General features: G+C 60.3%; 51 protein-coding genes, 2 tRNA genes, 1 other RNA gene and 2 pseudogenes (1 of these 56 running past the window's edge). 37 read left to right on the top strand and 19 right to left on the bottom strand.

Features of this window, described 5'->3' with window-relative positions; all coding sequences use genetic code 11:
* Both DM872_RS01315 and DM872_RS01310 read right to left on the bottom strand, forming a co-directional pair.
* A partial coding sequence (locus tag DM872_RS01315) for a T1SS-143 repeat domain-containing protein (RefSeq protein ID WP_444860443.1) occupies positions 1-2,402 on the bottom strand: 2,402 nt, incomplete at its 3' end.
* A 219-nt stretch (positions 2,403-2,621) separates the two neighbouring features.
* Positions 2,622-2,981 (bottom strand): hypothetical protein, encoded by a 360-nt coding sequence (locus tag DM872_RS01310; RefSeq protein ID WP_179057755.1) that lies wholly within the window; start codon positions 2,979-2,981, stop codon positions 2,622-2,624.
* 165 nt (positions 2,982-3,146) lie between these two features.
* On the opposite strand from DM872_RS01310, the pseudogene DM872_RS30375 reads away from it, so the two are divergent.
* Positions 3,147-3,362 (top strand): annotated as a pseudogene (locus tag DM872_RS30375) (hypothetical protein); the annotation flags it as partial.
* Between the two features lie 114 nt (positions 3,363-3,476).
* Positions 3,477-4,061, top strand: a complete 585-nt coding sequence (locus DM872_RS01300; protein ID WP_373273669.1) for a lecithin retinol acyltransferase family protein — start codon at positions 3,477-3,479, stop codon at positions 4,059-4,061.
* Between the two features lie 13 nt (positions 4,062-4,074).
* Here DM872_RS01300 and DM872_RS01295 read toward each other — a convergent pair whose 3' ends face one another.
* Positions 4,075-4,500 (bottom strand): GNAT family N-acetyltransferase, encoded by a 426-nt coding sequence (locus DM872_RS01295; protein WP_179057754.1) that lies wholly within the window; start codon positions 4,498-4,500, stop codon positions 4,075-4,077.
* 252 nt (positions 4,501-4,752) lie between these two features.
* Between DM872_RS01295 and DM872_RS01290 the strand changes: the two genes are divergently transcribed.
* The 3 genes from DM872_RS01290 (at position 4,753) to DM872_RS01280 (ending at position 7,930) form a co-directional block, all read left to right on the top strand.
* Positions 4,753-5,634: a methyltransferase domain-containing protein gene (locus DM872_RS01290; protein ID WP_179057753.1), complete on the top strand. Its 882-nt coding sequence runs from the start codon at positions 4,753-4,755 to the stop codon at positions 5,632-5,634.
* Between the two features lie 896 nt (positions 5,635-6,530).
* Positions 6,531-7,712 carry a reverse transcriptase family protein gene (locus DM872_RS01285; RefSeq protein ID WP_179057752.1) on the top strand — a complete coding sequence of 394 codons (1,182 nt, stop codon included), beginning with the start codon at positions 6,531-6,533 and terminating at the stop codon, positions 7,710-7,712.
* Positions 7,713-7,714: 2 nt separating this feature from the next.
* On the top strand, positions 7,715-7,930 hold the full coding sequence (locus DM872_RS01280) for a retron Se72 family effector protein (protein WP_179057751.1): 216 nt from the start codon (positions 7,715-7,717) through the stop codon (positions 7,928-7,930).
* Between the two features lie 686 nt (positions 7,931-8,616).
* Here the strand turns inward: DM872_RS01280 and DM872_RS01275 are convergent.
* The 6 genes from DM872_RS01275 to DM872_RS01250 form a co-directional block, all read right to left on the bottom strand.
* Positions 8,617-9,324, bottom strand: coding sequence for a hypothetical protein (locus tag DM872_RS01275; RefSeq protein WP_179057750.1), 708 nt, complete (start codon positions 9,322-9,324; stop codon positions 8,617-8,619).
* 72 nt (positions 9,325-9,396) lie between these two features.
* A complete protein-coding gene (locus DM872_RS01270; RefSeq protein ID WP_179057749.1) occupies positions 9,397-10,149 on the bottom strand; it encodes a hypothetical protein in 753 nt (250 codons plus the stop codon).
* Between the two features lie 76 nt (positions 10,150-10,225).
* Positions 10,226-10,795, bottom strand: coding sequence for a hypothetical protein (locus DM872_RS01265; protein WP_179057748.1), 570 nt, complete (start codon positions 10,793-10,795; stop codon positions 10,226-10,228).
* 90 nt (positions 10,796-10,885) lie between these two features.
* Positions 10,886-11,161, bottom strand: a complete 276-nt coding sequence (locus tag DM872_RS01260) for an XRE family transcriptional regulator (protein ID WP_179057747.1) — start codon at positions 11,159-11,161, stop codon at positions 10,886-10,888.
* A gap of 426 nt (positions 11,162-11,587) precedes the next feature.
* Positions 11,588-11,824 (bottom strand): hypothetical protein, encoded by a 237-nt coding sequence (locus tag DM872_RS01255; protein ID WP_179057746.1) that lies wholly within the window; start codon positions 11,822-11,824, stop codon positions 11,588-11,590.
* A gap of 63 nt (positions 11,825-11,887) precedes the next feature.
* On the bottom strand, positions 11,888-12,136 hold the full coding sequence (locus DM872_RS01250; protein WP_179057745.1) for a DNA-binding protein: 249 nt from the start codon (positions 12,134-12,136) through the stop codon (positions 11,888-11,890).
* Between the two features lie 129 nt (positions 12,137-12,265).
* On the opposite strand from DM872_RS01250, the gene DM872_RS01245 reads away from it, so the two are divergent.
* From DM872_RS01245 to DM872_RS01225, 5 genes and pseudogenes are all read left to right on the top strand, one after another.
* Positions 12,266-12,490, top strand: coding sequence for a DNA-binding protein (locus tag DM872_RS01245; RefSeq protein ID WP_179057744.1), 225 nt, complete (start codon positions 12,266-12,268; stop codon positions 12,488-12,490).
* A gap of 3 nt (positions 12,491-12,493) precedes the next feature.
* The gene (pflM, locus tag DM872_RS30795; RefSeq protein ID WP_179057760.1) at positions 12,494-12,715 is read left to right on the top strand and encodes a lysogeny maintenance protein PflM; all 222 of its coding nucleotides are present in this window, start codon (positions 12,494-12,496) and stop codon (positions 12,713-12,715) included.
* Between the two features lie 75 nt (positions 12,716-12,790).
* Positions 12,791-13,411 carry a DNA cytosine methyltransferase gene (locus DM872_RS01235; RefSeq protein ID WP_179057743.1) on the top strand — a complete coding sequence of 207 codons (621 nt, stop codon included), beginning with the start codon at positions 12,791-12,793 and terminating at the stop codon, positions 13,409-13,411.
* Positions 13,412-13,424: 13 nt separating this feature from the next.
* Positions 13,425-13,655, top strand: a pseudogene (locus DM872_RS01230) (type II toxin-antitoxin system RelE/ParE family toxin); the annotation flags it as partial.
* Positions 13,648-13,971, top strand: a complete 324-nt coding sequence (locus DM872_RS01225; RefSeq protein WP_179057742.1) for an XRE family transcriptional regulator — start codon at positions 13,648-13,650, stop codon at positions 13,969-13,971. The pseudogene DM872_RS01230 and the gene DM872_RS01225, both read left to right, overlap by 8 nt.
* 95 nt (positions 13,972-14,066) lie before the next feature.
* On the opposite strand, the gene ssrA is transcribed toward DM872_RS01225, so the two are convergent.
* Positions 14,067-14,441, bottom strand: a transfer-messenger RNA (tmRNA) gene (gene ssrA / locus DM872_RS01220).
* A 142-nt stretch (positions 14,442-14,583) separates the two neighbouring features.
* On the opposite strand from ssrA, the gene DM872_RS01215 reads away from it, so the two are divergent.
* Positions 14,584-17,502: a hybrid sensor histidine kinase/response regulator gene (locus tag DM872_RS01215; RefSeq protein ID WP_179057741.1), complete on the top strand. Its 2,919-nt coding sequence runs from the start codon at positions 14,584-14,586 to the stop codon at positions 17,500-17,502.
* A gap of 43 nt (positions 17,503-17,545) precedes the next feature.
* Here DM872_RS01215 and DM872_RS01210 read toward each other — a convergent pair whose 3' ends face one another.
* From DM872_RS01210 to DM872_RS01190, 5 genes are all read right to left on the bottom strand, one after another.
* Complete coding sequence (locus DM872_RS01210) at positions 17,546-17,791, bottom strand: hypothetical protein (protein ID WP_179057740.1); 246 nt, start codon at positions 17,789-17,791, stop codon at positions 17,546-17,548.
* A 165-nt stretch (positions 17,792-17,956) separates the two neighbouring features.
* The gene (locus DM872_RS01205; RefSeq protein WP_179057739.1) at positions 17,957-18,235 is read right to left on the bottom strand and encodes a hypothetical protein; all 279 of its coding nucleotides are present in this window, start codon (positions 18,233-18,235) and stop codon (positions 17,957-17,959) included.
* A 237-nt stretch (positions 18,236-18,472) separates the two neighbouring features.
* Positions 18,473-21,286: an FAD-binding and (Fe-S)-binding domain-containing protein gene (locus DM872_RS01200; RefSeq protein WP_179057738.1), complete on the bottom strand. Its 2,814-nt coding sequence runs from the start codon at positions 21,284-21,286 to the stop codon at positions 18,473-18,475.
* A gap of 58 nt (positions 21,287-21,344) precedes the next feature.
* Positions 21,345-22,490, bottom strand: a complete 1,146-nt coding sequence (gene lldD, locus DM872_RS01195; protein ID WP_179057737.1) for an FMN-dependent L-lactate dehydrogenase LldD — start codon at positions 22,488-22,490, stop codon at positions 21,345-21,347.
* A 74-nt stretch (positions 22,491-22,564) separates the two neighbouring features.
* Positions 22,565-24,250 (bottom strand): lactate permease LctP family transporter, encoded by a 1,686-nt coding sequence (locus DM872_RS01190; protein WP_179057736.1) that lies wholly within the window; start codon positions 24,248-24,250, stop codon positions 22,565-22,567.
* 324 nt (positions 24,251-24,574) lie between these two features.
* Here DM872_RS01190 and DM872_RS01185 point away from each other — a divergent pair, with 324 nt between their 5' ends.
* On the top strand, positions 24,575-25,342 hold the full coding sequence (locus DM872_RS01185; protein WP_179057735.1) for an FCD domain-containing protein: 768 nt from the start codon (positions 24,575-24,577) through the stop codon (positions 25,340-25,342).
* A 204-nt stretch (positions 25,343-25,546) separates the two neighbouring features.
* Here DM872_RS01185 and smpB read toward each other — a convergent pair whose 3' ends face one another.
* Entirely contained in the window at positions 25,547-26,026 is a 480-nt protein-coding gene (gene smpB, locus DM872_RS01180; RefSeq protein ID WP_028629989.1) for an SsrA-binding protein SmpB, read from the bottom strand.
* 154 nt (positions 26,027-26,180) lie between these two features.
* Here smpB and DM872_RS01175 point away from each other — a divergent pair, with 154 nt between their 5' ends.
* Both DM872_RS01175 and DM872_RS01170 read left to right on the top strand, forming a co-directional pair.
* The gene (locus DM872_RS01175; protein ID WP_179057734.1) at positions 26,181-26,615 is read left to right on the top strand and encodes a type II toxin-antitoxin system RatA family toxin; all 435 of its coding nucleotides are present in this window, start codon (positions 26,181-26,183) and stop codon (positions 26,613-26,615) included.
* Positions 26,608-26,928: an RnfH family protein gene (locus tag DM872_RS01170; RefSeq protein ID WP_179057733.1), complete on the top strand. Its 321-nt coding sequence runs from the start codon at positions 26,608-26,610 to the stop codon at positions 26,926-26,928. Before DM872_RS01175 ends, DM872_RS01170 begins: the two co-directional genes overlap by 8 nt.
* Positions 26,929-26,981: 53 nt before the next feature.
* Here the strand turns inward: DM872_RS01170 and DM872_RS01165 are convergent, their stop codons facing one another.
* A complete protein-coding gene (locus DM872_RS01165; protein ID WP_077522829.1) occupies positions 26,982-27,515 on the bottom strand; it encodes an outer membrane protein assembly factor BamE in 534 nt (177 codons plus the stop codon).
* 99 nt (positions 27,516-27,614) lie between these two features.
* Here DM872_RS01165 and fur point away from each other — a divergent pair, with 99 nt between their 5' ends.
* A complete protein-coding gene (gene fur / locus DM872_RS01160; protein ID WP_077522831.1) occupies positions 27,615-28,019 on the top strand; it encodes a ferric iron uptake transcriptional regulator in 405 nt (134 codons plus the stop codon).
* A 59-nt stretch (positions 28,020-28,078) separates the two neighbouring features.
* Here the strand turns inward: fur and recN are convergent, their stop codons facing one another.
* On the bottom strand, positions 28,079-29,752 hold the full coding sequence (gene recN / locus DM872_RS01155) for a DNA repair protein RecN (RefSeq protein ID WP_179057732.1): 1,674 nt from the start codon (positions 29,750-29,752) through the stop codon (positions 28,079-28,081).
* Positions 29,753-29,908: 156 nt separating this feature from the next.
* Here recN and grpE point away from each other — a divergent pair, with 156 nt between their 5' ends.
* From grpE to DM872_RS01110, 9 genes are all read left to right on the top strand, one after another.
* Entirely contained in the window at positions 29,909-30,478 is a 570-nt protein-coding gene (grpE, locus tag DM872_RS01150; RefSeq protein ID WP_077522835.1) for a nucleotide exchange factor GrpE, read from the top strand.
* Between the two features lie 100 nt (positions 30,479-30,578).
* The gene (gene dnaK / locus DM872_RS01145; protein WP_179057731.1) at positions 30,579-32,492 is read left to right on the top strand and encodes a molecular chaperone DnaK; all 1,914 of its coding nucleotides are present in this window, start codon (positions 30,579-30,581) and stop codon (positions 32,490-32,492) included.
* A gap of 123 nt (positions 32,493-32,615) precedes the next feature.
* Positions 32,616-33,743, top strand: a complete 1,128-nt coding sequence (dnaJ, locus tag DM872_RS01140; RefSeq protein WP_179057730.1) for a molecular chaperone DnaJ — start codon at positions 32,616-32,618, stop codon at positions 33,741-33,743.
* 82 nt (positions 33,744-33,825) lie between these two features.
* Positions 33,826-34,629, top strand: a complete 804-nt coding sequence (dapB, locus tag DM872_RS01135) for a 4-hydroxy-tetrahydrodipicolinate reductase (RefSeq protein ID WP_179057729.1) — start codon at positions 33,826-33,828, stop codon at positions 34,627-34,629.
* A 205-nt stretch (positions 34,630-34,834) separates the two neighbouring features.
* Positions 34,835-35,971: a glutamine-hydrolyzing carbamoyl-phosphate synthase small subunit gene (gene carA, locus DM872_RS01130; RefSeq protein ID WP_077522843.1), complete on the top strand. Its 1,137-nt coding sequence runs from the start codon at positions 34,835-34,837 to the stop codon at positions 35,969-35,971.
* Between the two features lie 25 nt (positions 35,972-35,996).
* Positions 35,997-36,647 carry a leucine efflux protein LeuE gene (leuE, locus tag DM872_RS01125; protein ID WP_179057758.1) on the top strand — a complete coding sequence of 217 codons (651 nt, stop codon included), beginning with the start codon at positions 35,997-35,999 and terminating at the stop codon, positions 36,645-36,647.
* Between the two features lie 19 nt (positions 36,648-36,666).
* Positions 36,667-39,888 carry a carbamoyl-phosphate synthase large subunit gene (gene carB / locus DM872_RS01120; RefSeq protein WP_179057728.1) on the top strand — a complete coding sequence of 1,074 codons (3,222 nt, stop codon included), beginning with the start codon at positions 36,667-36,669 and terminating at the stop codon, positions 39,886-39,888.
* Positions 39,885-40,361: a transcription elongation factor GreA gene (gene greA / locus DM872_RS01115; protein ID WP_016494781.1), complete on the top strand. Its 477-nt coding sequence runs from the start codon at positions 39,885-39,887 to the stop codon at positions 40,359-40,361. The genes carB and greA overlap by 4 nt, the downstream gene beginning before the upstream one ends.
* The gene (locus DM872_RS01110) at positions 40,339-40,779 is read left to right on the top strand and encodes a DUF4149 domain-containing protein (protein ID WP_179057727.1); all 441 of its coding nucleotides are present in this window, start codon (positions 40,339-40,341) and stop codon (positions 40,777-40,779) included. Before greA ends, DM872_RS01110 begins: the two co-directional genes overlap by 23 nt.
* Positions 40,780-40,800: 21 nt before the next feature.
* Here DM872_RS01110 and DM872_RS01105 read toward each other — a convergent pair whose 3' ends face one another.
* Positions 40,801-41,115, bottom strand: a complete 315-nt coding sequence (locus DM872_RS01105) for a YhbY family RNA-binding protein (RefSeq protein WP_179057726.1) — start codon at positions 41,113-41,115, stop codon at positions 40,801-40,803.
* A gap of 76 nt (positions 41,116-41,191) precedes the next feature.
* Here DM872_RS01105 and rlmE point away from each other — a divergent pair, with 76 nt between their 5' ends.
* The 13 genes from rlmE to truB all read left to right on the top strand — a co-directional run.
* Complete coding sequence (gene rlmE, locus DM872_RS01100; RefSeq protein WP_179057725.1) at positions 41,192-41,815, top strand: 23S rRNA (uridine(2552)-2'-O)-methyltransferase RlmE; 624 nt, start codon at positions 41,192-41,194, stop codon at positions 41,813-41,815.
* A 201-nt stretch (positions 41,816-42,016) separates the two neighbouring features.
* A complete protein-coding gene (gene ftsH, locus DM872_RS01095; protein ID WP_179057724.1) occupies positions 42,017-43,930 on the top strand; it encodes an ATP-dependent zinc metalloprotease FtsH in 1,914 nt (637 codons plus the stop codon).
* Between the two features lie 9 nt (positions 43,931-43,939).
* A complete protein-coding gene (folP, locus tag DM872_RS01090; protein WP_179057723.1) occupies positions 43,940-44,791 on the top strand; it encodes a dihydropteroate synthase in 852 nt (283 codons plus the stop codon).
* Between the two features lie 18 nt (positions 44,792-44,809).
* Positions 44,810-46,150, top strand: a complete 1,341-nt coding sequence (gene glmM / locus DM872_RS01085) for a phosphoglucosamine mutase (protein ID WP_179057722.1) — start codon at positions 44,810-44,812, stop codon at positions 46,148-46,150.
* A gap of 65 nt (positions 46,151-46,215) precedes the next feature.
* Positions 46,216-46,971, top strand: a complete 756-nt coding sequence (gene tpiA / locus DM872_RS01080) for a triose-phosphate isomerase (RefSeq protein WP_179057721.1) — start codon at positions 46,216-46,218, stop codon at positions 46,969-46,971.
* A 4-nt stretch (positions 46,972-46,975) separates the two neighbouring features.
* Positions 46,976-47,359 (top strand): preprotein translocase subunit SecG, encoded by a 384-nt coding sequence (gene secG / locus DM872_RS01075; protein WP_077522865.1) that lies wholly within the window; start codon positions 46,976-46,978, stop codon positions 47,357-47,359.
* A gap of 9 nt (positions 47,360-47,368) precedes the next feature.
* A tRNA-Leu gene (locus DM872_RS01070) sits at positions 47,369-47,454 on the top strand.
* Between the two features lie 97 nt (positions 47,455-47,551).
* Positions 47,552-47,628: transfer RNA gene (locus DM872_RS01065), tRNA-Met, on the top strand.
* Positions 47,629-47,760: 132 nt separating this feature from the next.
* Positions 47,761-48,219: a ribosome maturation factor RimP gene (rimP, locus tag DM872_RS01060; protein WP_077522867.1), complete on the top strand. Its 459-nt coding sequence runs from the start codon at positions 47,761-47,763 to the stop codon at positions 48,217-48,219.
* A gap of 47 nt (positions 48,220-48,266) precedes the next feature.
* Positions 48,267-49,748, top strand: a complete 1,482-nt coding sequence (nusA, locus tag DM872_RS01055; RefSeq protein ID WP_179057720.1) for a transcription termination factor NusA — start codon at positions 48,267-48,269, stop codon at positions 49,746-49,748.
* 26 nt (positions 49,749-49,774) lie between these two features.
* Positions 49,775-52,327, top strand: coding sequence for a translation initiation factor IF-2 (gene infB / locus DM872_RS01050; RefSeq protein ID WP_179057719.1), 2,553 nt, complete (start codon positions 49,775-49,777; stop codon positions 52,325-52,327).
* Positions 52,328-52,421: 94 nt separating this feature from the next.
* Positions 52,422-52,811 carry a 30S ribosome-binding factor RbfA gene (rbfA, locus tag DM872_RS01045; RefSeq protein ID WP_179057718.1) on the top strand — a complete coding sequence of 130 codons (390 nt, stop codon included), beginning with the start codon at positions 52,422-52,424 and terminating at the stop codon, positions 52,809-52,811.
* 4 nt (positions 52,812-52,815) lie between these two features.
* Positions 52,816-53,452, top strand: partial view of a tRNA pseudouridine(55) synthase TruB gene (truB, locus tag DM872_RS01040; protein ID WP_179057717.1) — the 5' portion only. 281 nt of this gene lie beyond the right edge of the window; only the first 637 of its 918 coding nucleotides appear in the window; the start codon lies at positions 52,816-52,818; the stop codon falls past the right edge of the window.

The following is a 53,452-nucleotide window of genomic DNA, read 5'->3' as shown; positions in this document are numbered from 1 at the left end:
CCGGTGACGCTGCCACTGGCCACGGTCGCCGCGCCAGCCACGTCACCGATACCACCGGCGATGCCTCCGGCCAGGCCGTCCTCGTCCACGGTGCCGCTTGCAGCGGCACCGGTCGCGGTCGGCGTGTCGTCGTCAACGGTAATGACCAGCTTCTCGGGTGCGGCCGTCACCGTGTCGCCGTCAGCGTCGGTGGCCCGCAGCAGCGAACCGAGATTGAGGGTGATGTCGTTCTCGTCATTGCCCGCCGCATGATCGAGCGGCTTGAGCAGCGTGAAGCTGTAGGCGCCTGCTGTGGTCAGGCTGAAGGTGAACACGGCGACTGCGCCGGCCGAGGCGGTGAGCGTGTTGCCGACGACGCTGTAGGTCACCGCCACCCCGCCCGAGGACAGCGTCTGCGGCAGGCCGCTAGTGTCGCCGGACAAGGCGTAGCTCAGTGGTGCATCGGCACCGGACTGGAAGATGCCGGTGACGCTGCCGCTGGCGGTGGTTGCTGCGCCGGCCACGTCGCCGATGCCACCGGCGATGCCGCCGGTCAGGCCGTCCTCGTCGACGGTGCCGGCCACGGCAGTTCCGGTCGCGGTCGGGGTGTCGTCGTCAACGGTGATGACCAGTTTCTCGGCAGCAGCGGTCACCTTGTCGCCGTCGGCATCGGTGGCCCGCAGCAGCGAACCGAGATTGAGGGTGATGTCGTTTTCATCGTTGCCGGGCGCGTGATCCAGCGGCTTCAGCAGCGTGAAGCTGTAGGCGCCCGCTGCTGTCAGGCTGAAGGTGAACACGTCGACCGCGCCGGCCGAAGCGGTGAGCGTGTTGCCGACGACGCTGTAGGTCACCGCCACGCCGCCCGAAGTCAGCGCCGGCAAGCCGCTGGTGTCGCCAGACAGGGAATAGCTCAAGGGCGCATCGGCACCGGACTGGAAGATGCCAGTGACGCTACCGCTGGCCACGGTCGCCGCGCCGGCCACGTCACCAGTGCCTCCGGCGATGCCGCCGGCCAGGCCGTCCTCGTCGACGGTGCCGGCCACGGCAGTGCCGTTCGCTGACGGCCCGTCGTCCTCGAAGACCAGCTTGGAGCCGATTTCTGCAGTTGCAGTAGAGACGTGGGTCAGCTTGAAGCCGCCGATATCGAAATCGGCATGGTTAGTGCCCTTGGCGTTGAGGGCCGCGCCGTTCTCGACGAGCACGCGGTTGTGATCCGCCGTTGTGGTGTATTCGATCCTGTAGCCGGCCTTGACGCCGGTGATCGTTGCAACACCCGCCGTAAAGGTGATGGCAATGGCCGGATCATTCACCGAACCGTTCGAGTTCTCGATCACCTGCCCGGTGCTGATGTTGATGACCCGGACATTGGTGATTGCAACCGACGTATCGCCCGTATAACCGTTGATGAAATTCACACCAGGTTCGGCTGCCGTGGTGAATGCGCTGATTTTTACCTGGGCAGTCTTGCCGCTTTGCAATTGCACGACGTCGAAGCTGGCCGACCGCGCGTTGAAGACGGCGGTAAAGTCGATGTTGGATTCGAGATCGGCTTCGTTCTGATCCAGGTTGGGAATGGTCACGTTCTGCCTGGCGCCGGTGACGAACGAAAAGCGGATGCCCTCCTGTTCCGTGATCATCTGATTGTTGGTGCCGAAGGTGGTCGGGCCACCCGCCTGGCTGGTATTGATCGTGTCGCCAGTCGTTATGTTGGCGCCCGATGACTGGTCGGCGGGGCTCTTGCCGGTGGCGATGATGGTGGGGTCTGTGATCCTGCCACCGACAACGGTGGGGGTCGCCGTCGTGAACATCAGGAACAGGTTTTGCCCGGAGGGGGCATTGGCCAGGCTGAACACGAGGTCCTCACTGGTTCCAATGAAAACCTTGTCCGCCAGATTGAGGGCATCGTCGGGATCGTTGGTGTTCGGGTGCTTGAGCGGTTGGTACTCAACTGTCCAGATCTTGCCACCCGAGACCGGGGATCCGGTTTCTTCGATATAGGCAGCGAACACGATCGCGCCCGTCGCGCCACCGGCTCGTCCCAGCAGGATGTTGTTGTTGCTGGAATCGGTATAGAGAAAGATGCTGGTGCCATCGAGCGTATCCAGCCCGCTGTCCAGTCCATTGAGCGCTGCGCCAGAGCTGTCGACGAAGCTGACATCGGTAATGCTTGCGCCGGGCGCCGCGCTGATGGTGAGCGCATTGCTGCCCGTGTTGCCCGCGGCACCGGTATACCCACTCAAGGCCGCATTCGTTGCGATGCCGGCCTGGAGCGCGGTCAAACGGTTGGAGAAGAGCGAGGGTAGGGCCGCCAACAGAATTTCGGTGTCATTCGAGTCTTCAGGTTCGCTTGGCGTAGCGGTGAAGTTCTGCAAACCCGCCGTTTCATCAAGAACTGTAAGGCTGCCCGTCGTCGTAATGGTCATGGTTTTTCTCCGCGGCAGTTCTGGTCATCAAGGCCTGACCGTTGACCCTTGTTCACTACTGACCATCACTATGAGGAAGCGCCGGGTGCGGGCGCATCGACCGATACTCCCAGGCGGCCTAGGAGTTTCGGACTACTCGGTGGGAGAGGAGGGGGGCAACTGTTGCGGTGGTGAGAAAAACGGGCGATCGCGGCCAGGAAGTGCCCGGTCGGAGGCGGGTCAGTTGTGCTGTAGCCACACCTGGTACAGCTGATACAGGATCGCCAGCGCCAGACCGAGCAGGAGCAGATCGCGGAACATCTTCAGCGTCAGCACCCAGTAAACCGCGATCGCCACCATGGCACCGAGGATCAGGCTGTGCGTCTGCTCCCAGTGCTTGGTGTAGGTCGTCGCAAGGTAGCCAGCCCCGAGGGATGCCGTTACCTGCAGGAGCGTCATGAACAACAGCCCACCGGAAAACGGCTTCGGTGGGGCGTCATACACCCGCCCCAGACCTCGGCAGTAGCGGCACTCGACGGTGCGGCCGTCCTTCTGAATGGTGCGGCTGCCATGACATACGGGGCATTGTTGCCAAGCCATAACTCGCCTTGCCACTTGTCTGGGACTACCAATGGGTAACGGTAGATCGGCCGGAGACAATTGGCATTCCCATTTGTATGTATAAGTTTGCCGTTGGGGGAGGGGGGCCAGGGCGAGGGGGGTGATTGGAGCCCCTGGAGCGCAAATGTTGTCCGAGGCACAGCAGTCCAGCAGCCGGCCATCGCCAAGATGGAGAAGCGCACCGACATGTACATCTCCACCCTGCGCAGCCACATCGAGGCCATGGATGGGCAACTGGAGGTGATCGCCCGGTTCCCCGACGGTGGACGGGAAGCTATTGAGTTTCTGCTTACTCTAGGAACGCTCTTTGGATTTGCGAGTGCGATCCCCGCCTGCCTTCTACTTTGGTGTCTGGATTAATACTTAGGTATCGGGAAGATATATTGATTGGTTGATTAATCTAGTCTTACGCACAAATGAAGCTCCACGAGCCCAGCGATACATTAAACATCAAGGGTTTCGGAGGGTTTCATCGTGAGCCATTTGATAAACGAATTTGCGGACAGCGCCTCGTCGCTTCGCTCAGCAGTTCTTGTCTGTCTGGCCCTGATGACCACCGCCGTCGTCCATCAACAGCCACTCGCCAAGCCGCGCAGTGCTGCTCTCTCGGCACGAGGAGCCTCGAGTTCCCTGGTCAGGCTGGAAGATATCAATCAAGGAACCAGTAGCCTGCCCATAGGCTCGCACTTGATCAGCCCACGCAAACTGTATGCACATCACGGCATATATCTGGGAAATGGCGAAGTTGCTCACTATTCCGGATTTTGCACTTCATTCAAGGCGGGCCCCGTCGAGGTGACTGATCTCGAATACTTCGCCAATGGCAACGATATCTGGATAGCTCAGGAACAGTGCAGGTATTCCAACAACGAGATAGTCAGCCGTGCGCGTTCAAGAGTTGGCGAGCGTCAATACAGCCTGTTTTCGAATAACTGCGAGCACTTCTGCAATTGGTGCATAAGCGGAGAAAGCTACAGTGCACAGATAAATGCCTGCCTTCACTTCTCGCGCCATGCTTTCTCCTGGATTTCGGGTTCGCAACCGAGCTTCATGGCATAGCGTCGGCCCCCCGTCAGTCCAAACGTTTCTGGAAATAGAAGCGCTTGTGACCAGGGGGAAAATCGTCGAGGTGACCGAACTTGGTGAATCCGTGTTTCTGATAGAACGCGGGTGCCTGGAAGTCAAAGGTGTCCAGCCAGATGCCGACGCAGCCTTTCTCACGCGCAACGTCTTCAGCCATGTTCATCAGTCGAGAGCCTGTACCTTGCCCCCGCGTGTGCTCCGGAATGGCCAGCAACTCGATGAACAACCAACGATAAAAAATTTCCCCGTACAGGCCTCCAAGCATTTCATTGGAGTGCTCATCGCGAACCAGCAGCGCGATTGTTTCCCTTCCCGGATCACCCGCTCGAGAACGGTTATGCGCCCGCAAGGGCCCAATGATCGTCGCGAGCTCTTCTTCTCCTGGGTTTACCGTCATCTCGATACGAGTATTCATTCGCTAGTCCTTTAGACGTTGGGTCTGGGCCTCGCTGCCTGAGTAGCAAGCAGGAGCGCCACGGCAAGCCTCCCACAAAGGTTGGCCCGCCGAATAGGTGGAGCAGGCCACGCCATGCTCGATCTTCAGGGGCTTTTCTGATCGGAGGAACCGGCTATCAGCACCTCCGGCAGCGCGCATCCCCACAGCGAATGGCGATACGGCCTGAGCTATGCTCACCACGCCACTTGGGACCCGTTGCGAGGGATCGCCATGCACGAACTCCTGCAGTACATCCGTCAGTTGGTTGCCAGCGGTGGTCCGGAGCCGCACCAGTACGAGGAGCTCAACAACTGGTTCCACTGCATAGCGGCCAGGGTCGGCGACGGCGAAATCACCCTTCCGCAGGTCAAGGCAATGTGGCCAGTGTTCGGCGACGCCTTCTCGCCGCAGACCTTGCAGGGCTTCGTGGTGCATAGGCCGCACGGACACTTCGGCGACTTCGAGATCATCGACCGGATCTATACCCATTGGTTGTCACCCATCGCGCACCTGCGCAACTGGGACCATTTCTTCCACTGGCATCAGGCTCCCCGCGCGGTCCGCAATCGCAAGGATTACTTCAAGTCACTGATGGCGGATCTGGACGCCGACGGTACACCGCACCGCGTGCTGAACGTCGGCAGTGGCCCGTGTCGCGACATTCACGAATACCTGCAGGAGCGTCCAGCGAGCCGCATTCACTTCGAATGCATCGAGCAGGAGGAAAAGGCCATCGCCTACGCCAGGGCGCTGCTCGGCGGAGCCGACGTCACCATCCATGAACAGGACGCCTTCCGCTTCAGACCCGGTCGTGTGCGCTACGACCTGATTTGGTCGGCCGGCCTGTTCGACTACCTGGATGACCGGCAATTTGTACTCCTGCTCAAGGTCCTGGCCAGGACACTGCGTCCGGGGGGCGAACTGGTCATCGGCAACTTCACCGAGCCCAACCACTCACGTGATTACATGGAGTTCGGCGGCTGGTTCCTCTATCACCGCAGCGAAGCGCAGCTGCGGACCCTGGCGGCGCGAGCCACGCTGGCTAGCGAATCGGTCAGCATCGAACAGGAGCCGGCCGGCCTGAACCTGTTTCTGCGCATCCGCTTGGCGTGAACAACCGGCGCCACACCTTTTGCAGTTGTGGGGCATGCCTGTGCCATTCGCCCGCCTTCCTGACGGTGCCTGAAGATAAGCAATTTCGCGGGCTCCGATGAGTGTCACGGCTGAGTTCGACGCATCCAGACCGAAACGAAAAAGCCCCTGAAAATCTCTCGATCTTCAGGGGCTTTGGGTTTGGTGGGGCGGGGGATTTGAACCCGTTTCAGGGCTTGTCCACTGATGGCAAGTGATGGTCAACGCTAGTCGTACCGCTGTCTCGGTGGTGGCGCTTCTGACCTTTGCTGGGCTGTGTCGGCCAGTGTCTTCGACACTTTTTCGACACCTTGTAATGTCGTATTGACTTCGTATTGATGGCTTTGTAATGTCGAGCTGCAGCTTCGGCTGCGCAGGTGTATCTCACCTGTCCTGCTCTTTAAAAGTCACGTTACAAGGAAAGCGATGCCTAGAAAGGCTACTTTTTAGGCGATCCTTCGGGATCATGACCGGCATCCCGCGTCCCTCTAGCGCGATCGGCCCCGGATTCGAACGGGGGCCCGCCGCCCATGGCGACGTTTGTCTGGCGTATAAGCAGAGAGTCCACCTGAATTAATAATATTGTTCCTTGTGCTCAAACTCTTGGTCTGGCGACAGATAACACCCGTTATCTGCATATCAGGAGGACTGAAGAATGATTTTCTTCAACATCGTAATAAACGTGACTGGTTGTTCTAAGAGCGTTCGTTCGGAAGTGGGAGACCGCCCCGATACGGAAAGGGTTAGTTCAGGTGCAAAGTGGAAAGCAGCTGTTATAGTTGCGGCCCCGTGGGTTGGCAAATTGCTTCAATACCTCTTCGGAGGTGATGGAGGTAATAGCTAACTGACTCTCAGCTTTATTCTCTCGTGGAGCATTTATGGCGAAGGACAAGCCTTATTATCCCCATTCGTCAATTTCGTCTATAGATACTCTGGCTAAGTGTTTGGGTGTGGCTCCAAAGGTCATGCTCGATTTGGCGCGTGATACTGAGAATTCCTATACGGAATTCGTTGTTCCGTCTAAAGGCAAGGATCGGACTGTTTACGATCCAAAGCACAATCTAAAGAAGATACAGAAGCGTATTAATTCGAGAATATTCGAGCATGTGCTTTTCCCCGAATACCTTCAAGGTGGTATTCGAGATGTCGATTCTCCTCGCGATCATGTCAATAACGGACGAGCACACACAGGCTCCTCTGTGCTTGTGAGTTTGGATATTAGGAATTTTTACGACAATATCAAATATCCGAGTGTTTTTGATGTTTTTAAAAATTTCTTTAAATTTCCAGATGAGGTGTCAAAGGTTTTAGCTGATTTGGTTACATTTCGCGGTAAGGTTCCACAAGGAGCTTGCACGTCGAGTTATGTGGCTAATCTAGTATTTCATAATACCGAGTACTCTGTTGTGAGTTACTTAAAGTCGCGTGGGATTCAGTACACGCGTCTTTTGGACGACGTGGCATTGTCCTCCAATCGGGTGATTTCGAAAGCTGATTTGGAAGGCGCCATCGAGAAAGTCGCTGGTATGTTTAAGCGGCACAAGCTCAGGATTCATCCGCGCAAAAAGAAGATTGAGTATTCTTCTGATAGCCGGAGCGAGTATAAAGTTACTGGAGTTTGGGTTGCCCATGGGGTGCCAAAGCTTCGGCGTAAAGATCGTGACTATATTAGGCATTTGGTACATATATGCGAGCTGGAGTTTCTAAAGGATCCAACTGCCGACTCATATCATGAGTTGTGGAATAGAAGCTCTGCGCAAGTTGCCCAGATGACTAGGCTAGGCCATTCTCAGGCGGCCTCGCTAAGGTCTAGGATGTCTGAAATACTTCCTCTTTATGGGCCTTCTAGGAAAACTCAGCTAAACATTGAGGTTAAAAAGCTGCTTGGTCGAAAGCAGTCTGAAAGTAATTCGCTTGGATTTATTAGGACTTACCATAAGTTGATTAACGCTCTTGGGATTTTGTCTCGGACGGATAGAGGGTTAGCTCGAAGCTATCGAGGCTTGTTGACGGCAAAATTTCCTCATGTTCGTTCAAAGGTTAAATATTGGGAGCAGTAGCATTGGCTGGGAAAAATATTGATCGTGGCTTCGTCACGGTTTATCACGCATTTAAAGGGTATGGTTTCATCCGTAGAGAGAAGGGGCGTGATGTTTTTTTCTTCTACGACGATATTGCAGACGGGCAGGAGGAGTTTATTGTTGGTGATGCTGTGGAGTTTGAGGTAAGGATTGAGGGGAAAGGTCCTCGCGCTTACGACGTCAAACGAGTGTCTTGAGTCAAATCTCAATTTTATGAGATCTGCCTTTTGGGTTGAGATTGTTTTCCACTAAACAATGTGTCTGTTGGTTGTTCGGTGAATGGGGTCTCTGGGGATTTTGTGAGCGAAAGTTCATTTGTATCAGTTCGAAATGGAGTAATTGCCTCGGTAGTTTCTGGGGTGATCCTCTTGGCTATTCCTGTTGTTAGGGGGTATTTGGCAACTGCATTTTCTTTGCTTTGGTCAGGATTAATTTGGTGTTGGGACGTCTTAGTTGGGTCCTATTCAATGCCTGGTTGGGTATGGTTGCTGGCTTTCTTGCTGAGTTTTGTTGGTGTAGTTAGTATCTATTTTTCTGTAAAAGGTGACGATGAGAAGTCCGATGTCCCAGAGTGGGAGTCGTATGTTGAAGACTCCATGTTTGGGGCTAGATGGCGCTGGAGGTGGTTGGGTAATCGCCTTGCGGACCTTTGGTGTTATTGTCCGAGGTGCGATGCTACTTTGGTGTATGATGATAGTTCGTGTAGGAACTATCTGTCTGATGTTCGATTGACGCACTTTATTTGCGAGAATTGCGGTAATTCAATAGTCACTTCAATTACCGGTGGAAATAAAAACTATGCCGTGGGTGCTGCTGAGCGAGAAATACTAAGGCGCATTCGGACTTGTGAGTTTTTAAGAAAGTAAAATCTTCCGCTCGCATGCTAGCCCATGGGACTAAAGCTACTCGCCGCTGAGCAATACCTCTGCTTCATGCGATCGCTTTGCGGCTCCCGGTCGTTCTGCCAGCGTTCTCCCCAAACCCGGCATTCATCTTTGAAGAACTGCTTCGCGCCTTTTCGGCATTCCCGATAATCAATTGATCCGCGTTTGTGGTTTCCGCACACGCTGCCGCCGTCGATGTAGTTATTCACGATGGTCCAGGTGGCGTAGTAGCGGGCGCCGCCGCTCCACTTATCAATCCATTCGCCGTGCTTCTCGATGGTCCTGCTCTGAGTGGTTGCCTGCTGGATGGGCTGTTGATAGGCGGATGACTGTCTGACGCCTTCCATGCTCACCACGTTGTCAGGCTCCCGCGGAGTGTAGTTCTGGTCGTTGTAGTCGGTTTGCTTGATCCGGGCGTTGCGCTCGGTTTCTTGCTGCTTGACGCTGGACCAGAACATTTCTTCAGCGGTTGGCTGATTCGGGGCCGGTTCTTCAAATGGAGGTAGGGAAGACGGTTCCTCTTGCGGTTGCTCGAGCTGGGCCGTTGAGGTGGAACCTTGTAAGAAGGGAATTCGGGCGCCGGCAAGGTGAAGCAGGCCCGCTGTGCTGATGGTGCCAATCAGGCCGGTAATCAGCCACTTCCCAATTTCATTACGTCCTTTGAATGCCTTCAGGCGAGGCGGGGCGTCATCCCAGTCCGATTTCATTTTGTGCTCCTTGCTAATTCCTTATAACTCAGAGTGTCAGTGGAATTAATTTTTCCTTTTTAATGAGAGGTGCTAAATATCTATTAGAGAAATAATACGGTTTGCGGATACGTTTACTCCACGCCCGGCAAAAGTGTGGGTGTAAGGCTCATAGTCCATTCCGTGTGTAATTCTATATAAGTAATCCCATAGTCCGGTAGTATATCTCTCGGGATCGCTTGTGTTTCCAGTGAATTTTACGACAACTGGTTTGAGATTTTTCTTGATTATTTCTATTAGGTCGGTTGCTACCTCCGCATCAGAACACCATCCTTTCCACCTAGGTCCGCAAAACATTTCTGGCGCATCATAATTATCGCCAATGCCGTACTTTGCATCGTCCAATGTGTCGAAAGCGTATGGGCCGCCACCTCTGGTTACGCCGCTACCTTCAGATTCGGTTCGGTCGCGAATGTTGGCTGTACATATCCCTACAATTTTATCGAAGTTATATCCGTTATATAGGTGGCGCGTTTTATTTAGGAAGTCAATTGCTCCGTCGTTCGAGCATAAGAGTCCGCCATTGAACCAAGTACTTGACCCATCATATCGAGTCCTATGGTAGTAAACAATTTCGCCAAGATCGTATGAAAGCTTGCCGCCAACATGGCTTCCCATAAGCCAAGGGATATATTGATAGTCTATTGATTCTGCGTACTGGTCATTATCTAAATAATCCGGCCAGTCGCCTAGGTATACATTTTCTATTTTATCTTGGGGGACGCCGTAAATTATAGATAGCGACCTAATTGCATCTTGTGGGTTGTCGCAACTAAGTTGGTCCATCTCTGATCCTGATAACTAATCTTGCATGGCGGCGAGTGATTGCTAGTGGATATAGAGGATCACAAAAAGTGGCCCACTAGTCCGATTGGCTTGTAGCGCTATTATTTTCTTGGGTTTTTTCAGGCCTGCTGTTCCTTAGCTCCCACCACGCTGAAAATTTCTTTGGTTGATCTTTCTTTATTTTTTCCGCTAAGCCATGAATATCCCAAGAAACTAGCCCCCAAATATAGAAGACTCTTTTGGTAACTTCGCTCAATAGGTATAGCGAACCGCCGACAAAGCCAGCCAAAAGCTGTGGTTTTGAAAGTTCATGCACTACGTAAGTGGAAATTGCTGCCCCTGCCATAGCTACAAAGAATACTGAGGAGAATATTAAGAATGCCGCACTTACAATTAGGTAAGAGATGTATTTCTCACCTTCCTTGCCCATTAGTGCGCTTCTAATTTTCTCTCCTCTCTCATAGTGTAATGCTAGTGGGAACAATATTCGGATAATTATTTTTTCTTTGCTTTCGGACAACCTTTGCCATAGGCGTTTTAGGAGAAATATCAAAATAGCGCCTATGATGCTGCCAATCACGCCTAGCAGTAGAACTCCCCAAATGGTTCCTAGAAGCCACTTCTGAATACTTTCATAGTCATACAATTTACACCCCCTCTCCCTAGTGTCCCTGCAAATCCTTCTTGACTTCCTGTGCTCGGGCAAACCAGCGCCTAGTCACTTCCGTTGTGATCGCTATCCCGCGTTTTGTTCGGTCAAGTTTCGGTTCGCGTCTTCGTAATCGGGGCTTACCTGGCCTACCTCGGGCATTACTTCGCCTGTAAGGAGCCACCAGCGGAACTGTGGGAAGACCTTTGCAATCGCCAAGATTTCCTCTTCCTTAATCTCCCTGCTCTTGGAGGGATTCTTAAGATTGCTCCAGGTGTAACGGCTAATGCCGGTCAGCTCCTCAAGCTTCGGCAGCCTGATGTCCGACCACGACAGGATGGTTATAACGCGCTCTTTGATCATTCCAAATGCATCTAAATGGACTCTAGTCAATATGACTCAAGTCAAATATGCTTCAAATCAGCTAGAGTCAAATTGACTTTAGCTGATGACCAGTAATGACCAACATAGTGCAGCAAAGGCCATGGATGTGGAAGGAATCAACCTGTCGCTTAAAGACCTGCTCAGCCCGCCCCCTGTAAAGTGCGAAATGGGGACAGAATTATTTTCCTACTCTAGATTTAGCCGCGCGCACGATGGATTTTTGCTCGGGGGGCAGGGTTAGAGTAGCGAAAATAAATCTGTCCCCTTTCTCATTCCTTTTTCATTCCCCTTTTTCATTCGTCCCCTTTTTTATTCGGTGCATCGTCCCAGTCCGCTTTCATTCTGCCCTCCTTGCAATCCCTTACTGACTCCCCGTGCCCGGGCAAATCAGCGTCTAACTACCTATCACGACGCCCATTCTGTTTTTTCAGGGAGTATTCCTTCCTTCCAATGCCTGGTTAGCTTCACGGTGGCCCTAAGAGACCAATGCCCGTGTTGATCTAGCGGGCATTCGGAAAGAATTGTCACTGTGCCACGCACCTTATCCAATCTGAGCATTCCGACATCCACCAGTTGGCCGAAGGAGTACTCAACGTACTCCTCGGTTTCAGCCACCTTGTTTATCTCAATGTAGAAGGCCATGCAGTCGTCCTTCCTGACTCCGGTGCTTAGGAAAGTCAGCTCTTAGCCACACCTGGGTGGCTCCTATCCCGCTTGGTTGGCCTCGTCGTACTCGGGGCTCGTTTGTCCAACCTCAGGCATGACTTCTCCGGTACTCAACCACCAGCGGTATGCAGGGAATAACTTGCCCAGGATCTCAATTTCCTCTGCACCTACTCGGGCTTTTCCGCGCTTGATGCTCACCCAGCGTGGGTAATTGGTTTCTCCGGCCTTGGAAAGGTCGGTAAGGCTCGCCATGCCGATCAATAGCAATGCCCTATCAGTGATAGACATCTCGATTCAATAATCCAATGATTTTAGACTATGTCCAAAAACTGGGTCTATGCTATGGTTTTGAACATAGTCAAAAGACATAGTCTTTAGATAATGACCAATTTAGACCAACATAGTGCAGCAAAGGCCATGGATGTGGAAGGAACGACCCTCTCGCTTAAGGACCTGCTCAGCCCACCGCCAGTAATGCCCTGGCGCGAATTCGCGGACTGGATTCGCATGGGCAATGACCACGACGTGGTGTGGGGCTGGATTCGAAACGGCTACATCCCCTCGCACAAGGTCGGGAAGTACGTGATGGTCAATGTGGCGCTTCTGACTCAGCAGTTGCTGGAGAAGGAGCGAAGGGCATGAACCATCAACGCGTTCGACTGCTACCGCCGCTTCGCCCTCGCCGAACATTGCGCCTGCTCTGTCTGCTGGTGCCGTCGCGAACGGGCGAAGCACGCTCTCTCCCGGTCCTGGTGCTGCGCGCGTCGCCGCCCCGTACGGATATCCAGGGCCACTGGGCGTTGCGTCTGCCCATCGGCCTTGTTCTGCGGGAAACACAAGCCCGTGCGCCGCGCCCCGAAGTATTAGCGCGTTGTGTCTGGCAGCGGCGAGCCCATGCCCTCCGTGCCCATTTGCGAGTTGTTCGACAGGGAGCTCTGAGCCGTGCCTGAGCGCCAACCCAGGGCCCTGGTGGCCTGCGAATTCTCCGGCCGCGTACGCGACGCCCTGACCCGCGTCGGCTTCCATGCGGTGAGCTGCGATCTGCTGCCCTCAGAAACCGAAGGCGAACACGTGCAGGGGGATGTATGCGAACTGCTGGATATGGGCTGGGACCTGCTGATCGCCCAACCGCCGTACATTGACCTCGCCGTATCCGGTGCCCGCCACTTCGCCGCCAAGATCGCAGACGGCAGGCAGGGCAGGGCGCTCGATTTCGTCCGCAGCCTGCTGGCTGCCCCGATTCGCTTCAAGGCTTTGAAGAGCCCCACCTCTGTGATCTCCACGCAGATCCGCAAGCCGGACCAGACGGTCCAGCCCTGGATGTTCGGCCACGGCGAGCGCAGTCGAATTCACTTCTGGCTGGAGAACCTGCCGAAGCTGGAACCCTCCCACATCGTTTACGAACGCGATCCGCTCTCGCGCTACCGGGTGCCCGGCCCCGAACGCTGGAAGAACCTCTGCCGCACTTACCAGGGCGTCGCCGACGCGATGGCGGACCAGTGGGGTCGCTACGTGATCGACCAGCTAGCCAGACAGCGCCGAGCAGAAGAAAGCACGTCCTGATCCTGCCCCATGCAGCGGCATCAACGGTTCACGACACAGCCACATGCGAGAGTTGCGAACACAGCACGATGGGCGCCCGCTGCGGACGCTTTACGCGTTCGACCCGAGACGCTCGGCGATTCTGCTGATCGGTGGAGACAAGACCGGGGACGATCGCTGGTATGACGTGAATGTTCCTGTGGCTGATCGCCTGTATGACGAGCACCTGGAACAGATTCGAAAGGAGGGCCTGATCGATGGCTAAGAAATTTGATGCACTGCGCGAGAAGATGTCGCCTGAAGCCAGGGCGCGGGTTGAAGCCAGGGCTCAGGAAATGCTGGCTGAGATGCCCTTGAACGAGCTTCGCCAGGCGCGTGGCTTGTCGCAGAAGATGCTGTCCGAGGTGTTGCATGTGCAGCAGCCTGCCATCGCCAAGATGGAGAAACGCACCGACATGTACATCTCCACCCTGCGCAGCCACATCGAAGCCATGGGCGGGCAGCTGGAGGTGATAGCGCGCTTTCCTGAAGGTGCCGTGAGGATCAGCAATTTCGCGGACCTCGATGAGCGCCACGGCTGAGTTCGACACTTCTTCGACACTTCTTCGACACATCAAGGCAGAAACGAAAAAGCCCCTGAAAATCTCTCGATCTTCAGGGGCTTAGTCTTGGGTTTTGGTGGAGCCGGGGGGATTTGAACCCCCGTCCGCCAGCTCTCCGCTTTCGGGACTACATGCTTAGCCAAGTCTACTGAGTTAGCTCTTTGCGGCCCGACTGGCAGGGTGCTCAGAGCGAGCTGTATAAGTTTTAGCCGTTACGTCTACAGCGAACTTGGCGGCGATCCTGTTCTATCTGACAGTCATTTCGGGTTTACAGGCATCCCCTCATGACTGCTGGCAGCCGAAGCCGCCAGAAGGGTTAGGCCGCGAGGGCCGCCCCGTAGTTGTCGTCGTTGGCAACTAATAGTTTGCAGCAGCTAATTTACGAGGTCTGCTACCAGCTCGGCATGCCCCTAGAGTTTTGTTACCGGCGTCGAATCCTAATCGGCCCCAAGAACTGCAAGGGTGTACAACGGGTCGGATTCTACGGCAAAAAGGGGAGCAGCGTCGACCGCGCTTTTAACCTAATGTCATGGGTGCTTGCGATATGATTGCAGGCTATTGTCAGGAAGACCTTTGAGCCGAGACGTCGCCATGCCGCGTTCTGCCCGAACCCCCCTCCGCCAGTGGATCTGGCGTGCCTTCGTACAGAGTGCCCTGATCCCGCTGATTCTGGTCGAATCGGTGTTGATCACGGCTTATCTGTTGACCAACAGCGCGATTCGCGATGCCCAGGTGGATTACCTGCAGCAGAGCGCGCTGGAGGACCTGAGCAGCGCCGTGCTGCGCGAGGGCAAGGTAATCGACATGCGCCTGCAGGGCATCGAGGTGCCCACGCGGCTGTTCCGCGATGCGATTGGCCGTGCCTTGCAGGACCGCAGCTTCAGGCCGGATGACCTGGAGCGGCAGCGTCATGTGCTGAGCTCCGACGGCGTCTATTACACCCGCACCGACGACGGCCGCGCCGCGTCTTTCTATGCCAGCAGCACGCCGGTGGAAAAGCAGGACCACGACAAGGCCTTGCGCTTGTCCCAGGTGGACCCGCTGATGCGTTCCATCCGCGAAGCCAACCCGCTCGTGGCGGCGGTCTACTTCAACAGCTGGGACAGCTACAACCGCATCTTCCCGTTCTTCATGACGCCCGAGCAGTATCCCCATGACATGGTGATACCCAACTACAACTTCTATTACCTCGCCGACGCCAAGCACAATCCGCAGCGCAAGACGATGTGGACGGACGTTTACCTCGACCCGGCCGGTCTCGGCTGGATGATGTCGGCGATCACCCCGGTCTACCGTGGCGACTTCCTCGAAGGGGTGGTGGGCCTGGATATCACCGTCGGGCAGATGCTGGGCGAGATCGGCAGCCTGAAGGTGCCGTGGCAGGGCTACGCGATGCTGGTGAGCCGTGATCACAGCATCATGGCGTTGCCGGAGGCGGGCGAGCGCGACTTCGGCCTGCGCGAGCTGACCCGTTTCTCCTACGACGAAGCCGTGCGCCGTGAGGTACTCAAGCCCGAGGACTTTAACCTGGCTCGCCACCGCGAGATGCAGCCGCTGCTGGAGGCCATGGCCGCCGGCAAGGGCAATGTGCAGGAGGTGGAACTGGGTGGGCGCAAGCAGCTGGTGGCCTGGGCTGAGATTCCGCAGACCGGGTGGCGGCTGATGATGGTGGTGGACGAGGCCAACATCTTCAAGGAAACCAACCGGCTCGCCGAGCGCTACCAGCAGATCGGCTACCTGCTGATCGCCGGGCTCGGCTTCTTCTACGCGCTGTTCTTCGCCTGGATGTGGTCGCGCTCGCGGCGGCTCAGCGGTGAGCTGGCCACCCCCATGGCCGGCATCATGGGGATGATGAAGCGCATCGGCCAGGGCGACTTCCGCCCGCCTGCGCCCAGCAGCCGCATCGCTGAGTTGCAGGCCTTGGCCGAAGCGGTGCAGCTCAGCGGCGCGCAATTGCAGGCGAGCGAGGAGGAGCGGCTGGAAGCCCGGCGCAACCTCGACCTGGTCCTGGAAAGCACCACGGAAAGCCTCTGGGAAGTGGATGCCATCACCCTGTCGATCAAGATGAGCGGGCGCTTCGTCAAACGCTTTGGCCTGCGCAGCGACAGCATCACCTTCGCCGAATTCAACGAGCGCGTGCACCCGGACGATGTGGAGCGGGTGCGACGCTTGCGCATGCTGTTCTCTGTCAGCGACCAGGACAACTTCGACGCCGAGTACCGCTTTGCCGACGTTGAAGGTCGCTACTCCTGGCTGCTCAGCCGCGGCAAGGTGCTGGAGCGCGACTCCGACGGCCGCGCCTTGCGCGTAGCCGGCACCCATGTGGATATCACCCGGCTCAAGCAGGTGGAAGAAGAGCTGCGCGTCGCCAGCCGCGAGGCGCAGGCGGCAAGTCAGGCCAAGAGCCGCTTCCTGTCCAGCATGAGTCACGAGCTGCGCACCCCGCTCAATGCCATCAACGGTTTCGCCCAGCTCATCGCGCTGGAGGCGGAAGGCCAGGACGATCGCAAGGTGGAGGGGGATTATGCGCAGGAGATCGTCAACGCCAGCCGACACCTCACTTCGCTGGTGGATGACATCCTCGATCTGTCGAGCATCGAGAACCGGCGCCAGAAGCTGCAGCTCAAGCCGGTGGAGATCGGCCCGCTACTGGCCAGCTGCTCCGAGTTGATCCAGCCCGAGTTGCAGGCTCGCAATCTGCAATTGCAGCTGATGCCGCCACCTGTACTGCCACTGCACGTGATGGCCGATGCCCGCCGCCTGCGCCAGGTGATGCTGAACCTGCTGTCCAACGCCGTGAAGTACAACAGCCCGCAGGGGATGGTGAGCATGGGCTACGAGATTCGCCCCGCCGCCGTGCGTCTCTGGGTGGCCGACAGCGGCCCGGGTCTGAGCCAGGAGCAGCAGACGATGCTGTTCCAGCCTTTCCAGCGCCTGGGTCGGGAGAACTCCACCATTCCGGGCACCGGCATCGGCCTTGTGCTGTGCCGCGAACTGGCGGAGTTGATGGGCGGTGAAATGGGCTTCAGCAGCGCGCCGGATATTGGCAGTCGCTTCTGGATCGACTTGCCCAGTGTCGCGGCATCGGGCGACTTCGAGCCTCCGGCGCCGATCAAGCAAGAGATGGAAGAGCCGCAAGTGTTGCCGAAGGTACTTTGCGTGGAGGACCACCCGGCTTGCCTGAAGGTGTTGCAGGAAGGCTTGCGCGACATGGCGGAAGTGCGCGGGGCCGGTTCCGTGGGCAAGGCGCTGGGGCTGCTGGCAGATATCACGCCGTCGCTGTTGCTGCTCGACCTGGACCTGCCCGACGGCGACGGCCTCGACGTGCTCGACTTCGTGCGCTCCAGCCCGCGCCTGGCCATGACGCCGGTGCTGGTGATAAGTGCGGCGGTGGATGAAAAGCTCCTGGCTGAAGCGCGCCGTCGGGGTGCCGACGCTTGCCTGAGCAAGCCCGTGGACCTGAAGCAGGTACGCCGCATGGCGCTCTCCCTGCTGGGTCAGGAGGCCTGAAGCCTGCCCGGGATCCGGCTCGCGCCGAATCCCGGGTGGTTTCCTATTCGCTGGACTGGAGCAGGTTCAGCGCTTCAGCCAGTACTTTCTCGGACTCGGCATGATCGCCGGAGTTATGCAGTTCCTCGCCCTCGGCGCGGAGCTTTTTCACTTGCTCGAGCACGGCGGGGTCGGCGGGTGGATCGCTTTTCAGGATTTGATCGATCTTCGCCATGTCCGCAGGACAGTGTGAGGCGAGGAGCGGAGCACTGAGCAGGGCGGCAGCAAGGAAAACGGCAAGACGGCGCATGTCGAACCTCCTTTTCGGGTTAACCGCTGAGCAGTATAGGTAAGCCCCCGGCTTGTGTTTCGAAGTTGGGCGGCGGACCCGATTTGCAGAGTCCGCATTCGCTTGGCCTTCCTTTTTCGACAACCTGCGGGGCGGCTCGGCCGCCCTCCACAGGCTGGACGTCTATCAGCTGGATTCGCCGGCACCGCCATCGGTGGCCGGTTGCTGCAGGCGCTGCAGGGCCATGCTGCTGTGGTTGATGCAGGCCTTGGTGTCGCCACTCTGTTGGGCCTGTTCGGCCTTCATGCGCAGGTCTTCGACTTCCTGGCGCAGTGGCTCGCCGAGGCTGGTGTTGGTAGCCATGGCGTCATTGATTTTCTGCAGGTTGACCGCGCACAGGTCGTCGGCGGCAAATATGGGTGAGGCAAGCAGGGCGGCGGTGATGAAGAGGGCGGTGCGTTTCATGGGAGTCACCTCTCAATTGTTCGGCACTCGGGGCCTTTGCGTCCGAGACGAATAAGCCCATGGCCATTTGCCGGGCTTATGGGGGGGGACTGCCCTGTTTCCGCTGGGGTTCAGGTTTTTTGCGCCAGTGGCAAGGCTGGCTACGGCTAGGCGGGATGCTGTAGGAGCGAGCTTGCTCGCGAAGTCCGAGCTCGATCTTTCGCGAGCAAGCTCGCTCCTACAGGGGGAAGGTGTTCTCTACAGCCCCGAGCGCGGGCGGGTCACGCGGTCCACCAGGTAGACCAGCCCGTGGTAGTCGATGCCGCCATGCTGGGAGAGGCCGATTTCGCAGGTACGACTGGTGGAAATCCCTTCGTCGCAGATTTGCACGGCGTCCTTCAGGGAGCGCAGGGAATGCGCATTCAGCTCCGGGGTGGTGAAGCCCTTGTCACCGGCGAAGCCACAGCAATGAATCCCTTCCGGTATCACGACTTCCCGTGTGCAGCGCTTGACGATGTCGATGAGGCCCTGCGCTTCGCCGAGGTGCTGGGTACTGCAGGTGACGTGGATGGCTACTGGTTTGTCCTGCGGGGTGAACTCCAGCCGATCCAGCAGGTGGCTGCGGATGAAACGCACCGGGTCGAACAGTTGCAGGCGCGAATCCAAGCCGTCCTGCACGAGTCGGAGGGTGCAGGGGCTGGTGTCGCAGTAGACAGGGTCCAGGCCGCCGCGGCTGGCACTGAGCAGGGCGTCCACGAGTTCGCGTCGCTTGGTTTCGGCTTGCTCGGCGTACCCCTTGGAAGCGAAGGGCTGGCCGCAGCAGAGGCTGTCGAGGTTTTCCGGGAACACCACCTGGTAGCCGGCCTTCTCCAGCAGCATGCGGGTCTTGTCGATCAGCGGCACCTGTTCGCGGTCGCCTGCCGATGGGCCCATGGCGCGGGACACGCAGGCAGCCAGGTAGACCACCCGTGGCCGCGCATCGACGGTAGCCGGGGTGATGTGGATGGGGGAAACCGCTTGGGGTAGGGCAGGTGTCCACTGTGGCAGGCGGTTGCCGGAAAGCTGGCGCAGGGCACCGGACGTTTTTTCCAGCAAGGGGGCGCCGAGCACGCGTCGGGCGCCGTTGGCGACACGCAAGGTCAGACGCGCACCGCTCAGGGCGGTCGCAAAGTGGCCGGCCAACCAGTCGGCACTGCCGGCGTGGTGGGCGCTCTTTGCGCGCAGCTTGCGCACCAGGTCACCGGTGTTGATGCCGACGGGGCAGCGCTGGGCGCAAAGGCCGGTGGCGGCGCAGGTGTCGATGCCCTGGTACTGGTAGGCCCGTTCGAGTTCAGTGGTGTCGATGCCCGCGCGCCGTTTGGCCTGGATGTCACGCCAGATCACGATGCGTTGGCGCGGGCTCAGGGTCAGTCCCTTGGAGGGGCATACCGGTTCGCAGAATCCGCACTCGATGCACTTGTCGACGATCTCGTCGGCCGCCGGCAGCGGCTTCAGGTTCTTCAGATGGATATCGCTGTCTTCGCTGAGAATCACGTCCGGGTTGAGCACGCCGCGTGGGTCGAGCAGGCGCTTGATCTGCCACATGAGCTGGTAGGCATCGCTGCCCCATTCCAGCTCGACGAAGGGCGCCATGTTGCGTCCGGTGCCGTGTTCGGCTTTGAGCGAGCCGCCGAACTCCACCGCCACCAGGTGCGCCACGTCCTGCATGAAGGCCTCGTAGCGGGCGACCTGGTCCGGGCTGTCGAAGCCCTGGGTGAAGACGAAGTGCAGGTTGCCCTCCAGGGCGTGGCCGAAAATGATCGCTTCGTCGTAGCTGTGCTTGTCGAACAGCGCCAGCAGACGATTGACGCCTTCAGCCAGTTGCTCGATGGGGAAGGTGACATCTTCGATGATCACCGTGGTGCCAGTCTGGCGCACGGCGCCGACGGCGGGGAAGGTGTCCTTGCGGATTTTCCACAGCAGGTTGTAGACGGTCGGGTCTTCGCTGAAGTCGACCTTCTGCTCCAGCGGGAAGTGGGCGATGGACGCCATGATCTGTGCCAGTTGCTCATGCAGCAGGCTCTGGCTCGCCGCGCGGGACTCGATCAGCAGGGCGCAGGCGTTGCTCGACAGCCCTTTCACCCATTCCGGCATGCCGGGTTTGCTCTGGACCGAACGCAGGCTGCGGCGGTCCAGCAGCTCCACTGCCGACACCGGCTGGCTCTTCAGCAGGGTCACCGCCTTGCAGCAGCTTTCCACATCGGGGAAGACGATCAGCGCGCTGGCCTTGTGCGGGTGGTCGGGCACGGTGTCGTAGGTGACCGCGCTGATGAAGCCGAGGGTGCCTTCGGAGCCGACCAGCAGATGACTGAGGATGTCCAACGGCTCGTCGAAGTCCACCAGGGCGTTAAGCGATAGGCCGGTGGTGTTCTTCAGGCGGTACTTGTGACGAATCTTTGCGGCCAGTTCGGTATTGGCGCGGGTCTGTCGGCCGAGCTCCGTCAGCTCGGCCAATAGCGGGCCGTGGCTCTGGCGGAAGGCGGCGATGCTCGCCGCGTCTTCCGTATCCAGCAGGGTGCCGTCGGCCAGCACCAGGCGCAGCCCGGCAAGGGTCTGGTAGCTGTTCTGCGCGGTGCCGCAGCACATGCCGCTGGCGTTGTTGGCGACGATGCCGCCGATCTTGCAGGCGTTGATGGACGCCGGGTCGGGGCCGATCTTGCGGCCGAAGGGGGCGAGCCAGGCGTTGGCCTGGGCACCGATGACGCCGGGCTGCAGGCGAATCTGCTCGCCACCCCGGCGGATGTCGCGGCCGTTCCAGTTGTCACCCAGGACCAGCAGTACCGAGTCAGTGATGGCCTGGCCGGAAAGGCTGGTGCCCGCTGCGCGAAAGGTCACTGGGACCAGTTCGGCGTGGGCGGCTTTCAGCAGAGCGATGACTTCGGCTTCGCTCTCGACGCGGATCACCAGCTTGGGAATCAGCCGGTAGAAACTGGCGTCGGTGCCAAAGGCCAGGGTGGACAGCGGATCGTCAAAGCGCCGCTCGTGGGGAATCAGGCGTTCGACGGTATTGAGGAAAGGAATCGGCAGGCTCATGCGGTGTCCCGTCTATTTGTCGCGGGCCGCGGGCGGCCCGCCGGAGTGGGGCGGCCGGTCAGCGGCCGAGTTCGCGTACCAGCGAATCGGCGTTGATCTCGCCGATGGATTTGGCGCCGGTCAGCACCATGGCCACGCGCATTTCCTTTTCGATCAGGTCCAGCAGGTTGCTCACGCCGGCACCGCCTGCTGCGGCCAGAGCGTAGACGAAGGCGCGGCCGAGCATCACGGTGTCGGCACCCATGGCAAGCATGCGCACGACGTCGAGGCCGGTGCGGATGCCGGAATCCGCGAGGATCTTCAGCTCGCCTTTCACCGCATCGGCGATGGCTGGCAGGGCGCGGGCGCTGGAGAGAACGCCGTCGAGTTGGCGACCGCCGTGGTTGGAGACGACGATGCCGTCGGCACCGAACTTCACGGCGTCCTTCGCGTCTTCGGGGTCGAGGATGCCCTTGATCACCATCGGGCCTTCCCAATAGTCGCGGATCCACTCGAGGTCCTTCCAGGAAATCGACGGATCGAAGTTGGCTCCGAGCCAGCCGATGTAGTCGGCCAGGCCTGTGGGATTGCCGCGGTAGGTGGAGATGTTGCCCAGGTCATGGGGTTTGCCGAGAAGGCCCACATCCCAGGCCCAGGACGGGTGGGTCATGGCTTGCAGCATGCGACGCAGCGGTGCGTTGGGGCCGCTCATGCCGGAGTGCGCGTCACGGTAGCGGGCACCGGGCACCGGCATGTCGACGGTGAAGACCAGCGTCGTCACGCCGGCGGCCTTGGCCCGCTCCAGGGCGTTCTTCATGAAGCCGCGGTCCTTCAGCACATAGAGCTGGAACCACATGGGGCGGTTGATGGCCGGCGCCACTTCCTCGATCGGGCAGACAGAAACGGTGGAGAGGGTGAAGGGAATGCCTTTGTTCGCAGCCGCCTTGGCCGCCTGTACCTCGCCGCGGCGCGCGTACATTCCGGTCAGGCCTACCGGGGCCAGCGCCACCGGCATGGACAGGGTCTCGCCGAACAGTTTGGTCTCCAGGCTCAGCTCGGACATGTTCCGCAGCACGCGCTGGCGCAGGGCGATGCTGGCCAGGTCTTCGACGTTGCGGCGCAGGGTGTACTCGGCATAGGCGCCGCCGTCGATGTAGTGGAACAGGAAGGGCGGGAGCTTGCGCTGGGCGGCGGCACGGTAGTCGGTGGAGGCGGAGATGATCATGTAGTCGGTCCGGTGCGGGCTTCAGGGCAGTAAGTGAAAACCGGGCTGCCGCGCGAGGCAGCCCGGGCGCTCGATCAATGGACGAGCATGCCGGTGAACACGTAGGCCTGAGCCAGCGTGATCAGGCCGACCATGGCGGCGAACATCAGGCTGTGCTTCAGGGTGAAGCGGAAGAGGTCGGATTCCTTGCCAACCATGCCGGTAGCGGCGCAGGCCACAGCGATGGACTGCGGCGAGATCATCTTGCCGGTCACGCCACCGCTGGTGTTGGCTGCTACCAGGAGGGTGTCGTTGACCCCGATCTGGTGTGCGGTGGTGGCCTGCAGGGAGCCGAACAGGGCGTTGGACGAGGTGTCGGAACCTGTCAGGAACACGCCCAGCCAGCCAAGGAACGGCGAGAAGAATGGGAAGGCCGCGCCGGTACCGGCCAGAACCAGCGCCAGGGTGGTGGACATGCCGGAGAAGTTGGTGACGAAGGCGAAGGCCAGCACCATGCCGATGGAGAGGATCGGCCACTTCAGCTCGACGAAAGTCTCCTTCAAAGTGGTAATACCACTTTTGACATGGATATTCAGGACGATCATGGAGATCAGCGCGGAGAAGAAGATCGCGGTGCCGGTGGCTGAAATCGGGTCCAGCTTGTAGATGGCCGGAATGGCGGTTGCGGTGGCCACGATGGGCGCGCCTTTCATCACCAACTGGTCCAGGTGCGGAATGGCGAACAGGAAGACGAACTGCTCCAGCGCGCCGCCTGGGGCGAACATGGCCTTGAAGGGCTTCAGGGTCCAGATGGTCACCAGTACGGTCAGAATCAGGAAGGGCGACCAGGCCTTGAGGATTTCACCGAAGCTGTAGGGCGAAGGCGAAGTGCTGCGCGGGCCGCCGAAGCCACCCATCATCGCTGCGCCACCGGATACGCCGACCACTTCGCGATCTTCAGCGCGCTTGGGATGCCACACCTTGAGGAACAGGGTCAGGGATACCAGGCTCACCAGGGCAGAGGTGATGTCGGGCAGTTCCGGGCCGATGAAGTTGGAAGTGAAGTACTGGGTGACGGCGAAGCTGGCACCGGCCACCAGGGCTGCCGGCCAGGTTTCCTTGATGCCGCGCCAGCCGTCCATCATGGCGACCAGCCAGAAGGGCACGATGATCGACAGCAGCGGCAGTTGGCGGCCGGTCATGGCGCCGATCTTGAAGGCGTCGATGCCCGTGACCTGTCCCGCAACGATGATCGGAATGCCCAGCGCGCCGAAGGCTACCGGAGCGGTGTTGGCGATCAGGCACAGGCCTGCTGCGTACAGCGGGTTGAAGCCGAGGCCCACCAGCAAGGCGGCGGTGATGGCCACCGGGGCGCCGAATCCGGCCGCACCCTCGAGGAAGGCGCCGAACGAGAAGCCGATCAGCAGGACCTGCAGGCGCTGGTCGTCGGTGATGGACAGCACCGAGCTGCGGATCACTTCGAACTGGCCACTCTTGACCGTGAGTTTGTAGAGGAACACCGCCGCGACGATGATCCAGGCGATGGGCCAGAGTCCGTACGCGAAGCCGTAGCCGGCCGCGGCGAACGCCATGTCCACCGGCATCTGGAAGGCGAAGATCGCCACCGCCAGGGACAGCGCCAGGGTGATGGTGCCGGCGATGTAGCCCTTCATGCGGAACACCGCGAGGGCCAGGAAGAAGAAGATGATCGGAATCAGTGCGACGAGCGCCGACAGCCCGAGGCTGCCAAGGGGGGTATAGATCTGCTGCCAGGTTTGCATCGTGGGGTGGCTCCCTAATTGTTTTTGGAGTGCCTGTTTGCCGGATCGGGCGAAAACCGTTGCGCTCGTGGCGCGGCGGCAGGCGAAGACCGAGTCGGCGCTGCGTATCGCCTAAATTGGTAATACCAATTTACAAGAGCGACGACTCAGAGTAAAAGCCGGACTATCCTTGTGTCAATTTGCCGCGTTGCGACTTTGGTCGAGCGGCAGATGGAAGGTGCGCTTCTTGTGCGTGGCTGGCGGGCTGGTTAGGCTGCCGCGTCGCGCCCCGCAGGCGCTGTGTTTGAAGGTCGCCCGAGGTGGCGTGAAAGGTTGGGTAGAGCAATGGGATTCGGTCAGATACGTCAGCGCCGCTTGTCGGACGATATCGTCAGTCAGCTCGAGGCGATGATCCTCGAGGGCACCTTGAAGGCCGGTGAGCGGCTGCCTGCCGAACGTGCGTTGGCCGAGCAATTCGGCGTGTCGCGCCCCTCATTGCGTGAGGCGATCCAGAAGCTGGTGGCGAGGGGGCTGCTGGTCAGTCGGCAGGGCGGCGGCAACTATGTCGCGGCCGAATTGGGGTCGACCTTCAGTGATCCTCTGCTGCAGCTGCTGGAGAGCAATCCCGAGGCCCAGCGCGATCTGCTGGAGTTCCGCCACACCCTGGAAGGTTCATGTGCGTACTACGCGGCGCAGCGGGCGACCGAGGTGGATCACGAGCGCCTGGCCGAGGCCTACGAGAACTTGCAGGCCTGCTACGCGTCGGACAGCAAGGCCAGTCGAGCGGAGGAGGGCGCGGCGGACGCGCGCTTCCATCTGGCGATCGCCGAGGCGAGCCATAACGCGGTGCTGCTGCACACCATTCGTGGCCTGTTCGACCTGCTCAAGCACAACGTGGTGACCAATATCGGTGGGATGTACCTGCAACGCGGCGAGACCCGCGAGATGCTGACCAGGCAGCACCGTGCCCTCTACGAGGCGATCATCGAGCGGCGTGCGGAGGAGGCACGGGAGATTTCCCACCAGCACATCCAGTACGTGCAGGAGGTACTGGAGGAAGGTCAGCTGGAGGCGCACCGGTTGGCGCGATCGCAGCGGCGCCAGGGAATCTGAGGCAATCAAAAAGGCTATGTCTGCGTTAGCTGTTGCCAGAGATCGGCCATCGGTCCAGGGGCCTTGTAGGAGCTAGCTTGCTAGCGAAACGGGGCCATTCGCTGGCAAGCCAGCTCCTACGGGCAATGCAGCCACTTGCAACACTTAATGCGGACACAGCCATCAAAAACGCCGGGCATTGCCCGGCGTTTTTCTGGGTAGGGCTTATTCCTTGCCCTTGGTGCGCATGGCTCGCGCGATCTCGCGGTCGGAGTCGCGTTCCTTCTCCGTGGCGCGCTTGTCGAACTCCTTCTTGCCCTTGGCCAGGGCGATCTCGCACTTGATCAGGTGCTTTTTCCAGTAGATCGATAGCGCCACGCATGCGTAGCCCTTCTGCTGGACTGCGCCGAACAGCTTGCCCAGCTCGCGCTTGTGCAGCAGCAGTTTGCGGGTGCGCACCGGGTCGGCAATCACGTGGGTGCTCGCCGTCTTCAGTGGGGTGATGTGGCTGCCGAGCAGCCAGGCTTCGCCGTCCTTCAGCAGCACATAGCTGTCCACCAGCTGTGCCTTTCCGGCGCGCAGACTTTTCACTTCCCAGCCGGCGAGAGCCAGCCCGGCTTCGAATTTCTGTTCGATGGAATAGTCGTGCAGCGCCTTCTTGTTGAGGGCGATGGTGCCTTCCGGATGTTTCTTTTGCTTGGCCATAGGCGGCGCATTATAGGGAGTCGCAGACGGCGCGGCTACGGCGGCGTAGGCTTGAGCGATGCTGGTGAATCCCCGACAATGCGGCACTTTTTTTGACCAGTCCGGCCCGGCGCATTTATATGCGGTGCGGCCTGGAACCCCGTTCGAGGCCAAGATGACCACCCATATCCAGCGCTCCGCCCTGTTGCCGTTCCCTGCGCAGGCGCTCTACGACCTGGTCAACGATGTGGCGCGTTACCCGGAATTCCTGCCTTGGTGCTCGGCCGCCACTGTGATGGAGGAGAGCGAGAGCCACATGCTCGCGAGCCTCGAAGTCGCCAAGGGCAGCCTCAGCCAGCGCTTCGTGACCCGCAACACACTGGATGGCGGCAGTACGATCGAGATGAACCTGGAGGAAGGCCCCTTCAGCCAATTGCACGGCGTGTGGCATTTCAAGGCGCTGGGCGACAAGGCCTGCAAGATCAGCCTGGATCTGCGATTCGATTACGCGGGTCCCATCATCAAGGCCACCCTGGGGCCGTTGTTCACTCAGGCCGCGAACACCATGGTGGATGCCTTCTGCCAGCGCGCGAAGCAGATTTATGGCTGAGGGTGTGATCCGCATCGAGGTGGTCTACGCCCTGGCGGGCCGCCAGCAGTTGCTGCGTCTTGAGGTCCCTGCGGGCATCAGTGCCCGGCAGGCGGTGCTGCGTTCGGGGATGGCGGAGCACTTCTCGGGCCTGGACCTGGCCAACTGCCCGCTTGGCATCTTCGGCAAGGCGCTGTCGGACCCGGAATCGCGACTGCTGGAAGAGGGTGATCGGGTGGAGCTCTATCGACCCCTGATTGCCGATCCCAAGGAAGTGCGCAAGCAACGTGCGGCCAAGGCTGCCCAGGTGCGGGCCGGCGAACGGGACACCTGAATTCCAGCCATGAAAAAGCCCGGGACCAGCCCGGGCTTTTTTGTTGCCGCGTGTTATTGCGGCGAAGTTTCCAGCGGTTCCGGAATCGGTACCGGGACGGGTTCGGCGCTGTCCACTTCCTTCTGGATTTTCTCCAGCAGGGAACCCGGTGCTGCCGGCTCTTCGGGCTTTTGCTGCTCTTGCGGCTGTTCCGGCTTGGCTTCGGTGGTCGTGGTGGTGCTTTCGCCGCCGAGGATCGCTTCGTCACGGCTCACGCCGGGCATGAAGTCACCCGCCAGGCCAATCAGTTGATCGTTGTTGTCGAACATCAAGCTGACACGTTCCTGGAGGCGCTGGCCGCCGCCGGGCTGGATGCTGTAGAGGTAATCCCAGCGCTTGGCGTGGAAAGTGTCGGTGATAAGCGGGTTGCCCATGATAAACCGCACTTGACGCCGGGTCATTCCGGGCTTCAACTGGTCTATCATGTCCTGCGTTACGACGTTGCCCTGCTGGATGTCGATCTTGTAGACACCGGGAAACGAACAACCGGCGAGTGCGAGCAAGCCTGCGAATGAAAGGCTGGTCAGCAGGAGCTTGGTGTTTTGCATCGGTGGGAGACTTCCACTATCTTGGCTGGGCACGAAAAGTCCCGATCATACCTGCATTAAGGGAAGCTGCGAAAGCCGCATTCCTCGAGAAAACCGACCATGGTTGAAAACAACGAACTGCGTAAAGCTGGCCTGAAGGTGACCTTGCCTCGGGTCAAGATCCTCCAGATGCTCGACTCCACCGAGCAACGCCATATGAGCGCTGAGGACGTTTACAAGGCCCTGATGGATGCCGGCGAAGATGTCGGTCTGGCCACTGTCTATCGCGTTCTGACCCAGTTCGAAGCGGCGGGCCTGGTGGTTCGTCACAACTTCGACGGCGGTCATGCAGTGTTCGAGTTGGCCGATAGCGGTCACCACGACCACATGGTGTGCGTCGATTCCGGCGAAGTGATCGAGTTCTTCGATCCGGAAATCGAGAAGCGCCAGAAGGAAATCGTCAAAGAGCGTGGTTACGAGTTGGTTGACCACAATCTGGTGCTGTATATCCGCAAGAAGAAGTAAGCGCTTCGCGCAATAAGAAAAGGCGACCACAAGGTCGCCTTTTTCGTTTTAGGGAGGGATCAGCGCTGGGCGCTGACCACCATCTTCCGCGCATGGGCCAGGGACTCCTCGGTGAGGTCCAGGCCGCCCAGCATGCGGGCAATCTCTTCGATGCGTGGCGCTTCCTGCAGCTTCGCCACCGCGGTGCGAGTTTCCTGGGTGCCGCGCACCTTGTGCACGAACAGGTGGTGATGGCCTTGCGCGGCAACCTGGGGCAAGTGAGTGACGGTGAGGACCTGGCCGCGCTCGCCGAGGCGCCGCAGCAATTGCCCAACCACTTCGGCGGTGGGGCCGCCAATGCCCACGTCCACTTCGTCGAAGACCAGTGTGGGTACGCGGGATGTCTGCGCGGTGATCACCTGGATCGCCAGGCTGATGCGCGACAGCTCGCCGCCTGAGGCCACCTTCGCCAGTGCTTTCAGGGGCTGTCCGGGGTTGGCACTCACCAGGAATTCCACCTGCTCCAGTCCGTAGTGCTGCGGCTCGTCCTGTTGGCTGGCATGTAGCTGGATACTGAAGCGCCCGCCGGGCATGCCCAGGCGCTGCATTTCGATTTCCACGGCGCCAGCCAGGTTTCCGGCTGCATCGCCGCGCAGCCGGCTCAGTTCCGCGGCTTTCTCCTGATAGTGACGTTCATAGGCTGCCAGTTCCTCGGCCAGTCGCTCGGCGGCTTCGTCGTCGGCGTTGAGGGCTTCCAGTTCATCCAGCAAGCGCTGCTGGAGTTCGGCCAGGTCGCTTGGTTGGACGCGGTGTTTGCGCGCAAGGGTGTAAATGGAGTCGAGGCGTTCTTCCAGGGCTTGCTGGCGTTCGGGGTCGGCGTCGAAATGATCGAGGAAGCGGTTCAGCTCGCCCATGGCTTCCTCGACCTGGATCTGCGCGCTGGACAGCAGGTTGACTGACTCCGCCAGGGCACCCGGTTGGGCATGAAACGCCGTGAGGCGGTTGAGGCTGGCGGTCAAGGCGCTGAGCACGTTGCCGGCATCGCTGTCGCTGCACATTTCGATGACCTGGCGGCAGGCGGCCAACAGGCTCTCGGCATTGGTGAGGTTCTTGTGCTCTTGCTCCAGTTGTTCCAGTTCATTCTCGCCAAGTGCGAGGTTTTCCAGCTCGTCCAACTGGTAGCTGAGCAGTTGGTGGCGCGCCCGCTGCTCGTCGCCGGCGCGGGATAGGCGTTCGAGTTCCTGGCGGGTCTGCCGCCAGCGCTGGGCTGCCAGTTGCACCTGGCGGGCCAGGTCGCTGGCGCCTGCGAATTCATCCAGCAGGCGGCGATGGGTGTCCGCCTTGAGCAGGGATTGGTGTTCGTGCTGGCTGTGGATGTCGATCAGCAGTTCGCCGAGGGTCTTGAGGTCGCCCTGGGGGCAGGGGCTGCCATTGATGTAGGCGCGGGAGCGGCCTTCGGCGGTGATGACACGCCGCAGTATGCAGGGACCGTCGTTGTCCAGGTCGCGTTCGGCCAGCCAGGCGCGGGCTTCGGGAATTTCGTTGATGTCGAAACTGGCGAGGATATCGGCCTTGTCGGCGCCGGGGCGCACCACGCCACTGTCGGCGCGGTCACCCAGTGTCAGGCCGAGGGCGTCGAGCATGATCGACTTGCCGGCACCGGTTTCGCCGGTGATCACGGACATCCCACCCTCGAGTTCCAGATCCAGGTGCTCGACGATGGCGTAGTTGTGGATCGACAGGTGTACCAGCATGGTGCGACTCCCGCGCTGAGATGGCTGGGTATTTATACAGTGTTTGTTTTCTGCCTGACAATCGTCCCTCCCCCTTGAAGCGACAAATTGCGGCCCCATATAGGCGGACATATCAGCGGGTCTTTACCCGCAGCTGTCTTTTATGAGGAGGAAGGCATGGCCGACGAACAGACCCTGGATAACCAGACCCCCGAAGCGAATCCTGCTGCCGAAACCGCATCCGGCGAAGACCTCGCCGCCCGCGTACAGGTGCTGGAAGAGCAACTGGCCGCGGCCCAGGATCAGTCGCTGCGTGTTGCCGCCGAGCTGCAGAACATCCGCCGCCGCGCCGAACAGGATGTGGAGAAGGCACACAAGTTCGCGCTGGAAAAATTCGCCAACGACCTGCTGCCGGTCGTCGACAGCCTGGAGCGCGGCCTGGAGTTGTCCAGTGCCACCGACGAGACCATCAAGCCGGTGCGCGAAGGCATGGAGCTGACGCTCAAGCTGTTCCACGACACGCTCAAGCGTCACCAGCTGGAAGCCGTGGACCCGCACGGCGCGCCCTTCAACCCTGAACACCACCAGGCCATGGCCATGGAAGAGAGCACCCATGTCGAGCCGGGTAGCGTTCTGAAGGTGTTCCAGAAGGGTTACCTGCTCAATGGCCGTCTGCTGCGCCCCGCCATGGTGGTGGTCAGCAAGGCGCCGAGCGCAACGCCGCCGTCGATTGACGAGCAGGCTTGAAATCCGGGCTCGGGCCCCCATCTGTTAGTTCAAGCGTTTATGTGCTGCCGCGGCCCATGAAGTGAGGCCGCGGAGAATCCAAAGTTTCGGGAGAGAGAATATGGGCAAAATCATCGGTATCGACCTGGGGACCACCAACTCCTGCGTGGCCATCCTGGAAAACGGCAACGTCAAGGTGATCGAGAACGCCGAAGGCGCTCGCACCACGCCGTCCATCATCGCCTACACCAACGACGGTGAGACCCTCGTCGGCCAGTCCGCCAAGCGTCAGGCGGTCACCAACCCGCAAAACACCCTGTACGCCGTGAAGCGCCTGATCGGTCGCCGCTTCGAAGAAGACGTCGTGCAGAAAGACATCAAGATGGTTCCCTACAAGATCGCCAAGGCCGACAACGGTGACGCCTGGGTGGAAGTGAAGGGCCAGAAGATGGCGCCGCCGCAAATCTCTGCGGAAGTGCTGAAGAAGATGAAGAAGACCGCCGAAGACTACCTCGGCGAGCCGGTAACCGAAGCGGTGATCACCGTTCCGGCTTACTTCAACGACAGCCAACGCCAGGCCACCAAGGACGCCGGCCGTATCGCCGGTCTGGACGTCAAGCGCATCATCAACGAGCCGACCGCAGCTGCGCTTGCCTATGGCATGGACAAGGCCAAGGGTGACCACACTGTCATCGTCTACGACCTGGGCGGCGGCACCTTCGACGTCTCGGTGATCGAGATCGCCGAAGTCGATGGCGAGCACCAGTTCGAAGTACTGGCCACCAACGGCGACACCTTCCTCGGTGGTGAAGACTTCGACCTGCGCCTGATCGACTACCTCGTCGACGAGTTCAAGAAAGAGTCCGGCATGGACCTGAAGGGCGACCCGCTGGCCATGCAGCGTCTGAAGGAAGCTGCCGAAAAGGCCAAGATCGAGCTGTCCTCCGCTCAGCAGACCGACGTCAACCTGCCGTACATCACTGCAGACCAGACCGGTCCGAAGCACCTGAACGTGAAGATTTCCCGCGCCAAGCTGGAAGCCCTGGTCGAAGACCTGGTTGCTCGCACCATCGAACCTTGCCGCATTGCCCTGAAGGATGCCGGCCTCGACGTATCCGATATCCAGGAAGTGATCCTGGTCGGTGGTCAGACCCGTATGCCGCTGGTGCAGAAGCAGGTTGCCGATTTCTTCGGCAAAGAGCCGCGCAAGGACGTGAACCCGGACGAAGCCGTCGCCATCGGTGCTGCCATCCAGGGCGCCGTGCTGGCCGGTGATGTGAAGGACGTACTGCTGCTCGACGTTTCCCCGCTGACCCTGGGTATCGAAACCCTGGGTGGCGTGATGACCGCGCTGATCGAGAAGAACACCACCATCCCGACCAAGAAGTCGCAGGTGTTCTCCACTGCCGACGACAACCAGGCCGCCGTGACGATTCACGTGCTGCAGGGTGAGCGCAAGCAGGCTACCCAGAACAAGTCCCTGGGCAAGTTCGACCTGGCCGAGATTCCGCCGGCTCCGCGTGGCGTGCCGCAAATCGAAGTGACCTTCGACATCGACGCCAACGGCATCCTGCACGTTGGCGCGAAGGACAAGGCCACCGGCAAGCAGCAGTCCATCGTGATCAAGGCCAACTCCGGCCTGTCCGAGGAAGAGATCCAGCAGATGGTGCGTGATGCCGAGGCCAACGCCGAGGAAGATCGCAAGTTCGAAGAGCTGGCCGCTGCCCGCAACCAGGGTGATGCGCTGGTTCACGCCACTCGCAAGATGATCACCGAGGCGGGCGACAAGGCCACTGCCGAGGAGAAGGCTGCGATCGAGAAAGCGCTGGGCGAGCTGGAAGTTGCCGTGAAGGGCGACGACAAGGCCGACATCGAAGCCAAGATGAATGCCCTGTCCCAGGCTTCCACTCCGCTGGCTCAGAAGATGTACGCCGATCAGGCTCAGGCTGGTGAGCAGCCGCAAGCTTCCGGTGCGGACAAGGCGGGTGACGATGCCGTCGACGCCGAGTTCGAAGAGGTCAAGGAAAACAAGTAAGTGTCACGCTTGCTTTCGCCCCGGCGTGCGGTGCCAGACGGTCCGTACGCCTGATCTGCCGCGCGGGAGCTTGCTCCCGCGTTGGCGTGTCTGGGGCTGGTGAATTCGAGAGTGCAGGAAACTATGGCTAAACGTGACTTTTACGAAATCCTCGGTGTCGAGCGCGGCGCCAGCGAGGCTGAACTCAAGAAGGCTTATCGCCGGCTGGCGATGAAGCACCACCCGGACCGTAATCCGGGGGACAAGGAGTCCGAAGACAAATTCAAAGAGGCCAACGAGGCCTACGAGATTCTCTCCGATGCCAGCAAGCGCGCGGCGTACGACCAGTACGGTCACGCTGGCGTCGATCCGCAGATGGGTGGGGGCGCCGGTGCCGGATTCGGCGGAGCGAGCTTCTCTGACATCTTCGGTGATGTGTTCAGCGACTTCTTCGGTGGTCAGCGGGGCGGCCAGCGTGGCGGTCCGCAGCGCGGCAGCGATCTGCGCTACACCCTGGAACTGGATCTGGAAGAGGCGGTGCGCGGCACCACCGTGACCATCCGCGTGCCGACGCTGGTCAATTGCAAGACCTGCGATGGCTCTGGCGCCAAGAAGGGCACCAGTCCGGTTACCTGTACCACCTGCGGTGGTATCGGTCAGGTGCGTATGCAGCAAGGCTTCTTCTCGGTGCAGCAGACCTGCCCGCGCTGCCATGGCAGCGGCAAGATGATCAGCGACCCCTGTGGCAGTTGCCATGGTCAGGGGCGCGTGGAAGAGCACAAGACCCTGTCCGTGAAAGTACCGGCGGGCGTCGATACCGGTGATCGCATCCGTCTTTCCGGCGAGGGCGAGGCCGGTGCGCTGGGTGGGCCGGCCGGTGACCTCTACGTAGTGGTCAACGTACGCGAGCACCCGATCTTCCAGCGTGATGGCAAGCACCTTTACTGCGAAGTGCCGATCAGCTTCGCCGACGCAGCCTTGGGTGGCGAACTGGAAGTGCCGACCCTGGATGGCCGGGTCAAGCTGAAGATTCCGGAAGCGACCCAGACCGGCAAGCTGTTCCGCCTACGCGGCAAGGGCGTTGCGCCGGTTCGCGGTGGCGGTGCTGGCGACCTGATGTGCCGGGTGGTGGTGGAAACGCCGGTCAACCTGGACAAGCGCCAGCGCGAGCTGCTCGACGAGTTCCGCAAGACGCTGCAGAGCGATGGCTCCCATTCGCCCAAGGCCAGTAGCTGGTTCGAGGGTATGAAGCGCTTCTTCGGCGATCTCTAACGACGAGCTGGTAGTCGGTGGCCGGAGCTGATTCGCTCCGCTGCCGGTTTCCAGCTCCAGGCTTCCAGCTTGGAGCTTTTTTATGCGACGTATTGCAGTCATGGGCGCCGCCGGGCGCATGGGCAAGAATCTGATCGAAGCGGTGCAGCAGGCACAAGGCGCTGGCCTGACTGCCGCCATCGACCGTCCGGATAGCACCCTGGTCGGCGCCGACGCTGGCGAGCTGGCGGCGCTGGGGCGCATCGGCGTGCCGCTGTCCGGCGACCTGGCCAAGGTGGCCGACGAGTTCGATGTGCTGATCGACTTCACCCACCCTTCGGTGACCCTGAAGAACCTGGAAGTCTGTCGTCAGGCGGGCAAGGCCATGGTGATCGGCACCACTGGATTCTCCGCTGAAGAGAAGGCCCTGCTGGCCGCCGCTGCCAAGGAAATCCCGATCGTCTTCGCCGCCAACTTCAGTGTCGGCGTGAACCTTTGCCTCAAGCTGCTCGATACCGCTGCCCGTGTGCTGGGCGACGAAGTCGACATCGAGATCATCGAGGCCCACCACCGTCACAAGGTGGACGCGCCGTCCGGTACCGCGCTGCGCATGGGTGAAGTGGTGGCTGACGCTCTGGGTCGCGACCTGTCCAAGGTCGCTGTCTACGGTCGCGAAGGCCAGACCGGCGCCCGCGCCCGCGAAACCATCGGCTTCGCCACTGTGCGCGCCGGCGATGTGGTGGGCGATCACACCGTGCTGTTCGCCGCCGATGGCGAGCGCGTGGAAATCACCCACAAGGCCTCCAGTCGCATGACTTTTGCCCGCGGCGCCGTACGTGCCGCGCTCTGGCTGGACGGCCAGGAAGCGGGACTCTACGACATGCAGGATGTGCTGGGTCTGCGTTGATGTGTGATCGCGCAATCGCGCGTCTGCCAAGTGGGATGTCTTTCGGGTGGACCGAAATGACGCATTCCTGTAAACTGCAGCTTTAGTGTGTCCACTAAAAGTTACGCAGAAATGGCTCAGATAAAAAAGCGGGGTGACGGTTACAACGTCATCCCGCTTTTTTACAACCTGCGTTTGCTTCAGCCTTGATCTACGGGAGGTCTTCTTGATTAAGCCAGCCATACTCGCGCTTGCCGACGGCAGCATTTTTCGCGGCGAAGCCATTGGGGCCGATGGCCATACCATCGGCGAGGTAGTGTTCAACACTGCCATGACCGGCTATCAGGAAATCCTTACCGATCCTTCCTATGCCCAACAAATCGTCACCCTGACCTATCCGCACATCGGCAACACCGGTACCACTCCGGAAGACGCCGAATCCAGTCGCGTATGGGCCGCCGGTCTCATCATTCGTGACCTGCCGCTGCTGGCCAGCAACTGGCGTGACAAGCAGTCGCTGCCGGATTATCTGAAAGAGAACGGTACCGTCGCCATCGCCGGCATCGACACCCGCCGCCTGACCCGCATCCTGCGTGAGAAGGGTTCTCAGAACGGCTGCATCCTCGCTGGCGCCGACGCCACCGAAGAGAAAGCGCTTGAGCTGGCTCGCAGCTTCCCCGGCCTGAAAGGCATGGACCTGGCCAAGGTCGTCTCCTGCGAGGAGCGCTATGAGTGGCGCTCCAGCGTATGGAACCTGGAAACCGACAGCCATCCGGAGATCGCTGCCAGCGAGCTGCCGTACCACGTCGTGGCCTACGACTTCGGCGTCAAGCTGAACATCCTGCGCATGCTGGTTGCTCGCGGCTGCCGCCTGACCGTCGTACCGGCGCAGACCCCGGCCAGCGAAGTGCTCGCTCTGAACCCGGACGGCATCTTCCTCTCCAACGGCCCTGGCGACCCCGAGCCGTGCGACTACGCCATCCAGGCGATTCGCGAGTTCCTCGACACCGAGATTCCGGTATTCGGCATCTGCCTCGGCCACCAGTTGCTGGCCCTGGCCTCCGGTGCCAAGACCGTGAAAATGGGCCATGGCCACCATGGTGCCAACCACCCGGTGCAGGACCTGGATTCCAGCGTGGTGATGATCACCAGCCAGAACCATGGTTTCGCTGTCGACGAGTCGACCCTGCCGGCCAATCTGCGCGCGACCCACAAGTCGCTGTTCGACGGCACCCTGCAAGGCATCGAGCGCACTGACAAGGTCGCCTTCAGCTTCCAGGGTCACCCGGAAGCCAGCCCTGGTCCGCACGACGTGGCTCCGCTGTTCGACCGCTTCATCGCGGCGATGGCCGAGCGTCGCTGAGACCGTTGAGGGGCTTGCGAAGATGATGCCGACCCTGGGAATCACCGACCTCTGGACCTACGTCCTGGGGACGCTGTTCATCGTCCTGCTGCCCGGGCCGAACTCGCTGTTCGTGCTCGCCACTGCCGCCCAGCGCGGCGTGGCTGCCGGCTACCGGGCGGCCAGCGCGGTGTTCCTCGGGGATGCGATCCTGATGCTGCTGTCGGCACTTGGAATCGCCTCGCTGCTCAAGGCCGAGCCTATGCTGTTCCTCGGCCTGAAGTACCTCGGCGCCGCCTACCTGTTCTATCTCGGTGTCGGCATGCTCAGGGGTGGCTGGCAGAAGTTACGCCAGCCGGTCGAGCAGGCTGCTCCGGTGAAGGACATGGACGTCAACCAGCCGTTCCGCAAGGCACTGCTGCTGAGCCTGTCCAATCCCAAGGCGATCCTCTTCTTTGTGTCCTTCTTCATCCAGTTCGTCGATCCGGGATACGCCTACCCCGGCCTGTCGTTCCTGGTGCTGGGCACAATCCTCGAAGTCATCAGCGCCCTGTATTTGAGTTTCCTGATTTTCTCCGGTGTACGCCTGGCGGCCTGGTTCCGCCGGCGGCAACGGCTGGCTGCCGGCGCCTCGAGCGGCGTCGGCGCCCTGTTCGTCGGCTTTGGCGTGAAGCTGGCGACCGCAACCCTGTCCTGAATATTGCAACGAGAGTCCCATGCCCAAGCGTACAGACATCAAGAGCATCCTGATCCTCGGTGCCGGCCCCATTGTGATCGGCCAGGCCTGCGAGTTCGACTATTCCGGCGCTCAGGCCTGCAAGGCCCTGAAGGAAGAAGGCTTCCGCGTCATCCTGGTGAACTCCAACCCGGCCACCATCATGACCGACCCGGCCATGGCCGACGCCACCTACATCGAGCCGATCAAGTGGGCGACCGTCGCCAAGATCATCGAGAAAGAGCGTCCTGACGCGCTGCTGCCCACCATGGGCGGCCAGACTGCGCTGAACTGCGCCCTCGACCTCGAGCGCCACGGCGTGCTGGAGAAGTTTGGCGTGGAAATGATCGGCGCCAATGCCGACACCATCGACAAGGCCGAAGACCGTTCGCGCTTCGACCGGGCGATGAAGGATATCGGCCTGGCTTGCCCGCGCTCGGGTATTGCCCACAGCATGGAAGAAGCCTACGGCGTGCTGGAGAAGGTCGGCTTCCCCTGCATCATCCGTCCCTCCTTCACCATGGGCGGCACCGGTGGTGGCATCGCCTACAACCGTGAAGAGTTCGAAGAGATCTGCGCCCGTGGCCTGGACCTGTCGCCTACCAGCGAATTGCTGATCGACGAGTCGCTGATCGGCTGGAAGGAATACGAGATGGAGGTGGTCCGCGACAAGAAGGACAACTGCATCATCGTTTGCTCCATCGAGAACTTCGACCCCATGGGCGTGCACACCGGTGACTCCATCACCGTGGCCCCGGCCCAGACCCTGACCGACAAGGAATACCAGATCATGCGCAACGCCTCCCTGGCGGTGCTGCGTGAGATTGGCGTGGAAACCGGCGGCTCCAACGTCCAGTTCGGCATCTGCCCGAACACCGGCCGTATGGTCGTGATCGAGATGAACCCGCGTGTGTCGCGTTCCTCGGCCCTGGCTTCCAAGGCTACCGGCTTCCCGATCGCCAAGATCGCCGCGAAGCTGGCTGTTGGATACACCCTGGACGAGCTGTCCAACGACATCACCGGCGGCCGCACCCCGGCGTCCTTCGAGCCGGCCATCGACTACGTCGTGACCAAGGTTCCGCGATTCGCCTTCGAGAAATTCCCGAAAGCCGATGCCCGCCTGACCACCCAGATGAAATCTGTGGGCGAAGTCATGGCCATCGGTCGCACCTTCCAGGAGTCGATGCAGAAAGCCCTGCGCGGCCTGGAAGTCGGCGTTGCCGGTTTCGATCCGAAGCTTGATCTGAACGATCCGGAAGCTGAAAGCACGCTGCGTCGTGAGCTGACTGTACCCAGCGCCGACCGCATCTGGTATGTGGCCGATGCGTTCCGCGCCGGTAAGACCATTGCCGAAGTTTTCGAACTGACTCGCATCGACGAGTGGTTCCTGGTTCAGATCGAAGACCTGATCAAGGATGAGGCAGCGGTACAGACCCTTGGCCTGTCCGCCCTCGACCGCGACCTGATGTTCAAGCTCAAGCGCAAGGGCTTCTCCGATGCGCGCCTGGCCAAGCTGCTCGGTGTTTCCGAGAAGAGCCTGCGTGCCCATCGCCACAAGCTCAAGGTGCTGCCGGTGTATAAGCGCGTCGATACTTGCGCCGCCGAGTTCGCCACCGACACCGCCTACATGTATTCGACCTACGAGGAAGAGTGCGAGGCCAACCCGTCGACCCGCGACAAGATCATGATTCTCGGCGGTGGCCCCAACCGCATCGGTCAGGGCATCGAGTTCGACTATTGCTGCGTGCACGCGGCACTGGCCATGCGTGAAGACGGTTACGAGACCATCATGGTCAACTGCAACCCGGAAACCGTCTCCACCGACTACGACACGTCCGACCGCCTGTACTTCGAGCCGGTCACCCTGGAAGACGTGCTGGAGATCGTCCGCGTCGAGCAGCCGAAAGGCGTCATCGTCCAGTACGGCGGCCAGACTCCGTTGAAGATCTGCCGCGCCCTGGAAGAAGCAGGTGTGCCGATCATTGGTACCAGCCCCGAGGCCATCGACCGCGCGGAAGACCGCGAGCGCTTCCAGCAGATGGTGCAGCGCCTCGGTCTGCGCCAGCCGGCCAACGCCACCGCGCGCAGCGAAGATGAAGCCCTGGCCCTGTCGAAGAACATCGGTTATCCGATGGTGGTGCGCCCGTCCTACGTACTGGGCGGCCGCGCGATGGAAATCGTCTACCAGGAAGAAGAGCTCAAGCGCTACATGCGTGAAGCGGTGAAGGTGTCCAACGACAGCCCGGTGTTGCTGGATCGCTTCCTCAACTGCGCCATCGAGGTGGACGTGGATGCGGTGAGCGATGGTGAGAGCGTGGTGATTGGCGCAATCATGCAGCACATCGAGCAGGCTGGCGTGCACTCGGGTGACTCCGCGTGCTCGTTGCCGCCGTACTCGCTGCCGAAGCACATCCAGGACGAGATTCGTGACCAGGTCAAGAAAATGGCCCTGGAACTGGGTGTGGTTGGCCTGATGAACGTGCAGATGGCGGTTCAGGGCGAGGACATCTTCGTGATCGAAGTGAACCCGCGTGCTTCGCGTACCGTGCCGTTTGTCTCCAAGTGCGTGGGCGAGTCGCTGGCCAAGGTTGCCGCGCGTGTCATGGCAGGCAAGAGCCTGGCCGAAGCAGGCTACCAGGAAGAGATCATCCCGCCGTTCTTCAGCGTCAAGGAGGCGGTGTTCCCGTTCGCCAAGTTCCCGGGCGTCGACCCGATCCTCGGCCCGGAAATGAAGTCCACCGGTGAAGTGATGGGCGTTGGTGACAGCTTCGGTGAAGCCTTCGCCAAGGCGCAGCTGGGTGCCAGCGAGATTCTGCCGAACTCGGGTTGTGCATTCATCAGCGTGCGCGAAGATGACAAGCCGGAAGCCGTTCAGGTCGCACGTGATCTGGTCGCGCTGGGCTTCGAAGTCGTTGCCACCGCCGGTACCGCCAAGGTGATCGAGGCCGCTGGTCTGCCGGTACGCCGCGTGAACAAGGTGACTGAAGGTCGTCCGCATGTCGTTGACATGATCAAGAACGATGAGGTCACCCTGATCATCAACACCACCGAGGGGCGTCAGTCGATTGCTGACTCCTACTCGATTCGTCGTAACGCCCTGCAGCACAAGATCTACTGCACCACCACCATCGCGGCTGGTCAGGCGGTCTGTGAAGCGCTCAAGTTCGGTTCCGAGAAGACCGTTCGCCGGCTGCAGGATCTGCATGCAGGGATCAAGGCATGAATAAGTACCCCATGACTGTCCAGGGCGCGCGCGCCCTGGAAGAGGAGCTGGCTCATCTGACCAAGGTGATGCGCCCGCAACTGAGTCAGGCCATCGGCGAAGCGCGTGAGCTGGGCGATCTCAAGGAAAACGCTGAGTACCATGCGGCGCGCGAGCAGCAGGGCATGGTCGAGGCGCGTATCCGTGATATCGAAGGCCGCCTGCAGAATTCGGTGGTCATCGATGTCACCAGCATCGCCCACACCGGGAAGGTGATTTTCGGCACCACGGTGGATATCGCCAACGTCGAAACCGACGAAGCCGTTACCTACCAGATCGTTGGCGACGACGAAGCCGACATCAAGAAAGGCAAGCTGTCGGTCAGCTCTCCCATCGCCCGTGCCCTGGTGGGCAAGGAAGAAGGGGATGTAGTGACCGTCAAGACTCCGAGCGGCATCGTCGAGTACGAGATTGTCGAAGTCCGCCACGTCTAAGCGTTACCGGGCCGGCGCCATTGCCTGGCAGCTGGCCCAGACCTTCTGGGTAGGTGGTCTCTGGCTGCTGCATTTCGTCATGCTGCCGGCGCTGGGCCAGATTGGCCTGGCACCCATGCTGGTCGATGAAGTGTCTGCGGGTCTGCGACCCCTGCTGGTAGCCTTTGCCGGATTCTGCGCACTGCTCCAGGCCCTGCTGCTGATTCAGCATGTAGGGCTTGCGCGTCTCTGGCGTGATGCGCGCGCGCAATTGCTCGCCGCGGTATTGGCTCTGGTGGCGGTGTTTCTGCTGGTGCGCTTCTGGATGCCGGAGGCGGCGTACTGGCTGAATTTCAGCTATTTGTCGCTGGCCTTTTGCGGCCTGCTGCTGGTGATCCAGCCTTTGCCAGTGAAACTGGCGGAGGGCCGGGCGCGCTGAGTGCGCGCCCTGGCAGGGGAATCAGAGCCCGCTGAAACGGCTGATGTTGGAGAGGTTGCGGTTCGGCTTGGGATTGCGGCGATAGACCAGCGCCATCTTGCCGATGACCTGGACCAGCTCGCAGTTACCGGCGGAGCAGAGCTCGTCGATCAGGGCGCGGCGGTCATCACGTTCGGTGATGCGGAACTGGACCTTGATCAGTTCGTGATCGTTCAGCGCGCGCTCCAGTTCGGCCAGTACACCCTCGGTCAGGCCGTTTTCGGCCACCGTCAATACCGGTTTCAGGTGATGACCGATAGATTTGTATTGCTTCTTGTGCTCCTGTGAGAGCGCCATAATCAAACCCCTGCGAAAAAAGGCTGCTAGTTTACCCGAGTGATTCCGGGGCGCACAGCCGAACACGAGGTATACCGTGGCCCGTTCCAAGAGTAGCCAGCAATGGCTGCGAAGACATATCGACGACCCATACGTCAAACAGGCGCAGAAGGACGGTTATCGTTCCCGCGCCAGCTACAAATTGCTCGAAATCCAGGAAAAGGACCGCATCCTGCGGCCTGGCATGACCGTCGTCGACCTCGGTGCGGCCCCCGGCGGCTGGTCCCAGGTGACTAGCCGGGTGATCGGTGATCGCGGCCGATTGATCGCGTCCGACATTCTGGAAATGGATAGCATCCCTGACGTGACCTTCATTCAGGGCGATTTCACCGATGATGAAGTCCTCACACGCATCCTCGAGGCGATCGGTGACAACCCGGTAGACCTTGTGATTTCCGATATGGCCCCCAATATGAGTGGCGTAAGGGCCTCCGATCAGCCGCGCTCGATGTTTCTCTGCGAGCTGGCGCTGGACCTGGCGGGCCGTACTCTGCGCCCGGGCGGCGATTTTCTGATCAAGATCTTCCAGGGCGAAGGTTTCGACGTCTACCACAAGCAGGTGCGCGAGATGTTCGACAAGGTACAGATGCGCAAGCCGCTTTCGTCGCGTGACAGCTCCCGGGAGCAATACCTGCTCGCGCGCGGCTTCCGTGGGGAATAGACTGCAACGGGAACCTGACCAATCGGTTCCCTGCTGCAGGAGCTGGATAGAGCAGGGAGGCCGCGAGGTCTCATAAAGGGTTACAGACGGCGCCTGCCAGGGGCAGGGGTTGTGTAGTAAGTTAGGCCGATTAATCACCAGCCGTCATGCGGGCTGCGCTCCAGGAAGGAGCCCGTTCCAGAGGGTAGCTAATTGAACGATATGGCAAAAAATCTCATCCTGTGGCTGATCATCGCCGCCGTCCTTGTCACGGTGATGAACAATTTCTCCAGTCCGAGCGAACCGCAGACACTCAACTACTCGGAATTCATCGAGCAGGTTAAGGAAGGCAAGGTCGAGCGCGTGACTGTCGATGGCTTCGTCATCACCGGCAAGCGCAACGATGGCGAGCCCTTCAAGACGATTCGTCCGGCGATTCAGGATGGCGGCCTGATTGGCGACCTGATCGACAACAACGTGATCATCGAAGGCAAGCAGCCTGAGCAGCAGAGCATCTGGACCCAGCTCCTGGTGGCCAGCTTCCCGATTCTGGTGATCATCGCTGTCTTCATGTTCTTCATGCGCCAGATGCAGGGCGGCGGCGGCGGTCGCGGCGGCCCGATGAGCTTTGGCAAGAGCAAGGCGCGCCTGCTGTCGGAAGACCAGGTCAAGACCACTTTCGCCGACGTCGCTGGTTGCGATGAGGCGAAGGAAGAAGTCAGCGAACTGGTGGAATTCCTGCGTGATCCGGGCAAGTTCCAGCGCCTGGGTGGTCGCATCCCGCGCGGCGTCCTGATGGTCGGTCCGCCCGGCACCGGTAAGACCCTGCTGGCCAAGGCCATTGCAGGCGAGGCCAAAGTGCCGTTCTTCACCATTTCCGGTTCTGACTTCGTCGAGATGTTCGTCGGCGTGGGTGCATCCCGTGTCCGCGACATGTTCGACCAGGCCAAGAAGCACGCGCCATGCATCATCTTCATCGACGAGATCGACGCAGTTGGTCGCCATCGTGGTGCCGGCCTGGGTGGCGGTCACGACGAACGTGAACAGACTCTCAACCAGTTGCTGGTGGAGATGGACGGCTTCGAAATGAACGACGGCATCATCGTGATCGCCGCCACCAACCGTCCTGATGTGCTGGACCCGGCCCTGCTGCGTCCTGGTCGCTTCGACCGTCAGGTGGTCGTGGGCCTTCCGGACATCCGTGGTCGTGAGCAGATCCTCAAGGTGCACATGCGCAAGGTTCCCATGGGCGACGACGTCGATCCTGCCGTCATCGCGCGTGGTACCCCGGGCTTCTCCGGTGCCGACCTGGCCAACCTGGTCAACGAAGCTTCGCTGTTCGCCGCTCGCGTCAACAAGCGCGTCGTCGAAATGAAGGAGTTCGAGCTGGCCAAGGACAAGATCATGATGGGCGCCGAGCGCAAATCCATGGTCATGTCCGAGAAAGAGAAACTGAACACCGCGTTCCATGAGGCGGGTCACGCCATCGTCGGTCGCCTGGTGCCGGAACATGACCCTGTCTACAAGGTGTCGATCATTCCGCGTGGTCGTGCCCTGGGCGTGACCATGTTCCTCCCCGAGGAAGACCGCTACAGCCTGTCCAAGCGCGCGCTGACCAGCCAGATCTGTTCGCTGTTTGGTGGCCGTATCGCCGAGGAGATGACCCTGGGCTTCGATGGGGTCACCACGGGTGCCTCCAACGACATCATGCGTGCGACCCAGATCGCTCGGAACATGGTCACCAAGTGGGGCCTGTCCGAGAAGCTCGGTCCGCTGATGTACGCGGAAGAGGAGGGCGAGGTGTTCCTTGGGCGCAGCGCTGGCGCGCAGCACGCGAATGTATCGGGTGAAACCGCCAAGCTGATCGACCAGGAAGTTCGTCGCATCATCGACGAGAGCTATACCACTGCGAAGAGCCTGCTGACGGAGAATCGCGACAAGCTCGATGCGATGGCTGAAGCCCTGATGAAGTACGAAACCATCGACTCCGAGCAGATCGACGACATCATGGCTGGTCGCACGGTGCGTGAGCCCAAGGACTGGCAAGGTGGTTCGGGTACTTCCGGCACTCCCGCCCCGCGTGAAGATGCCAAGCGCCCTGAAACCCCCATCGGCGGGCCGGCTGGCGAACACTAAGGCCTGTAGATGAAGTCAGTGCAGTACCAGACCCGGTTGCCTTGCGGCAGCCGGGTTCTTGATTTGGCCCAGCCGCAAGTCATGGGCATCCTCAACGTCACCCCTGATTCCTTCTCCGACGGCGGCCGTTTCAATGTGCGTGACGCAGCATTGCGTCATGCCGAGGAAATGGTGGCTGCCGGCGCGACCCTGATCGATGTCGGCGGTGAGTCGACTCGCCCGGGCGCGCGCCCCGTGTCCCCGACCGAGGAGCTAGAACGTGTAGCGCCTGTGGTTGAGGCCATTGCCCGCGAGCTGGATGTGGTCATCTCGCTGGATACGTCGACGCCCGCAGTGATTCGCGAAGGCGCCCGGCTGGGTGCCGGAATGATCAACGATGTGCGTTCATTGCGTCGTGATGGCGCCCTGGACGCCGCCGCCGATACAGGTCTGGCGGTTTGTCTCATGCACATGCTCGGTGAGCCGGGCAACATGCAGCAGGACCCGCACTATGGCGACGTTGTGCGCGAAGTCGGCGAATTCCTTTCCGAGCGCATGCAAGCTTGCCTTGCTGTGGGTATTCCAGAAGATCGGATAGTCCTGGATCCGGGCTTTGGCTTTGCCAAGACCCTGGCGCACAATCTGAGCCTGTTCAAGCATATGGAGGCCCTGCACGAACTCGGGCGTCCATTGCTGGTTGGGGTTTCGCGCAAGAGCATGATTGGCCAGACGCTGGGACGGGAAGTTCAGCAGCGTCTCCCGGGCAGTCTCGCGCTGGCCGCCCTGGCCGTGGCCAAGGGCGCACGCATCGTGCGTGTGCACGATGTCGCAGAGACCGTTGACGCAGTACGCATGATCGCCGCGGTACAAGCGGCGGAATAAGACAATACGGAGCACCCCATGAGTAGAAAGTATTTTGGCACCGACGGTATTCGTGGCCATGTCGGGCAGTTCCCGATTACTCCAGAATTCATGCTCAAGCTTGGTTGGGCGGCCGGTATGGCGTTTCGCAAACAGGGCAAGTGCCGCATCCTGATTGGTAAGGACACCCGGATTTCCGGTTACATGTTCGAATCCGCGCTCGAGGCTGGTCTGCTCGCTGCCGGTGCCGACGTGATGCTCCTCGGCCCAATGCCCACTCCGGCTATTGCTTATCTGACCCGCACCTTCCTAGCCGATGCGGGTATCGTCATCAGTGCTTCGCACAACCCGCATCACGACAATGGCATCAAGTTCTTCTCCGGCACGGGCACCAAGCTTTCGGATGAAGTGGAACTGATGATCGAAGAGCTGCTCGATCAGCCGATGACCGTGGTGGATTCTGCTCAGTTGGGCAAGGTATCCCGCATCAACGACGCCGCCGGCCGCTATATCGAGTTCTGCAAGAGTACGACCCCGATCAGCACCGATTTCGGCGGCCTCAAGGTGGTGGTGGACTGCGCTCACGGTGCCACTTACAAGGTCGCGCCAAGCGTCTTTCGCGAACTGGGTGCCCAGGTCAGCGTCCTGGCAGCACAGCCCAATGGGCTGAATATCAACGACGATTGCGGCTCCACTCACATGAGCAGCCTGCAGGCAGCTGTCGTCGAGCAGAACGCGGACATCGGTATTGCCTTCGATGGTGATGGTGATCGTGTGCTGATGGTCGATCACACCGGTGCAGTGGTGGATGGCGACGAACTGATCTATCTGATCGCCCGTGACCTGCATGGTCGCGACAGGCTGAACGGTGGTGTCGTGGGCACCCTGATGAGCAACTTGGGTCTCGAACTGGCGTTCAAGGAACTCGACATACCCTTCGTACGTGCCAAGGTCGGCGATCGCTACGTGATGAGCGAGCTGCAGAAGAATGGCTGGACGCTGGGTGGCGAGAATTCCGGCCATATCGTCTGCAGCCATTTCACCACGACGGGTGATGCCATCGTTTCCGCTTTGCAGGTCCTGCTGGCCTTGCAGCGCAGCGGTCAATCCCTCGCCGAGGCCCGTCAAGGCATGCGCAAGTGCCCTCAGGTTCTGATCAACGTCCGCTACGCGGGCGGCGACGTGGACCCGATCAACCATCCGGCTGTGAAGGATGCGTCTGCCCGCGTCACTTCCCAAATGGCAGGTCGTGGGCGTGTGCTTCTGCGCAAGTCCGGTACCGAGCCACTGGTGCGTGTGATGGTCGAAGGCGACGACGAAAAGCTGGTGCGCGGCTATGCCGAAGAACTGGCAAAAGTCGTAACAGAGGTATGTGCTTGATTTCTCTTGCTTGTTGAAAATCTCTTGGGTAACATCTGCGCCCACTTTGATCGACGAGATAAAGCATGCGCCGACCTCTGGTAGCCGGTAACTGGAAAATGCACGGTACCCGCGCCAGCGTCGCAGAGCTGATCAAAGGCTTGCGCCAATTGGCCTTGCCTGCTGGCGTCGAAGTCGCGGTCATGCCGCCCTGTCTGTACATCAATCAGGTCCTTCAAGGCCTGGACGGCAAGTCGATTGTCGTGGGTGCGCAGAATTGTGCGGTGGAGCCGGTGCAGGGAGCCCTCACCGGAGAGATCGCGGCAAGCCAGTTGGTAGACGTGGGTTGCAGTCTGGTTCTGGTTGGTCATTCGGAGCGACGCCTGATTCTGGGCGAAAGCGACGAAGTCGTGAGTCGCAAGTTCGCTGCTGCTCAATCCTGTGGTCTGGTTCCGGTGCTATGCGTCGGTGAGACCCGGGAGCAGCGCGAAGCCGGCAAGACGCTCGAAGTTGTGGGGCGTCAGCTGGGTAGCGTGATCGAAGAGCTTGGTGTGGGCGCATTTGCGCAGGCGGTAATTGCCTATGAGCCGGTTTGGGCCATTGGTACGGGGCTGACAGCCTCGCCGCAGCAAGCGCAAGAGGTTCATGCGGCGATTCGCTCGCAACTGTCGGCGGAGAATGCTGAAGTTGCTCGCGGCGTACGAATTCTGTACGGCGGCAGTGTGAAGGCGGCCAGTGCGGCCGACTTGTTCGGCATGCCGGATATCGATGGGGGGCTGGTAGGTGGTGCCTCCCTGAATGCGGATGAGTTCGGTGCGATCTGTCGCGCCGCAGGAAGCTGACGAGATGCTGGAAACTGTCGTAATTGTGGTGCACTTGCTGGTTGCTCTGGGCGTTGTAGGCCTGGTGCTGGTTCAGCAGGGCAAGGGCGCGGATGCTGGTGCCTCCTTTGGCTCCGGCGCTTCGGCAACCGTATTCGGAAGCCAAGGTTCCGCTACCTTTTTGAGTCGAGTTACTGCTATACTCGCCGCGGTTTTTTTCATTACCAGCCTGGGCTTAGCGTTCTTCGCTAAAGAAAAGGCTGAGGCGCTGAGCAACGTAGGCCTGCCGGATCCGGCGGCTCTCGAAGTTCAACCCGCCAAGCCGGCAGCTGATGATGTGCCGGTGCTCGAAGAGCAGAAGCCAGCTACCCAATCGGGTGATGTGCCGCAAGCTCCGGAGCAGAAGTAAGCAAGTTTTGCCGAGGTGGTGGAATTGGTAGACACGCTACCTTGAGGTGGTAGTGGCCATAGGCTGTAGGGGTTCGAGTCCCCTCCTCGGTACCATACAAAGAGAAGGCCCGCAGTGATGCGGGCCTTTCTCTTGCGGGATGTTCGGTTGACCACGAAAGGTGCTGGCCGTATACTCTCGCACCAGCTTTGACGCGGGGTGGAGCAGTCTGGTAGCTCGTCGGGCTCATAACCCGAAGGTCGTTGGTTCAAATCCAGCCCCCGCAACCAGTAGTCGCGAAGCCCCTTTTTAGGGGCTTTTTGCTAGCTGGACAGTTGACCTCCGATCACAGATCAGGCGGTTTTTGAAGGGATGGGCGTTTCGCCCATTTTTTATTTGCACAGCATGCGAGAGGCGATCAGGTGTCGAGCAAGCTAGAACAGTTGCAGGCCTTGTTGGCCCCGGTAGTCGAAGCGCTCGGTTATCAGTGCTGGGGCATCGAGTTCCTGTCTCAAGGGCGGCATTCCCTGCTGCGTATCTATATCGATCACGAAAACGGCATCCTGGTCGATGATTGCGAGAAGGTCAGTCGGCAGATCAGTGGTGTGCTCGACGTCGAGGACCCGATCAGCAACGAATACACCCTCGAAGTCTCTTCGCCGGGCATGGATCGTCCGCTGTTCACCCTTGAACAGTTTGCGGCCCACGCTGGTGAGCTGGTCAAGATCAAGCTGCGTTCACCCTTCGAAGGGCGGCGCAATTTTCAAGGGCTTCTCCGCGGGGTGGAGGAGCAGGACGTGGTTGTTCTTATCGAAGACCGCGAGTTCCTCCTGCCGATCGAGTTGATCGACAAGGCCAACATCATTCCCCGTTTTGACTGAGACGCGGATCCCGCGGATCCAATGGATTGCGAAAGGCGAGGCGTACGATGAGCAAAGAAGTACTGCTGGTTGTTGAGTCGGTATCCAATGAAAAGGGTGTACCGGCTGGCGTTATTTTCGAGGCGCTGGAGCTGGCCCTGGCCACTGCTACCAAGAAGCGTTTTGAAGACGAGGTCGACCTGCGAGTGTCGATCAATCGTCAGAGCGGTATCTACGACACTTTCCGTCGCTGGACTGTGGTCGAAGAAACCGATTTCGAAGATCCGGCCATCCAGCTGACCCTGGATCAGGCCCAGGAGCGCGATGAAAAAGCCAAGATCGGCGACATCATCGAAGAGAAGATCGAGTCCATCGAGTTCGGCCGCATTGCTGCCCAGACCGCCAAGCAGGTCATCGTGCAGAAAGTGCGTGAAGCCGAGCGTGCTCAGGTAGTTGAAGCCTACCGCGAGAAGCTGGGCGATATCATTTTCGGCACCGTGAAGAAGGTCACCCGCGACAACGTGATCGTCGACCTGGGCAACAACGCCGAAGCGCTCCTGGCTCGCGAGGACATCATCGCTCGCGAAACTTTCCGCGTCGGTGCCCGTGTGCGTGCCCTGCTGAAGGAAATCCGCACCGAGAACCGCGGTCCGCAACTGATCCTGTCGCGTACTGCGCCGCAGATGCTGATCGAACTGTTCCGCATCGAAGTGCCGGAAATCGCCGAAGAACTGATCGAAGTGATGGCTGCGTCCCGTGATCCGGGTTCGCGCGCCAAGATCGCTGTGCGCTCCAAGGACAAGCGTATCGACCCGCAGGGTGCGTGCATCGGCATGCGCGGTTCCCGCGTCCAGGCCGTTTCCGGCGAACTGGGCGGCGAGCGCGTCGATATCGTCCTGTGGGACGACAACCCTGCGCAGTTCGTGATCAACGCCATGGCTCCGGCCGAAGTGGTAGCGATCATCGTCGACGAAGATGCCCACGCGATGGACATCGCCGTTGCCGAAGACAACCTGGCCCAGGCCATTGGGCGTGGTGGCCAGAACGTGCGGTTGGCCAGCCAACTGACCGGTTGGACCCTCAACGTGATGACCGAAGCGGACATCCAGGCCAAGCAGCAAGCCGAAACCGGCGACATCCTGCGCGCCTTCGTTGAAGAGCTGGAAGTGGACGAAGAGCTGGCCCAGGTACTGGTTGAAGAAGGTTTCACCAGTCTGGAAGAAATCGCCTACGTGCCCATGGAAGAAATGCTCAGCATCGACGGCTTCGACGAGGACATCGTCAACGAGCTGCGTGCGCGCGCGAAGGACCGCCTGCTGACCAAGGCTATCGCAACCGAAGAGAAGCTGGCGGATGCCCAGCCTGCCGAAGACCTGCTTTCCCTGGAAGGCATGGACAAGGACCTGGCTGTTGAACTCGCCGTACGTGGCGTTATTAATCGCGAAGATCTGGCCGAGCAGTCGATCGACGACCTGCTCGACATCGACGGCATGGACGAAGAGCGTGCCGGCAAGCTGATCATGGCCGCCCGAGCCCACTGGTTCGAGTAAGTTTCACGGCCTGAGGAGAGAAGTGCATGACGCAAGTCACGGTGAAAGAACTGGCCCAAGTGGTCGATACACCGGTGGAGCGCCTGCTGCTGCAGATGCGCGAGGCGGGATTGCCGCACACCAGCGCCGAACAAGTTGTAACCGATAACGAGAAGCAGGCCCTGCTGGCTCATCTCAAGAGCAGCCACGGTGAGCGCCTGGAAGAGCCGCGCAAGATTACCCTGCAGCGCAAGACCACTACTACGCTGAGGGTCGCCGGTAGCAAGACCATCAACGTCGAAGTACGCAAGAAGAAAACCTACGTCAAGCGCAGCCCTGACGAGATCGAAGCTGAGCGTCAGCGCGAACTCGAAGAGCAGCGCGCGGCGGAAGAAGCTACTCGACTGAAGGCCGAGGAAGAAGCTCGTCAGCGTGCTGAAGAGGCTGCTCGTCGCGAAGCGGAAGCTCGTCCCAAGGTAGTGGCTGAAAGCGCTCCCGCGGAAGTCGCTGTTGCGGCTGGCGCGCCGGCTGCTGTTGCAGCTGCACCTGTGGCAGCTGCCACTGCGGCAGCTGCTCCTGCCCCGGCTGGCGCAGCTGCGGTGAACGGCGAGCGCAAGAAAGAAGAAGTTCGTCGTCCCGAGCGTGCTCGTGATGACGATGATCGCCGCGACCGCAAGCATGCGCAGCACCGTCCTTCCCTCAAGGAGAAGGAAAAGGCTCCGGCTCCCCGAGTCGCGCCGCGTAGCACAGAGGAAGAGAGCGATTCCTTCCGTCGCGGTGGCCGAGGCGGCAAGTCCAAGCTGAAAAAGCGTAACCAGCACGGGTTCCAGAGCCCGACAGGACCTATCGTGCGTGAAGTCAGCATCGGCGAGACCATCACCGTGGCCGAGTTGGCCGCCCAGATGACGGTCAAAGGCGCCGAAGTCGTCAAGTTCATGTTCAAGATGGGCACTCCGGTGACCATCAACCAGGTACTCGACCGTGAGACCGCTCAACTGATCGCCGAAGAATTCGGTCACAAGGTCAAGCTGGTCAACGAGAACGCCCTGGAAGACCAACTGGCCGAGTCCCTGAAGTTCGAAGGTGAGGCACTGACCCGCGCGCCGGTAGTGACCGTAATGGGCCACGTCGACCACGGTAAGACCTCCCTGCTCGACTACATTCGTCGTACCAAGGTGGCCAGCGGTGAAGCGGGTGGTATCACCCAGCACATCGGTGCCTACCACGTCGAAACCGATCGCGGCATGGTGACCTTCCTGGACACCCCCGGCCACGCAGCGTTCACCGCCATGCGTGCCCGTGGTGCCAAGGCCACCGACATCGTCATCCTGGTGGTGGCGGCCGACGACGGCGTGATGCCGCAGACCATTGAAGCGGTACAGCACGCGAAAGCGGCTGGTGTGCCGATCGTGGTCGCGGTGAACAAGATGGACAAGCCGGAAGCCAACCCGGACAACATCAAGAACGGCCTGGCCGCGCTGGATGTGATTCCGGAAGAGTGGGGCGGCGATACCCAGTTCGTGCCTGTTTCGGCCAAGGCCGGTACCGGCGTCGACGAGCTGCTCGAAGCCGTGCTGCTGCAAGCCGAAGTCCTGGAACTCACCGCCACTCCGTCGGCCCCTGGCCGTGGTGTCGTGGTTGAGTCCCGCCTGGACAAGGGCCGTGGTCCGGTCGCTACCGTGCTGGTTCAGGACGGTACCCTGCGCCAAGGCGACATGGTTCTCTGCGGCGTCAACTATGGCCGCGTTCGCGCCATGCTCGACGAGAACGGCAAGCCGGTTAAAGAAGCCGGTCCGTCCATCCCTGTCGAGATCCTCGGCCTGGATGGCACTCCGGACGCCGGTGATGACCTGACCGTGGTCGCCGACGAGAAGAAAGCACGTGAAGTTGCCCTGTTCCGTCAAGGCAAGTTCCGCGAGGTCAAGCTGGCTCGCCAGCAGTCCTCCAAGCTGGAGAACATCTTCGAAAGCATGGGCCAGGACGAGAAGAAGACCCTCAACATCGTGCTCAAGTCCGATGTGCGTGGTTCTCTCGAGGCCCTGCAGGGCGCCCTGGCCGGTATCGGCAACGAAGAAGTCCAGGTGCGTGTTGTCGGTGGCGGCGTAGGTGGTATCACCGAGAGCGACGCCAACCTGGCGCTGGCGTCCAACGCCGTGCTGTTCGGCTTCAACGTGCGTGCCGATGCCGGTGCGCGCAAGATCGTCGAGCAGGAAGGTCTGGACCTGCGCTACTACAACATCATCTACGACATCATCGAAGACGTTAAGAAAGCACTGTCCGGCATGCTGGGCAGCGAAGTCCGGGAAAACATCCTGGGTATCGCCGAGGTGCGTGACGTGTTCCGCTCGCCGAAGTTCGGCGCGGTCGCAGGCTGCATGGTTACCGAGGGTCTGGTCCACCGCAACCGTCCGATCCGCGTACTGCGCGAGGATGTAGTTATCTTCGAAGGCGAACTGGAATCCCTGCGCCGCTTCAAGGACGACGTGTCCGAGGTGCGTGCCGGCATGGAGTGCGGTATCGGCGTGAAGAGCTACAACGACGTCAAGGTCGGCGACAAGATCGAAGTCTTCGAGAAGGTCCAGGTGGCGCGCACGCTGTAAGTGTCGCGCTTGCCACAAGCCGGGAGCCAGGAGCTGGAAGCCATCGCTTTCCACTCCTGGCTTTCGGCTTTTAAGCGTTCAAGAGTGAAACGAAATGGCTAAAGACTACAGCCGTACCCAGCGCATCGGCGACCAGATGCAGCGCGAATTGGCGCTGCTGATCCAGCGTGAGATCAAAGACCCGCGCCTAGGTCTTGTAACCATCACCGCTGTCGATGTGAGCCGTGACCTGTCCCACGCCAAGGTGTTCATCACCGTGATGGGCCAGGACGACAATGCCGAGAAGGTCAAGCTTAACTGCGACATCCTGCAGGACGCCGCTGGTTTCCTGCGTATGCAGCTGGGCAAGGCCATGAAGCTGCGCAGCGTGCCGCAACTGCACTTCCACTACGACGCCAGTATCCGTCGCGGTGCGGAGCTGTCGGCGCTGATCGAGCGCGCCGTGGCGGAAGACCGCAAGCACCCGGGCAACGACGAGGAGTAATGGCGTGGCCCAGGTAAAACGTATTCGCCGCAATGTCAGCGGTGTGCTGATCCTCGACAAGCCGCACGGCATGAGTTCCAACGCCGCGCTGCAGAAGGTGCGCTGGCTGCTCAACGCCGAGAAAGCTGGCCATACCGGCAGCCTCGATCCGCTGGCCACGGGCGTATTGCCGCTGTGCTTCGGCGAGGCCACCAAGTTCTCCCAGTACCTGCTGGATGCCGACAAGGGTTACGAGACCCTGGCGCAGCTTGGCGTAACCACCACCACCGGTGATGCCGAAGGTGAAGTGACCGAGCGTCGCGAGGTGACCGTTGGTCGCGAGGACATCGAGGCTCTGCTGCCGCGTTTTCGTGGCGAAATCAAGCAGATACCGCCGATGTACTCCGCCCTCAAGAAGGACGGGCAGCCCCTCTACAAGCTGGCACGTGCTGGTGAAGTAGTGGAGCGCGAGGCGCGTTCTGTTACTATTGCGCGCCTGGAATTGCTGGCCTGTGAGAACAGCCAGGCAAGACTGGCCGTAGCTTGCAGCAAGGGCACCTACATCCGCACTCTGGTCGAGGATCTTGGCCAGGCACTCGGATGCGGCGCCCACGTGGCGGAGCTGCGCCGGACCCAGGCGGGCCCCTTCGTGCTGGCCCAGG

This window comes from Pseudomonas taiwanensis (assembly GCF_013393345.1).
GTDB classification, from domain to species: Bacteria; Pseudomonadota; Gammaproteobacteria; order Pseudomonadales; family Pseudomonadaceae; genus Metapseudomonas; species Metapseudomonas resinovorans_C.
Note: the sequence above shows the minus strand (reverse complement) of the source record. Positions and strands in the feature narration are given on the sequence as shown.

What these genes read in the sequence shown, in the direction of transcription:
- DM872_RS01310 (WP_179057755.1), bottom strand. Translation starts at nt 2,981, where the DNA reads ATGGCTTGGCAACAATGCCCCGTATGTCATGGCAGCCGCACCATTCAG.
- DM872_RS01295 (WP_179057754.1), bottom strand. Translation starts at nt 4,500, where the DNA reads ATGAATACTCGTATCGAGATGACGGTAAACCCAGGAGAAGAAGAGCTC.
- DM872_RS01290 (WP_179057753.1), top strand. Translation starts at nt 4,753, where the DNA reads ATGCACGAACTCCTGCAGTACATCCGTCAGTTGGTTGCCAGCGGTGGT.
- DM872_RS01285 (WP_179057752.1), top strand. Translation starts at nt 6,531, where the DNA reads ATGGCGAAGGACAAGCCTTATTATCCCCATTCGTCAATTTCGTCTATA.
- DM872_RS01275 (WP_179057750.1), bottom strand. Translation starts at nt 9,324, where the DNA reads ATGAAATCGGACTGGGATGACGCCCCGCCTCGCCTGAAGGCATTCAAA.
- DM872_RS01270 (WP_179057749.1), bottom strand. Translation starts at nt 10,149, where the DNA reads ATGGACCAACTTAGTTGCGACAACCCACAAGATGCAATTAGGTCGCTA.
- DM872_RS01260 (WP_179057747.1), bottom strand. Translation starts at nt 11,161, where the DNA reads ATGATCAAAGAGCGCGTTATAACCATCCTGTCGTGGTCGGACATCAGG.
- DM872_RS01255 (WP_179057746.1), bottom strand. Translation starts at nt 11,824, where the DNA reads ATGGCCTTCTACATTGAGATAAACAAGGTGGCTGAAACCGAGGAGTAC.
- DM872_RS01250 (WP_179057745.1), bottom strand. Translation starts at nt 12,136, where the DNA reads ATGTCTATCACTGATAGGGCATTGCTATTGATCGGCATGGCGAGCCTT.
- DM872_RS01245 (WP_179057744.1), top strand. Translation starts at nt 12,266, where the DNA reads ATGGATGTGGAAGGAACGACCCTCTCGCTTAAGGACCTGCTCAGCCCA.
- DM872_RS01225 (WP_179057742.1), top strand. Translation starts at nt 13,648, where the DNA reads ATGGCTAAGAAATTTGATGCACTGCGCGAGAAGATGTCGCCTGAAGCC.
- DM872_RS01215 (WP_179057741.1), top strand. Translation starts at nt 14,584, where the DNA reads ATGCCGCGTTCTGCCCGAACCCCCCTCCGCCAGTGGATCTGGCGTGCC.
- DM872_RS01210 (WP_179057740.1), bottom strand. Translation starts at nt 17,791, where the DNA reads ATGCGCCGTCTTGCCGTTTTCCTTGCTGCCGCCCTGCTCAGTGCTCCG.
- DM872_RS01205 (WP_179057739.1), bottom strand. Translation starts at nt 18,235, where the DNA reads ATGAAACGCACCGCCCTCTTCATCACCGCCGCCCTGCTTGCCTCACCC.
- DM872_RS01200 (WP_179057738.1), bottom strand. Translation starts at nt 21,286, where the DNA reads ATGAGCCTGCCGATTCCTTTCCTCAATACCGTCGAACGCCTGATTCCC.
- lldD (WP_179057737.1), bottom strand. Translation starts at nt 22,490, where the DNA reads ATGATCATCTCCGCCTCCACCGACTACCGTGCCGCCGCCCAGCGCAAG.
- DM872_RS01190 (WP_179057736.1), bottom strand. Translation starts at nt 24,250, where the DNA reads ATGCAAACCTGGCAGCAGATCTATACCCCCCTTGGCAGCCTCGGGCTG.
- DM872_RS01185 (WP_179057735.1), top strand. Translation starts at nt 24,575, where the DNA reads ATGGGATTCGGTCAGATACGTCAGCGCCGCTTGTCGGACGATATCGTC.
- smpB (WP_028629989.1), bottom strand. Translation starts at nt 26,026, where the DNA reads ATGGCCAAGCAAAAGAAACATCCGGAAGGCACCATCGCCCTCAACAAG.
- DM872_RS01175 (WP_179057734.1), top strand. Translation starts at nt 26,181, where the DNA reads ATGACCACCCATATCCAGCGCTCCGCCCTGTTGCCGTTCCCTGCGCAG.
- DM872_RS01170 (WP_179057733.1), top strand. Translation starts at nt 26,608, where the DNA reads ATGGCTGAGGGTGTGATCCGCATCGAGGTGGTCTACGCCCTGGCGGGC.
- DM872_RS01165 (WP_077522829.1), bottom strand. Translation starts at nt 27,515, where the DNA reads ATGCAAAACACCAAGCTCCTGCTGACCAGCCTTTCATTCGCAGGCTTG.
- fur (WP_077522831.1), top strand. Translation starts at nt 27,615, where the DNA reads ATGGTTGAAAACAACGAACTGCGTAAAGCTGGCCTGAAGGTGACCTTG.
- recN (WP_179057732.1), bottom strand. Translation starts at nt 29,752, where the DNA reads ATGCTGGTACACCTGTCGATCCACAACTACGCCATCGTCGAGCACCTG.
- grpE (WP_077522835.1), top strand. Translation starts at nt 29,909, where the DNA reads ATGGCCGACGAACAGACCCTGGATAACCAGACCCCCGAAGCGAATCCT.
- dnaK (WP_179057731.1), top strand. Translation starts at nt 30,579, where the DNA reads ATGGGCAAAATCATCGGTATCGACCTGGGGACCACCAACTCCTGCGTG.
- dnaJ (WP_179057730.1), top strand. Translation starts at nt 32,616, where the DNA reads ATGGCTAAACGTGACTTTTACGAAATCCTCGGTGTCGAGCGCGGCGCC.
- dapB (WP_179057729.1), top strand. Translation starts at nt 33,826, where the DNA reads ATGCGACGTATTGCAGTCATGGGCGCCGCCGGGCGCATGGGCAAGAAT.
- leuE (WP_179057758.1), top strand. Translation starts at nt 35,997, where the DNA reads ATGCCGACCCTGGGAATCACCGACCTCTGGACCTACGTCCTGGGGACG.
- carB (WP_179057728.1), top strand. Translation starts at nt 36,667, where the DNA reads ATGCCCAAGCGTACAGACATCAAGAGCATCCTGATCCTCGGTGCCGGC.
- greA (WP_016494781.1), top strand. Translation starts at nt 39,885, where the DNA reads ATGAATAAGTACCCCATGACTGTCCAGGGCGCGCGCGCCCTGGAAGAG.
- DM872_RS01105 (WP_179057726.1), bottom strand. Translation starts at nt 41,115, where the DNA reads ATGGCGCTCTCACAGGAGCACAAGAAGCAATACAAATCTATCGGTCAT.
- ftsH (WP_179057724.1), top strand. Translation starts at nt 42,017, where the DNA reads ATGGCAAAAAATCTCATCCTGTGGCTGATCATCGCCGCCGTCCTTGTC.
- folP (WP_179057723.1), top strand. Translation starts at nt 43,940, where the DNA reads ATGAAGTCAGTGCAGTACCAGACCCGGTTGCCTTGCGGCAGCCGGGTT.
- glmM (WP_179057722.1), top strand. Translation starts at nt 44,810, where the DNA reads ATGAGTAGAAAGTATTTTGGCACCGACGGTATTCGTGGCCATGTCGGG.
- tpiA (WP_179057721.1), top strand. Translation starts at nt 46,216, where the DNA reads ATGCGCCGACCTCTGGTAGCCGGTAACTGGAAAATGCACGGTACCCGC.
- secG (WP_077522865.1), top strand. Translation starts at nt 46,976, where the DNA reads ATGCTGGAAACTGTCGTAATTGTGGTGCACTTGCTGGTTGCTCTGGGC.
- nusA (WP_179057720.1), top strand. Translation starts at nt 48,267, where the DNA reads ATGAGCAAAGAAGTACTGCTGGTTGTTGAGTCGGTATCCAATGAAAAG.
- infB (WP_179057719.1), top strand. Translation starts at nt 49,775, where the DNA reads ATGACGCAAGTCACGGTGAAAGAACTGGCCCAAGTGGTCGATACACCG.
- rbfA (WP_179057718.1), top strand. Translation starts at nt 52,422, where the DNA reads ATGGCTAAAGACTACAGCCGTACCCAGCGCATCGGCGACCAGATGCAG.